General features: G+C 48.7%; 48 protein-coding genes and 3 pseudogenes. 25 read left to right on the top strand and 26 right to left on the bottom strand.

Features of this window, described 5'->3' with window-relative positions; genetic code table 11:
- Window positions 1-2: 2 nt before the first annotated feature.
- Window positions 3-1034, top strand: a complete 1032-nt coding sequence (locus KO512_RS03055; RefSeq protein ID WP_215950870.1) for an NAD(P)H-dependent glycerol-3-phosphate dehydrogenase — start codon at window positions 3-5, stop codon at window positions 1032-1034.
- Window positions 1034-1486 (top strand): phosphohistidine phosphatase SixA, encoded by a 453-nt coding sequence (sixA, locus tag KO512_RS03050; RefSeq protein WP_215950869.1) that lies wholly within the window; start codon window positions 1034-1036, stop codon window positions 1484-1486. The genes KO512_RS03055 and sixA overlap by 1 nt, the downstream gene beginning before the upstream one ends.
- On the opposite strand, the gene KO512_RS03045 is transcribed toward sixA, so the two are convergent.
- Window positions 1428-3284 carry a PglL family O-oligosaccharyltransferase gene (locus KO512_RS03045; protein ID WP_215950868.1) on the bottom strand — a complete coding sequence of 619 codons (1857 nt, stop codon included), beginning with the start codon at window positions 3282-3284 and terminating at the stop codon, window positions 1428-1430. The two genes, sixA and KO512_RS03045, sit on opposite strands and share 59 nt — an antisense overlap.
- Before the next feature lie 160 nt (window positions 3285-3444).
- Here KO512_RS03045 and KO512_RS03040 point away from each other — a divergent pair, with 160 nt between their 5' ends.
- The 4 genes from KO512_RS03040 (at window position 3445) to KO512_RS03025 (ending at window position 7174) form a co-directional block, all read left to right on the top strand.
- Window positions 3445-4299: an alpha/beta fold hydrolase gene (locus KO512_RS03040; protein WP_215950867.1), complete on the top strand. Its 855-nt coding sequence runs from the start codon at window positions 3445-3447 to the stop codon at window positions 4297-4299.
- Window positions 4300-4356: 57 nt separating this feature from the next.
- On the top strand, window positions 4357-5193 hold the full coding sequence (locus tag KO512_RS03035; protein WP_215950866.1) for a DUF4892 domain-containing protein: 837 nt from the start codon (window positions 4357-4359) through the stop codon (window positions 5191-5193).
- 68 nt (window positions 5194-5261) lie between these two features.
- On the top strand, window positions 5262-6164 hold the full coding sequence (locus tag KO512_RS03030; protein WP_215950865.1) for a patatin-like phospholipase family protein: 903 nt from the start codon (window positions 5262-5264) through the stop codon (window positions 6162-6164).
- 101 nt (window positions 6165-6265) lie between these two features.
- On the top strand, window positions 6266-7174 hold the full coding sequence (locus KO512_RS03025; RefSeq protein WP_215950864.1) for a DMT family transporter: 909 nt from the start codon (window positions 6266-6268) through the stop codon (window positions 7172-7174).
- A gap of 139 nt (window positions 7175-7313) precedes the next feature.
- On the opposite strand, the gene KO512_RS03020 is transcribed toward KO512_RS03025, so the two are convergent.
- The 3 genes from KO512_RS03020 to KO512_RS03010 all read right to left on the bottom strand — a co-directional run bounded on the left by KO512_RS03020 (window position 7314) and on the right by KO512_RS03010 (window position 10411).
- Window positions 7314-8930, bottom strand: a complete 1617-nt coding sequence (locus KO512_RS03020) for a cation:proton antiporter domain-containing protein (RefSeq protein ID WP_215950863.1) — start codon at window positions 8928-8930, stop codon at window positions 7314-7316.
- Between the two features lie 255 nt (window positions 8931-9185).
- Complete coding sequence (locus KO512_RS03015) at window positions 9186-9902, bottom strand: UDP-2,3-diacylglucosamine diphosphatase (protein ID WP_215950862.1); 717 nt, start codon at window positions 9900-9902, stop codon at window positions 9186-9188.
- Window positions 9902-10411: a peptidylprolyl isomerase gene (locus KO512_RS03010; RefSeq protein ID WP_215950861.1), complete on the bottom strand. Its 510-nt coding sequence runs from the start codon at window positions 10409-10411 to the stop codon at window positions 9902-9904. Before KO512_RS03010 ends, KO512_RS03015 begins: the two co-directional genes overlap by 1 nt.
- A gap of 204 nt (window positions 10412-10615) precedes the next feature.
- Here KO512_RS03010 and KO512_RS03005 point away from each other — a divergent pair, with 204 nt between their 5' ends.
- Window positions 10616-12298, top strand: a complete 1683-nt coding sequence (locus tag KO512_RS03005) for a glutamine--tRNA ligase/YqeY domain fusion protein (RefSeq protein WP_215950860.1) — start codon at window positions 10616-10618, stop codon at window positions 12296-12298.
- Between the two features lie 96 nt (window positions 12299-12394).
- Here KO512_RS03005 and KO512_RS03000 read toward each other — a convergent pair whose 3' ends face one another.
- From KO512_RS03000 to KO512_RS02990, 3 genes are all read right to left on the bottom strand, one after another.
- Window positions 12395-12925 carry a hemerythrin domain-containing protein gene (locus tag KO512_RS03000; protein ID WP_215950859.1) on the bottom strand — a complete coding sequence of 177 codons (531 nt, stop codon included), beginning with the start codon at window positions 12923-12925 and terminating at the stop codon, window positions 12395-12397.
- A 285-nt stretch (window positions 12926-13210) separates the two neighbouring features.
- Window positions 13211-13735: a non-heme ferritin gene (gene ftnA / locus KO512_RS02995; protein WP_215950858.1), complete on the bottom strand. Its 525-nt coding sequence runs from the start codon at window positions 13733-13735 to the stop codon at window positions 13211-13213.
- Window positions 13736-13849: 114 nt separating this feature from the next.
- Window positions 13850-14017 (bottom strand): hypothetical protein, encoded by a 168-nt coding sequence (locus tag KO512_RS02990; protein ID WP_215950857.1) that lies wholly within the window; start codon window positions 14015-14017, stop codon window positions 13850-13852.
- A 402-nt stretch (window positions 14018-14419) separates the two neighbouring features.
- Here KO512_RS02990 and cysS point away from each other — a divergent pair, with 402 nt between their 5' ends.
- The 5 genes from cysS to KO512_RS02965 all read left to right on the top strand — a co-directional run bounded on the left by cysS (window position 14420) and on the right by KO512_RS02965 (window position 20128).
- Window positions 14420-15805, top strand: coding sequence for a cysteine--tRNA ligase (gene cysS / locus KO512_RS02985; RefSeq protein WP_215950856.1), 1386 nt, complete (start codon window positions 14420-14422; stop codon window positions 15803-15805).
- A 108-nt stretch (window positions 15806-15913) separates the two neighbouring features.
- Window positions 15914-16573 (top strand): TIGR04282 family arsenosugar biosynthesis glycosyltransferase, encoded by a 660-nt coding sequence (locus tag KO512_RS02980; protein WP_215950855.1) that lies wholly within the window; start codon window positions 15914-15916, stop codon window positions 16571-16573.
- 16 nt (window positions 16574-16589) lie between these two features.
- Window positions 16590-17501, top strand: a complete 912-nt coding sequence (locus KO512_RS02975; RefSeq protein WP_215950854.1) for a radical SAM protein — start codon at window positions 16590-16592, stop codon at window positions 17499-17501.
- Between the two features lie 61 nt (window positions 17502-17562).
- Window positions 17563-18255: a hypothetical protein gene (locus KO512_RS02970; protein ID WP_215950853.1), complete on the top strand. Its 693-nt coding sequence runs from the start codon at window positions 17563-17565 to the stop codon at window positions 18253-18255.
- Window positions 18256-18307: 52 nt separating this feature from the next.
- Window positions 18308-20128, top strand: coding sequence for an ABC transporter transmembrane domain-containing protein (locus tag KO512_RS02965; RefSeq protein ID WP_215950852.1), 1821 nt, complete (start codon window positions 18308-18310; stop codon window positions 20126-20128).
- 57 nt (window positions 20129-20185) lie between these two features.
- On the opposite strand, the gene KO512_RS20600 is transcribed toward KO512_RS02965, so the two are convergent.
- The 3 genes and pseudogenes from KO512_RS20600 to KO512_RS02955 form a co-directional block, all read right to left on the bottom strand.
- Entirely contained in the window at window positions 20186-20500 is a 315-nt protein-coding gene (locus KO512_RS20600; protein ID WP_252734793.1) for a CZB domain-containing protein, read from the bottom strand.
- 87 nt (window positions 20501-20587) lie between these two features.
- Window positions 20588-20971, bottom strand: a pseudogene (locus KO512_RS20595) (methyl-accepting chemotaxis protein); the annotation flags it as partial.
- A gap of 667 nt (window positions 20972-21638) precedes the next feature.
- On the bottom strand, window positions 21639-23231 hold the full coding sequence (locus KO512_RS02955) for an isocitrate lyase (protein WP_215950850.1): 1593 nt from the start codon (window positions 23229-23231) through the stop codon (window positions 21639-21641).
- A gap of 182 nt (window positions 23232-23413) precedes the next feature.
- Between KO512_RS02955 and KO512_RS02950 the strand changes: the two genes are divergently transcribed.
- Entirely contained in the window at window positions 23414-24346 is a 933-nt protein-coding gene (locus KO512_RS02950; RefSeq protein ID WP_215950849.1) for a LysR family transcriptional regulator, read from the top strand.
- 2 nt (window positions 24347-24348) lie between these two features.
- Here KO512_RS02950 and KO512_RS02945 read toward each other — a convergent pair whose 3' ends face one another.
- The 9 genes from KO512_RS02945 to KO512_RS02905 form a co-directional block, all read right to left on the bottom strand.
- Window positions 24349-25638 carry a YbfB/YjiJ family MFS transporter gene (locus KO512_RS02945; RefSeq protein ID WP_215950848.1) on the bottom strand — a complete coding sequence of 430 codons (1290 nt, stop codon included), beginning with the start codon at window positions 25636-25638 and terminating at the stop codon, window positions 24349-24351.
- A 200-nt stretch (window positions 25639-25838) separates the two neighbouring features.
- Window positions 25839-27431: an isocitrate lyase gene (locus KO512_RS02940; RefSeq protein WP_215950847.1), complete on the bottom strand. Its 1593-nt coding sequence runs from the start codon at window positions 27429-27431 to the stop codon at window positions 25839-25841.
- A gap of 556 nt (window positions 27432-27987) precedes the next feature.
- Window positions 27988-29145, bottom strand: a complete 1158-nt coding sequence (locus KO512_RS02935) for a cupin domain-containing protein (protein WP_215950846.1) — start codon at window positions 29143-29145, stop codon at window positions 27988-27990.
- On the bottom strand, window positions 29142-29906 hold the full coding sequence (trmJ, locus tag KO512_RS02930) for a tRNA (cytosine(32)/uridine(32)-2'-O)-methyltransferase TrmJ (protein ID WP_215951061.1): 765 nt from the start codon (window positions 29904-29906) through the stop codon (window positions 29142-29144). The genes KO512_RS02935 and trmJ overlap by 4 nt, the downstream gene beginning before the upstream one ends.
- A gap of 95 nt (window positions 29907-30001) precedes the next feature.
- On the bottom strand, window positions 30002-30844 hold the full coding sequence (locus KO512_RS02925; RefSeq protein ID WP_215950845.1) for an alpha/beta fold hydrolase: 843 nt from the start codon (window positions 30842-30844) through the stop codon (window positions 30002-30004).
- A gap of 112 nt (window positions 30845-30956) precedes the next feature.
- Window positions 30957-32321, bottom strand: a complete 1365-nt coding sequence (gene purB, locus KO512_RS02920) for an adenylosuccinate lyase (protein ID WP_215950844.1) — start codon at window positions 32319-32321, stop codon at window positions 30957-30959.
- Window positions 32322-32416: 95 nt separating this feature from the next.
- Window positions 32417-33088 carry a high frequency lysogenization protein HflD gene (hflD, locus tag KO512_RS02915; RefSeq protein WP_215950843.1) on the bottom strand — a complete coding sequence of 224 codons (672 nt, stop codon included), beginning with the start codon at window positions 33086-33088 and terminating at the stop codon, window positions 32417-32419.
- Window positions 33089-33105: 17 nt separating this feature from the next.
- Window positions 33106-34227: a tRNA 2-thiouridine(34) synthase MnmA gene (mnmA, locus tag KO512_RS02910; RefSeq protein WP_215950842.1), complete on the bottom strand. Its 1122-nt coding sequence runs from the start codon at window positions 34225-34227 to the stop codon at window positions 33106-33108.
- 67 nt (window positions 34228-34294) lie between these two features.
- A complete protein-coding gene (locus KO512_RS02905) occupies window positions 34295-34753 on the bottom strand; it encodes an NUDIX hydrolase (RefSeq protein WP_215950841.1) in 459 nt (152 codons plus the stop codon).
- Between the two features lie 131 nt (window positions 34754-34884).
- Here KO512_RS02905 and moaE point away from each other — a divergent pair, with 131 nt between their 5' ends.
- Window positions 34885-35337, top strand: a complete 453-nt coding sequence (gene moaE, locus KO512_RS02900) for a molybdopterin synthase catalytic subunit MoaE (RefSeq protein ID WP_354667728.1) — start codon at window positions 34885-34887, stop codon at window positions 35335-35337.
- Between the two features lie 4 nt (window positions 35338-35341).
- Here moaE and KO512_RS02895 read toward each other — a convergent pair whose 3' ends face one another.
- Complete coding sequence (locus KO512_RS02895; protein ID WP_215950839.1) at window positions 35342-36016, bottom strand: pseudouridine synthase; 675 nt, start codon at window positions 36014-36016, stop codon at window positions 35342-35344.
- 102 nt (window positions 36017-36118) lie between these two features.
- On the opposite strand from KO512_RS02895, the gene icd reads away from it, so the two are divergent.
- The gene (icd, locus tag KO512_RS02890; RefSeq protein WP_215950838.1) at window positions 36119-37372 is read left to right on the top strand and encodes an NADP-dependent isocitrate dehydrogenase; all 1254 of its coding nucleotides are present in this window, start codon (window positions 36119-36121) and stop codon (window positions 37370-37372) included.
- Between the two features lie 221 nt (window positions 37373-37593).
- Here the strand turns inward: icd and KO512_RS02885 are convergent, their stop codons facing one another.
- A complete protein-coding gene (locus KO512_RS02885; RefSeq protein ID WP_436792259.1) occupies window positions 37594-37836 on the bottom strand; it encodes a cold shock domain-containing protein in 243 nt (80 codons plus the stop codon).
- A 248-nt stretch (window positions 37837-38084) separates the two neighbouring features.
- Here KO512_RS02885 and clpS point away from each other — a divergent pair, with 248 nt between their 5' ends.
- Together clpS and clpA are read left to right on the top strand one after the other, a co-directional pair.
- Window positions 38085-38441 (top strand): ATP-dependent Clp protease adapter ClpS, encoded by a 357-nt coding sequence (gene clpS / locus KO512_RS02880; protein WP_215950837.1) that lies wholly within the window; start codon window positions 38085-38087, stop codon window positions 38439-38441.
- 13 nt (window positions 38442-38454) lie between these two features.
- A complete protein-coding gene (gene clpA / locus KO512_RS02875) occupies window positions 38455-40719 on the top strand; it encodes an ATP-dependent Clp protease ATP-binding subunit ClpA (protein ID WP_215950836.1) in 2265 nt (754 codons plus the stop codon).
- A 63-nt stretch (window positions 40720-40782) separates the two neighbouring features.
- Here clpA and infA read toward each other — a convergent pair whose 3' ends face one another.
- The 4 genes from infA to trxB all read right to left on the bottom strand — a co-directional run bounded on the left by infA (window position 40783) and on the right by trxB (window position 43623).
- A complete protein-coding gene (gene infA / locus KO512_RS02870) occupies window positions 40783-41001 on the bottom strand; it encodes a translation initiation factor IF-1 (protein WP_091359137.1) in 219 nt (72 codons plus the stop codon).
- A gap of 247 nt (window positions 41002-41248) precedes the next feature.
- Window positions 41249-41959, bottom strand: coding sequence for an arginyltransferase (locus tag KO512_RS02865; protein ID WP_215950835.1), 711 nt, complete (start codon window positions 41957-41959; stop codon window positions 41249-41251).
- On the bottom strand, window positions 41956-42669 hold the full coding sequence (aat, locus tag KO512_RS02860) for a leucyl/phenylalanyl-tRNA--protein transferase (RefSeq protein WP_215950834.1): 714 nt from the start codon (window positions 42667-42669) through the stop codon (window positions 41956-41958). The genes KO512_RS02865 and aat overlap by 4 nt, the downstream gene beginning before the upstream one ends.
- Window positions 42670-43623 (bottom strand): thioredoxin-disulfide reductase, encoded by a 954-nt coding sequence (gene trxB / locus KO512_RS02855; protein ID WP_215950833.1) that lies wholly within the window; start codon window positions 43621-43623, stop codon window positions 42670-42672.
- A gap of 237 nt (window positions 43624-43860) precedes the next feature.
- On the opposite strand from trxB, the pseudogene KO512_RS20590 reads away from it, so the two are divergent.
- The 6 genes and pseudogenes from KO512_RS20590 to serS form a co-directional block, all read left to right on the top strand.
- Window positions 43861-44547 (top strand): annotated as a pseudogene (locus KO512_RS20590) (DNA translocase FtsK 4TM domain-containing protein); the annotation flags it as partial.
- A gap of 687 nt (window positions 44548-45234) precedes the next feature.
- Window positions 45235-46719: pseudogene (locus KO512_RS20585) on the top strand (DNA translocase FtsK); the annotation flags it as partial.
- Between the two features lie 2 nt (window positions 46720-46721).
- The gene (gene lolA / locus KO512_RS02845; protein ID WP_215950831.1) at window positions 46722-47378 is read left to right on the top strand and encodes an outer membrane lipoprotein chaperone LolA; all 657 of its coding nucleotides are present in this window, start codon (window positions 46722-46724) and stop codon (window positions 47376-47378) included.
- Window positions 47378-48721, top strand: coding sequence for a replication-associated recombination protein A (locus KO512_RS02840; protein WP_215950830.1), 1344 nt, complete (start codon window positions 47378-47380; stop codon window positions 48719-48721). Before lolA ends, KO512_RS02840 begins: the two co-directional genes overlap by 1 nt.
- Before the next feature lie 3 nt (window positions 48722-48724).
- The gene (gene crcB, locus KO512_RS02835; protein WP_215950829.1) at window positions 48725-49099 is read left to right on the top strand and encodes a fluoride efflux transporter CrcB; all 375 of its coding nucleotides are present in this window, start codon (window positions 48725-48727) and stop codon (window positions 49097-49099) included.
- 22 nt (window positions 49100-49121) lie between these two features.
- Entirely contained in the window at window positions 49122-50393 is a 1272-nt protein-coding gene (gene serS, locus KO512_RS02830; RefSeq protein ID WP_215950828.1) for a serine--tRNA ligase, read from the top strand.
- Window positions 50394-50821: 428 nt separating this feature from the next.
- On the opposite strand, the gene metH is transcribed toward serS, so the two are convergent.
- Window positions 50822-54490, bottom strand: coding sequence for a methionine synthase (metH, locus tag KO512_RS02825; protein ID WP_252734789.1), 3669 nt, complete (start codon window positions 54488-54490; stop codon window positions 50822-50824).
- 453 nt (window positions 54491-54943) lie between these two features.
- Between metH and panD the strand changes: the two genes are divergently transcribed.
- A complete protein-coding gene (gene panD, locus KO512_RS02820; RefSeq protein ID WP_215950826.1) occupies window positions 54944-55378 on the top strand; it encodes an aspartate 1-decarboxylase in 435 nt (144 codons plus the stop codon).
- A 344-nt stretch (window positions 55379-55722) separates the two neighbouring features.
- On the top strand, window positions 55723-57612 hold the full coding sequence (locus KO512_RS02815) for a propionyl-CoA synthetase (RefSeq protein ID WP_215950825.1): 1890 nt from the start codon (window positions 55723-55725) through the stop codon (window positions 57610-57612).
- The last annotated feature ends 59 nt before the right edge of the window (window positions 57613-57671 follow it).

Below are 57671 nucleotides of genomic sequence, written 5' to 3'. Positions count from 1 at the left end.
TGATGACAGACAGGGTAAAAGTTTCAGTACTAGGTGGCGGTAGTTTTGGTACTGTAATCGCTAACCTGATTGGCGATAAAGGGCTCGATGTTAGCTTGTGGATGCGTGATGCTGAGCGAGCCGTCGAGATTAATCGCAGCCATGTGAACAGTCGTTACCTTCCTGGCTGTCAGTTGTCTGAAAACTTAAATGCGACGGCTGACCTGCAGCAAGCGTTAACCGATGCCAAGATTATTTTTGTCTCTATTCCTAGCCAGGCATTTCGGGAAGTGATCCGTCAGGCAAAACCTTTTATACGTCCGGATCAGATCATTGTCAGTACCACAAAAGGTATTGAGGCTAATACTTTTAGTTTAATGAGCCAGATTTTGGCTGCCGAACTTCCGGAAAACCCTATAGGTGTTATTAGCGGCCCTAATCTCGCTAAAGAGATTGCTCAGAAGCAACTGACCGCCACGGTCATTGCCAGTGAAAGTGAGGAGGTCCGCACGGCCGTGCAGGATATTCTCCACTGCGCCTTTTTCCGTATCTATGCCAGCACCGATATGTACGGTGTCGAACTAGGCGGCACGCTGAAAAACATCTATGCCATCGCCTCGGGATTAAGTGCCGCGCTGGGGATGGGGGAAAACACCAAAAGTATGTTGATGACCCGCAGTCTTGCCGAGATGAGCCGGTTTGCCGTACAACTCGGCGCTAATCCTATGACCTTTCTAGGCTTGGCGGGGGTTGGCGATCTGATCGTTACCTGCTCATCGCCTCTGAGTCGTAATTATCGGGTTGGCTATGCACTAGGAGAGGGTAAGACCCTCGATGAGGCCGTCGCCTCACTAGGTGAAGTCGCTGAAGGCGTTAACACGCTGCGATATGTGAAAGAGAAAGCCGACGAACTAGAGATCTATATGCCATTGGTCTGTGGTCTTTATGAGGTCGTCTTTAATGGTGCACCGGTATCTCAGGTAGCCAAAATGATGATGCTCAATACCCAAAGCAGCGATGTGGAGTTTGTTTTGCCACGGGACAGTGACTGCTAATGCGATTACTGTTACTACGCCATGGTGAGGCGGGCTATGATGCTCCGAGTGATGAACAGCGGCACCTGACTGAGCAAGGGCGGCTTCGGGTGCAGCAGATGCTTAAACAACAGTCAGAAACGTTGGTAGGGCTCGAACGGATCATTCACAGCCCCTATTTACGCACCTGTCAGACCGCTCAGCTAGTGCAAGATCTGCAACCGGCGGTGTGTGAGTCCTTGGCGCTGTTAACCCCTGAATCATCACCTCAACAGCTAGTCGATTGGCTGGCTCAGCAGACTGATAGCACATTGATGCTGGTGACTCACCAGCCGTTGATAGGTCAGTTGGTTTCGCTGTTGTGTGAGGGTAACCTATTACGCCCGGAACCGATGCTGCCGGGCGCGCTGGCTGTTATTGAGTTGACGTTTCCTGCCGCAGGGCTGGGGCAGCTGCAGATGATGGCTCGCTAGTCGCCGGGTTTGCCGGTATTTTCTTTTCTTCCTGCGTTTCCGACACCGCCTTCGATTTTCCTGAAGCCGCTTCTTTAATGAGCTCAGCTGTTTTCGTTAATGAGGTTATCTTAGGATAGCGAGCGACACCTGCTTCGATAATCTCAACGGCTTTGATATTGTTCCCCGTGGCTAGGTAAGCACGTGACAGATCGATATAGAGCTGAGGCACGGGCGTGTATTCTATATAGGGTACAGCCCATTCTATAAACTGCGGAGCAAACTGCCCTTGGTGTGCATTCAGTTCGCGTAACAACAGCGTGCGCATCAGATAGAGCTCCGCAGAATCTCTAAAAAACGGATTACTTAACGCAGGATTCAGTAAGGCGGGCTCAGCCATGCGGCCTTTTAGAAAACGGATGACGCTACTGTTTGCTTGTATTGTTTGTAGCATCACCGCGGTCACTATCAGCGCGAGACTGACGGCAGTCACGGCGGTAGTGATTTCAGCTGAACGACTTAGATTTAAGGGGTTAGTTTTTCGGCTGTGATGCAATATTACAAAAATGAGTACCAACATCAAAAACCAAGGGATGTTGCTGATATAGAAAGGCAGCTCGACCTGTGTGTGTAAGCCGATGGGTAGCAGCAAAGCAATATAACTCAATCCGCGCCGCCAGCCGCATTTAAGTGCGGCATAGAGAATGGCGATAACGGATATTAGTATGCCGGTGATCGCGATTAAGCCCCCTTCAACTAGCCAGAACATCAATTCATTATGGGGGTGGCTAAGACGTTGTGGGGGAAGGTTGGCATCTGGGAAACGCTTCAGATAGTCAACTTTCTGATCATGCCACACTTTCTGGAAACTGCCGATGCCGTAGCCGCTGATGGGCTCTTGTTGGAACAGCTCAAGAGAGATCTTATAGATATTAATTCGGCTGTTCGATCCTGACTCTGCTACACCATTACCACTCAGTGAGGTTAGGTCGCCGAGTTTATCTGAGCTACGCTCAATGCCTTGGCTACCCATAAAGAGCGCCGTAATGATGGTTATCAATACGGCCAGCGTTAAGGGTTTGCGTCGTAGAAAGCTACGCCAGTTACACAATATGAGTACCGACGCGCCGGCAACTGCGCCGATAAGGCCTGCACGAGAACCTGAATAGGCGACAATAAAACAGCTGAGAAAGAGGCTGCCTAATAAAAGTAATGTCAGGAATGGGCGCGGTTTTAGGGTGACAGGGCGGCTGAGTAGATAGAGTCCGATTGTTAGTACTGTTGCTTGAAATGATGCATGGATATTGATCTGCTGAAATATGCTATAGGGGGTACCCTTGCTCGGTGTGATCAGTAGCGGCAGAATATTTGGCCAGAGGATCTGAGAGATGCCATAAAGGCCATGAATGATACCTGCCAGTAGTATAATCATTAACACTCGCTCAACATCTCGTGGTGTAAAGCGAAATTGAAAGAGCGCTATCAAAAAGAGAAAGCCACCAAAAATATAGAGTTGTCGAAACAGCCATTCGGTGGGGAGAAAATTATCGACGATAAAACCGAGTATGATTATGCTGATGGGCAAAGCCGCCATGGGCAGCCAATATGCCGTGTAACTAAAACGCTTGGTTTGCAGCATCAATAGGGTTGCGCCGGAAATCACAAAGATGGCGGCGATCCACAGGGTAATGTTGTGTGAAATTGACATCCCCTCGCCGCCAAGATTTGGCTGAAAGAAGAGGGTGGCTGGTAGAAATAGAAAACCGAGCAGCCACAGACCCGCTTGTTGTGGTTTGATTTTTGAAAGTGGGTTAATCATCAAAGGCCTCGGAATAGAGTGATAAACGGGTTAGCTATCTGTTTTGGTTTAAAACTATCTGTTTTAAAAGAAAAAAACAGTGGAGATACTACCCTAATTTTGTATTCTGATACATGCTAGGTAAGTCTGAATACACATGATTTTTAAGGTTAATAGGTCAATGAATCATACAGATATCGCACACGAGTTACAGTTTGAAGTGAATGGCCATAGAATTGCGGCCAAGAGTTGGGGAGATCAAAGTGCGCCGGTTGTATTAGCACTGCATGGCTGGTTGGATAATGCCGCCACCTTTAATCGCCTGGCACCTTATTTACACGGCGTACGTGTGATCGCGTTAGATTTAATGGGTCATGGTTACTCCGATCATCGACCAGCATCGATGCCCTATTATATTTGGGATAATGTACAGGATGTACTCGAGGTGGCGGATCAGCTCGGATTACAGCAATTTTCACTGTTGGGTCATTCGATGGGGGCGAGCATTGCGATGCTAGTCGCGGGGAGTTTTCCTGAGCGTGTTAATAAAATGGTGCTAATTGAAGGGATTGCCCCTCTGGTAACCGACGTTGAGCATACGGCGGAGCAGTTGGCGGCAGCGATCAAAAAACGGATCAGAATGAATGGGCGGAAACAGAAAGCCTATGATGATATTGAAACGGCGGTTAACGCACGTATGAACGGTCGTTGGCCGGTTGATGCTCAAGCGGCGGCGTGGTTAGTCGAACGGGGCTTGGTCGAGCGTTCTGATGGCTTTTACTGGCGAACAGACCCCAATCTAATGCTGCCCTCCATTATGCGTATGACGGACGCTCAGGTAGATAGCTTTCTTGCACGGGTGAAGGCGACCACACTGCTTATTCTGGCAGAAAATGGTATACCTCAGAGTGAGCGGCGAATTGCCCTGTTACAGGATTGCCAAACAGAAAGGCTAAAGGGTGGCCACCATATCCATCTAGAGGAGCAGGCTTCGAGACTGATTGCTACACTGATTAATGAGTTTAGTCTGGTTTAACGCATAATTTCATGCACATGATTTTCGCACGTAGGTTGATGAGCATAAGGAATGTTAATGAGGATTCGAACACTTTTACAGTTAGGTTTAATGCTGTTGAGTTTTACGGTACAAGCAGAGACAGATGTTGCAGGTAGTCGTGACCCACAACAACTCCCTAGATTTCCATTAAGCTGGATCGCCAGTTATAGCGAGCATAAAATTCCGGAGTATGAACTGGCTACCGGCCCGATGCGAAAAATTGAAGAGGTAACGGCGCCTGAGCAAAGCAAAGGGGTTAAAGGTGATTTGACTCGGATTACCTACCGTGTCCCCAGCACCCATACCCCCGAGCAGGTGTTTAACTATTATCTTGGCTTACTAAAAAGCCTTCAGGCAGATGTGCTTTTTCAATGTAGCAGCCGTCAGTGTGGTAGCAGTAGTCAGTGGGCAAATAACTATTTTGATGTTGCCGAGCTTTATGGTTTGGATCGGACACAGTTTTTCCTCTCTGCCATCGCGGGTAATCTCAAGTTAGCGTTGTATACCGTTCAGCGAGGGAATCGCAGAGTTTATGTGCATATTGACCTGATTCAGCCGTTGCAGCAATCAGCCGAAACATTGGCAGTCGATTTACGTCAGCAGGGCTTTAGCTGGCTGAGTGAGCCGGATACGATCGAGCCGCTGTTTGAGTATATGACCCATAACCCAACCCAGAAGGTGTTGGTCGGTAGTTATAGCAAGTCGGGTGAGCTAGAGGAGTTATTACAACAAAGCACAGAAAGAGCTGAGCTATTCACCAAACTTCTGATCGATGCAGGTATTGATGCCGAACGCATTGAAACGGTGGGTGTCGGGCCTGCGATGCCACTTGAGCGTGACTCTTCCTCAGGGTTATGGGTTCAGTTACGCTGACTACTCATCACTGTGACCGTTTCATATCGGTTTATTTAGGGGAATCATAGCCGTCAAGGAGTCGATCTATGAAAACCACCGTATCGTTAGTATTAGGGAGTGGTGGCGCTCGAGGTTATAGTCATATCGGGGTCATTGAAGAGCTAAATCGGCGTGGTTATGACATCGTCTGCATTGCGGGTAGTTCAATGGGGGCGTTGATTGGCGGGATGTATGCGGCGGGGCGGTTAGATGAATATCGAGATTGGGTTATCAGCCTCAAACGCCTCGACGTGATTAAGCTAATGGACCTGACGCTGCGGGGTGAGGGAACTATCCGAGGAGAACGGTTGCTGCGAAAGTTACAAGAAATCGTCGGTAATCCGTTGATTGAAGAATTGCCCATCAGCTATACCGCGGTTGCCACTGATCTGACTCACCAGAAGGAGATCTGGTTTCAGAAAGGCGCAATGCTCGATGCCATTAGAGCATCGATTGCGGTTCCTGGCTTTTTTACACCGGTGATTGAAGAGGATCGAGTGTTAGTGGATGGCGGAGTGCTGAATCCCATCCCAATTATTCCTACTGTTGCTGCACATGCTGATCTGATTATTGCTGTCGATTTGAATGCGGATGTGCAGCGTCATCGAGTCGCTCTGCCTGAAACCCGTTTCCTTGAAAGCTCCGGTTTTAGTGATGAGTGGCAGCCTGATACCGGCGCAGAGGCCAAGCCGGAAAACAGTAAAAAAACGACCGCCGATGGAATGTTGCCTAAGACAACCGGCCGGATTGATGTGTTATTTAATTCGGTTGAGGTGATGCAAGCGTCGTTGGGTAAATATAAAGTAGCCGGTTATCCACCTGATCAGTTGATCGGTATACCAAAAGAGGCCTGCCGTTTTTATGACTTTCATCGCGCTAAAGAGATGATAGAATTGGGCCGCGTTATCGCTCGAGAAAGTTTGATGCAGATGGAAAAGTCGATGCGTTGAGATCTTGAAAATACGGCTGTGATGCTTTGTTGTATGTAATCCGTGCACTGAGTCGTTTCATTTACCGTCATATCCTATCTATACCAAATTCTGAGGTTTATATGTCGTTGTCTCCGTCAGCGCGGGCTGATCTGTTGCTGTTATTCGTCACGTTGATTGCGGGGGCAGGTTGGATCTTTTCCAAAGAAGCGCTGCAAGAGATGCCACCCCTGTTGTTTATCGGCGTACGTTTTCTATTGGCGGGACTTCTTCTGTTAATACCGGCCTTTCGCGGTTGTCAGGCATTATTTAAGCACGGATTAATACCTGTCTTGCGTCTTGGCATATTAATGACGGGGGCCTTGTTATGCTGGATTATGGGGTTGTATCAAGGTGAACATCTAGGCGAGGGGGCTTTTATTACCAGTTTAGGGGTGGTGATAGTGCCCTTGATGGCTTGGCTTATCAATCGTGAGCGGGCGCCTTTAAGCACATGGTTATCAATCCCCGTGGCTATCGTCGGGCTTGCGTTGTTATCGCTTGAGAGTGGTATTTCCTTGGCGGCGGGACAGCTTTGGTTTCTCTGTGCCGCTTTATTGTTCTCCGTTCATTTTGTGTTAGTGTCGCGAATGGCGCTGGTGGTGCCGTCATTGGTTTTGACGGCGATTCAGTTGTTAGTGGTAGGGCTGGGAGGCATTCTTGCATCTGTAGTGATGGAACCTTGGCCTGATGTACTGAGTCATACGGCTATAGGCTGGCTGTTAGCCAGCGCCTTTATTGCAACCAGTCTGCGTTTTGCGATTCAAACCTATGCCCAGAGTTTGGCACCAGCCAGCCATGTAGCCCTCATTATGACGTTAGAGCCCGTTTGGGCAGCGCTGTTAGCGGCAATAATCTATGCTGAGGTGATGAGCCCATTGCAACTGGGCGGTTGCAGTCTCATTTTTATGGCCATGTTAGCGAGTCGCTGGCGCTGGTTAAAACCTTTGTTTCGACCTTTCCGGTCTCCCCATTCAGTTGATAACAATTGAAAATAACCCAATAAGGAGTGAAAAGGCGGAGGTCGCAGCAGAGGTAAGCGCAACAAAAGGGTGGCTTTGCGGCTTAGACAGGCTTTCACTGCTGAAAGCCTGCTTGACCTAGTGTGGTATTTTTGATCTAGCGCTTAGGTTAGCTCTCAACTGCCTGTGATGAGGGCGATGTTTTTGACCCAGACGAATCGATTTTTGATATTAACTGCAAGCTGTCTTCCGCAAAACCTGAGCCCGCCTCTTTATAGAAGTTAAATACCTTGTCGATACCCGCCGCAATAAGGCCTTCCCGATCATCTTCGAAGCGGGCAATGGCGGCTATTTGTCCGGTGTATCCGGCGTTAATAAGTTGTACGCTTACATTTCGGCTATCTTCAACCAGCGGCAGCGCCAGCAATATCAGTTTAATTTTTGAGGTATCGAAACTAACCCAAAAGTCGGCATCTTCGCCATCACCGAAACAGACATTTAAGCCTTTTTGTTGCATCTGCAAGGCGCGAAAACGATCAGAATCGAGTCCAGCGACTCGTTCATCTAAGACATTCTTTAACGCTTTGAAGGCGCTTTTACCCACTCGCCCCATGCCGATGACCAAGACCTCCGCATGGGGAGGCTGATGCACGATGTCGGCTTTAAGCCGTTCAGGGCTTTCATAGCGCTTGAGAACGTCTTTATAGCGGATATAGACTCGGTGAGCCGCTGGATACAGCACACTCGTCAGCACAAATGACAAGGACACAGCGAGCGCCAGAATAACGAGCCATTCGCGGGTCATCCAGCCGGATTGAACGCTCAGGGCTGCCACAATAAGGCCGAATTCACTAAAGTTACTGAGAGCTAAGGAGGCGAGATATGCACTACGACTGCGCAGTTTAAGACGGGTGAATAGTGCAAAAAATAGGATGAACTTAATGCTGATCATCAGTGCGATTAAGCTAGCGATAGCCAGCATCGACCAGGTTGGCAGTGCGGTAAAGCCAATGGATAGGAAAAAGCCGATCAGAAACAGATCTTTGAAGCTGAGGAGTGACTTTGTTAGCTCTGAGGCTTTCGGGTGTTGGCTCAGCAGAAGGCCAAAGACCAGTGCGCCTAAATCTCCCTTTACGCCGACTAGATGGAATAGTTCATAGCCGCCTAGGGCAAAGAAGAAACCCGTGAGAGGCAGCATCTCGCCGTGGCCTGCTTTGTCGAGTAACTTGAAGATGAGCGGTCTTGCGAAAACCAAAGCAAACAACAGCGGCGCCCACAGCGAGGGGAGCTTTCCGGTGGCAACCACTAGAAAGAGAACCGCGACAATGTCCTGCATAACCAGAACCCCGATCGCCAGTTGGCCGTGTCGGGTCTTCATCTCACCGTTCTCTTCTAATAGCTTAACGATGCACACGGTACTACTAAAACTGAGGGCAAAGCCTAACAGGGCGGCGGTTTTTAGGTCAATCTCACTGAAGTAGGGGATGGCAAGCACGCCCAGTAACAGGGCGAAAGAGGCAAAAACGATGACCCACAGTAGCATATGACTGAGCGTACTCACCCAGACTTCTCGACGTAGCAGATCACCAATATGTAATTTCAAGCCGATCGTGAATAGCATCAAGGTAATGCCGAGATCTGCTAGAGTGTCGAGGCTATCGCTGGGTTGTACGCCAAGAAAGTGCAGTAAAAAACCCGCTAGCAGAAAGCCGATAAGGGGCGGCATGCCGACCATCTTGAGTGACAATCCGCAGAGGTAAGCAACTAGAATCCAGATAAAGTCCATAATATAAGTATCTGTTATATAAGTGATTTATTTTTAATTTTTATCAGGCCGTCACCGATGGGCGAAATAATACTAGCGGTGATTCGTGGGTTTAAACCCGACGATAAACGGGTAAATGGGTTGTCATTCCCCATACAAGAAGCGATGGCTTTAGCTGAATAAAACAACGAGGCCTAATGGATAAAGAATCACTTAACAGTTAATAATAACTGAAGTATCAATAAGTATTTTTGAACATCTGGTTAGCAGCAATGATTATTGAAGATCAAATTTAATCAGCTGCTCACCCTGTTCTGATGCTTCTAAATACCAACCGGATTTATCCCAATCTCCAAGAACAATCCGCTGTTTGCCATCATTGAGTTGATGTACCGCAGGACGATGCGTGTGGCCATGTATCAATAACTGGCAATTGGCTTCGGACATTGCTTGCTCAACCGCGTGCGGATTAACATCCATGATCTCTGCGCTTTTGTTGGCGGTATGGGTTTTACTGGCCATACGTAGCTGTTTTGCCATCTCGAGCCGCTCAGGAATCGATTGAGCTAATAGCGCGTTTTGCCATTCAGGGCTTCTTAATTGCTGTCGAAGCGCTTGGTATTCAACATCATCGGTACATAACTGATCACCGTGCATCAGCAGTGTTGGACCCGACGCTAAGGAGATAACCACTGAATCCTGCAGTAGTTGAACTCCCGTCAGTTGAGCAAATCGTTCACCTATTAAAAAATCCCGATTGCCGTGCTGAAAGAATATCTGACAACCGTTATTCGAGAGCGTTTTTAAGGCATCAATGACGGGTTGTAGATCATCAGGGATGAAATCATCACCGATCCACGCTTCAAACAGATCGCCGAGGATATAGAGTTGATCGCAGTCTTTTGCTGTGGTGGCCAGAAAATGCAGCAACGCCCGAGTAAGGTCCGAGCGTCCGCTATGCAGGTGAAGATCAGATATAAACAGTATACGCATTATTTAGCAGTATCTGCATCCACGATCTCAGCCGATGTGATGATCACATCTTCTGCCGGCACGTCTTGGTGACCGCCACGGAAGGTTGTAGTGACAGATTTGATTTTATCAACCACATCCAAGCCATCAACGACTTTACCAAAGACCGCGTAACCCCAGCCTTCGGTGGTTTTTGCGGTGTGATCAAGGAAGGTATTATCACTCACATTAATGAAAAATTGGGCAGAGGCGCTGTGAGGATCCATCGTACGGGCCATGGCCAAGGTACCGCGTTTGTTTTGCAGGCCGTTATCGGCTTCGTTTTCAATACTGCCGCTGGTCTCTTTGCTTGCCATGCCGGGCTCAAAACCGCCACCCTGAATCATAAAACCATCGATAACCCGGTGGAAAATAACGCCATCATAGAAACCATCTTTAACATAGTTTTCGAAGTTTTCTGCTGACTTCGGCGCTTTGTCGTAATCAAGTTCAATAGTGATGTCGCCGAAGTTGGTGTGCAGTACGATCATGCTTGCGATCCCTTTGTGTTATCTAGATAGTTTTGTCTACCTAGTCAGTTCGTCTGAAAATGCGGTGTTAAATCAATTCGCCAGATTATACTAAAGAATTAAGATGATAACTAACTGATTAATTTCAGCTAACTTATGGTTGTCTGTAAACCATAAGTTTATAATGTTCATCTATTTGATTTCAACGGAAGTTAAGACCCCTCTATGAGCAATAACGACGCCAGTAATGCAGTTGTACAGCCAACCAACTTTATTCATCAGATTATCGAGCAGGATCAGCAGCAGGGGCTAGCTAAGGTGGTGACACGCTTTCCACCTGAACCTAACGGCTATCTTCATATCGGTCATGCGAAATCGATCTGTGTGAACTTTGGTACCGCCGAAAAGTATAACGGTGAGTGTAACCTGCGTTTCGATGATACAAATCCGGGTAAAGAAGATCAGGAATTCGTCGATGCCATAATGGATGATGTCCGCTGGCTCGGTTTTAACTGGGCAGGAGAGGTGCGTTATGCCTCTAACTACTTCGATACCTTCTATGCATGGGCACAACATCTTATCCGTGAAGGTAAAGCCTATGTCTGTGACCTAAGCCCAGAAGAAGCCAGCGAGTATCGCGGCTGGGCCACGGAACCGGGTAAGAACAGCCCTTTCCGTGAACGGTCAGCAGAAGAGAACCTCGACCTACTTGAACGTATGAAGCAGGGGGAGTTTGACGAAGGTAGCCGTGTACTGCGCGCTAAAATTGATATGGCATCGCCTAACATGAATCTGCGTGACCCGATTTTGTATCGGATTCGTAAGGCGGATCACCATCAAACCGGCAGTAAATGGTGCATCTACCCAAGCTATGACTTTGCTCACGGTCAAGAGGACGCCATTGAAGGAGTTACACACTCTATCTGTACTCTGGAATTTGCCGACCATCGTCCACTGTATGAATGGTTTATCGAGAACTTGCCGGTTCCGAGCACGCCGCGTCAGTATGAGTTTGGTCGTTTAAATATCAATTACACGGTCACCAGTAAGCGTAAGCTCAAGCAGTTGGTTGATGAAGGCCATGTTAATGGTTGGGATGATCCACGTATGCCAACTATTCAAGGTATGCGCCGACGGGGTTATTCATCGCAAGCGGTGCGTAATTTCTGCGATAGCCTAGCGGTGTCGAAAACCGATGGCACTGTCGATATGGCTCAGTTTGAGTTCTTTATCCGTGAAGATATGAATGATAACGCTGCACGGGCGATGTGTGTGATGAACCCACTAAAACTGATCATCACCAACTTCCCAGAAGGCGAGGTCGAGATGCTCAATGCGCCGGTTCACCCACAGAAAGAGATGGGCACTCGCGTATTACCTTTTACCCGTGAGCTGTATATGGATCGGGGGGATTTCAGTGAAGATTCAACCCTTTCGCGTAAAAAATTCCGTTTGCTCGTGCCAGGTGATTACATGCGCCTGCGTAGCGCGTATGTGATCAAAGCCGAAGAGGTGGTTAAAGATGCCGCCGGTGAAATTACCGAAGTGCATGCATCGCTGGTGCCGGGTACCGTGGGTGAGAATCCACCGGAAGGCATGAAACCTCGGGGTGTTATGCACTGGGTTTCAGCCACTGAAGGCAAGCAAGCCACCGTGCGTATCTATGATCGTCTGTTTAATGTGGAATCACCGGATAAGGGCGAGGGTGATTTTCTTGCCAATATCAACCCTAACTCCTTTAGCGAAATCCAAAATTGTTGGGTTGAACCGGGCTTAGTGGAGGCGGCGCCGGAAACCGCATTCCAGTTTGAACGGGAAGGTTATTTCGCGGCGGATCGTTATGATCACTCAGCCGAGCACCCTGTGTTCAATAAGACGATCGGTCTTAGGGATACTTGGAAGAAGTAATACTCGCGTTATTAGTAGAAAACGGTCACCTTGAGTGGCCGTTTTTTTTATCTGATATCGGAGTGACTTCGGGACACCCGCAGGTATGCGTAAGCGCTAGATATAGCAGGCGGTCTGATTGATGTTATGGCGCGTATGCAGGCTTAAGCCTAAGGATTCTAGATCTGTGTTCTTGAGAATTTCTGCAGCCAAAGGCAAAAATTGAGATTCTTCATATTTAGCATGCAGAAGGTAGTGATCAGCCATCCCCATGGCGGCCTCCTTGTCCAATTGGGCAAACTTACCTTTGGCTAATTTTTTAATAGCGCCTTCAATCTTTTTCCACTCTTTTTCGAGGGCGCGATGCTCTTCGGTCAGCCGTTTAATCATCCGTGAAGCTGCATTCAGCTCATCACCGGAACTAGCGCAATCCATGACGATGTTGAACAGTTCTTGTTCCTCTTCATGGTGATGGTTGAGTACCACCTCATGATAGAAATCAACTAAGCGTTTAGCTGTCGCCTGAACCTCTGGTGAAACGGGGTCTGAAATATCTGTTTTACTGAGGTTACGTAGATTTTCAAAATTGTGAAGAATACTAATATGGCATTGGGAAAAGTCGTCGGTTGGGACAGCGGTCGTGGTCATGTTTTTCACCCTATTTGCAAGTCGGGATCTCTCCCTAACCAAGCAGATAACTGTAAATAAAGAAGCTGGCCTTATGTGGCTAATCTTCCACGTTGATCACGGATTCTATACTTAGTGTTACAAATTAATAATGACGATGGTCAATTAGGTATCACTTATCGCGTTTTTAGTGCCACCTTGCTAGATAAGCCCAGATAAAAATAAGCCCCGCGAGCTAAGCTGCGAGGCCTCGGTGTTACTGTTTGCCCAGTCGTTTGAGCGTAGTCATTGAGTGGGGTAGGGGCGTTACGCTTCGTTTGTGATGATGTCGCTACTGTTGCCACTGGCTAGCTGGCCGATCTCTTTGTCGATAAAGAATAACCCTTTACCGTCGTCGCCGATAATCTCGATTTTATCGAGAATGCCTTTAAACAGTTTTTCTTCTTCGTGTTGTTCAGCCACATACCACTGTAAAAAATTGAAGGTGGAGTAATCCTGATTGGTGAATGCGGTATGGGCAAGGCCATTGATCTCTCGGGTGATCAGGCATTCATGCTCATAGACTTTCTCGAACAGATCTTTAATCGAGTCAAACTCTTCGATAGGGGCTTTAATCGAGCCGATTCGGGCCATCGCACCGGTTTCGTTAACATAGGTGAAGAGGCGTTTCATATGTTGCATCTCTTCATCGGCATGTTTAGACAGAAACGCGGCACAGCCTTCATAACCCTTTGATTCTGCCCAAGAGCTCATTTGCAAATACATATTAGACGAGAAAAATTCAAGATTGATCTGATGGTTGAGTTTTTCCAGCATTGAGCTGTTTAGCATGTTGACTCCATAGAGGTTTAAAAATAGTAACAGGGCTTATAACAACAGAATAACAGCAACGGGTTATTGATGTAGCACAGTTGTTTGCAGTGTTTTAGTGTATCGAGTTGTCTTTCAGATGGCGACCGGTTTACACAACCACTTTTTTCCTTCGGATGAGCGTGCGCACTTGCTGCAGACATACTGACTATTACGGGTAATGGCGGCTATTTCATCGATATGCTTGGAGATGAGTTCGCTCTTAAGTTTACAAAGGCTTTTAGCTTTAAGGGAATTAGCCATTCGCAGATACCTGCATCCTGTTGATTAAAGCCATGTTATACAATATCCCCTCTGGGTTGTAAATGATAATGATTATCAACCCTGTTTTATTGGCGATGTGCCGAACGGCTCTGCTTAGTGGACCCTTCGGTAAGTGATTGATGGTTGAGACGGCTATCGAGTAAATGGGCTGCCGAATGATATGACTATGAGTTTGTTTTGGTGACTTTGCTTTTGATCAACGATTGCCACAGAGGCTTTTCTCGATCAACTGTTTAATCGTCAATCTAGCGAGGAGTGTGACGAGCTTTGAGTTATTGGAAAGTAATTTCAATCGGGTTGTTAATTATCGTGCGGTTTCCTCTATAATGGCGGATCTATTTTGACCCAATTTCATCTAGCCAGAGCCATAAGCGAATCCCGATGTTGCAGATCTATAACACCCTGACTAAAGAGAAAGCCCCTTTTAAACCGTTAGAAGAGGGCAAGATCAACATGTATGTGTGCGGTATTACCGTATACGATTTCTGTCATATCGGGCATGCGCGTGTCATGGTGGCGTTTGATGTCATTACCCGCTATCTGCGGGCGCGGGGATGGGATGTGACCTACATTCGTAATATCACCGATGTTGACGATAAGATCATCAAACGGGCGGCTGAAAATGGTGAGCGTCCCGATCAACTGACCAATCGTATGATCGATGCGATGCATGAAGATGAAGACCGGCTGAGCGTTCTGCGGCCCGATCAAGAGCCTCGAGCCACGCGTCATATTCAAGATATTATCGATATGGTTCAGGTCTTGATTAATAAAGATTATGCCTATGCCGCCGCCAATGGTGATGTTTATTACCGAGTTGAAAAATTTGCCGACTATGGTCGCCTGACCAATAAGAATGTTGATGAACTCCGTTCCGGTGCCCGAGTGGAAGTTCAGGATGCGAAAGAGAGCCCATTGGATTTCGTCCTGTGGAAGGCGGCCAAAGCCGGAGAAGTCAGTTGGGAGTCTCCTTGGGGCGCGGGTCGTCCCGGTTGGCATATCGAATGTTCCGCTATGTCTAAATGCTGCCTAGGGGATACGTTTGATATTCATGGCGGCGGCCCTGATCTACCGTTTCCGCACCATGAAAATGAGATCGCTCAGTCTGAAGCGGCCAATGGTGTTAAGTATGTCAATACCTGGATGCATGCTGGGGCCGTGCGCGTCAATGCTGAGAAGATGTCTAAATCGTTAGGCAATTTCTTTACCATTCGCGATGTGCTGGAAAAGTATGATGCAGAGGTGGTCCGTTATTTCCTTTCATCCGTACACTACCGCAGTTATATCGATTATTCGGAAAACAGTTTAAAAGAAGCTCGCAGTGCTTTAGAACGTTTCTATCAAGCGCTGAACGGTGTTGATGCACTCGCAGCTGAACTGGATAACGATTACGATGCACGTTTCTATGCCGCTATGGATGATGACTTTAATACCCCCAAAGCCTTGGCGGTGCTGTTTGAGTTGGTCAATGAACTCAACTCAGCAAGTCGGGCAGGGGATGCGAAAGCCTCAGGTTTGGCGGCCCAACTGAAGCGGTTAGCGGGCATTATCGGCTTGTTGCAACAATCACCTGAAGCTTTTTTACAAGGTGAAACAAAAGCCGGTGAGATCGCGCCGGAGCAGATAGAACTGCTGATACAGCAGCGGGCTGATGCGAAAAAGGCTAAAGATTTTGCCGCCGCGGATCAGATTCGTGAAGATCTGGTCGCTCAAGGCATCATTCTTAAAGATAGCCGCGAGGGAACCACCTGGTTCCGTGAAGGTTAACGGCAAATCACTTTATGCTGCTGAGAAATAACACCTGAGTCGCTATAAGTTTTCATTTATACCTAAGGCAGCTTTGAGCTGCCTTTTCTATGTGTAAGGACAGAGTCAATGAGTCAGACAACACTGGTTATCTTTTGTAAACGCCCCCTGCATGGGCAGGGTAAGCAGCGTATTGCTGCTACCTTGGGGAAAGATGCCGCTTATCAGGTTGCCTGTGCGCTTTTAAATTGCGCCCTTGAGGATTCACGTAGCTGGCCTGGCCCCGTTGTATTATCACCGGTGAGTGAAGACGATCGGCAATGGGCAGAAGATCTGCTATTGCAGGATTATCAGGTGGTGCCACAGTGTGAAGGTAATTTAGGGGCCAAGCTGAATTATGTCGATCAGGTCTTACGTCAGCAGGGGGCTTCTCGGTTACTGTTTATCGGTACCGATGCGCCAGAACACACGGTGCAGCGTTATGCGGAGTTTGATCAACTGTTGCAACAGCATGATATTGTGCTGTCTCCCGCCGAAGATGGAGGTGTGACAGCGATGGGGGGCAGCGAGCCCTGGCCTGCTTTAGAAAATCTTGGTTGGAGTACGCCGGCACTAGGTGAGCAGTTAGCCTCGGCTTGTGAAACGGCTGGTTTTCAGGTTGCTTTCAGTTCCACTGGGTACGATGTTGATACCGAAGCTGACCTGCGCCGGTTATTGGATTCAGTAGCCTATGATTCAAGACCCGCTAGAGTACAGCTACTATCATTAATACATGCATTACTTGATTGAACTGTAAGGGGTTTATATGGAACTGATTCGAAGCCGGGACTGGTATACAACGGCTGACGGCGCAGACCGAGGGTATATCCGTCCTCACTTATTAAAAGAGCTGTGGTTTCATACCGGTACTGCTTGCAATCTAAGTTGTGATTTCTGTCTTGAGGGTTCCAGCCCCGGTGATACACGGCTTGAGTTAGTAAAATTGGATGATGTCGCCCCCTATATCGACCAAGCTGTCGAGCTAGGTGTTGAGCAGTTTTCATTTACTGGTGGCGAGCCTTTCTTAGCCAAAGATCTGGTTAAAATTTTGCAACAGGCGGCTGAACATGCGCCTTGTTTGGTGCTGACCAACGGTACTGATGCGGTACAAAAGCGTTTGCATCAGTTAGTACCGCTGTTAAAGAGTCGTTATCCCGTGAGTTTTCGTATCAGTATCGATTCCCATATCGAAGCTGAGCATGATGCTGGGCGTGGCGAAGGTATGTTTGATCTGGCGCTGAAGGGAACGAAAGCACTCTATGATATGGGCTTTCATGTTTCTATTGCACGGCATATGGCTGATGGGGAAGATACCGTCGCTGTTGAACAGCAGTATCGGGCGATATTAGAGAATTACGGTATTCCTAGCGATACTAAATTCGTTGCCTTCCCCGATTTTCTACCGCCCGGTAGTCATGGTCATGGGCCGGATATTACCACTAACTGCATGACCCAGTTTCATACTGAAGAGACCCGCAACAGCTTTATGTGCTCCTTTAGTAAAATGATCGTTAAGCAGCGTGGGCGGATGCGTATTTATGCCTGTACGTTGGTGGATGATGACCCTGAATATGATATGGGCAGTGATTTGCGAGCATCGTTAGAACAACAGGTCAGCATGAAGCATCATCGTTGCTTTAGTTGTTTCAAATATGGTGCTTCCTGTAGTGAAACTTAATTAACCGAACCTCGATTAATTCCATTTTAATTAAGCATCGTCCGTTGGTTAAGAGAGTCCGATGAATTCATATCCTATCACGGCCGTTATTCCGGTCGGGCCAGCTGAAACCAGTTTGCAGCCAATGCTTCGACAGCTGGATTATCTTTCGGCAGCGCAACAACTTATCTTTGTGTTCTGTCCCGAATCTGCGTTGTTGATCGCCCAGTTGCCACAGGATGAGCGGATTATCACGCTAACGGTTGAAGCGGGGCGGGCAGTACAGATGAATGCTGGGGCGCAACAGGTGAAATCTGGGTTTATTTGGTTTGTCCATCTAGATAGCCGGTTTTCAAATACACAGTGGCAAATGCTTAATCAAAGCCTAAAGCGCGCGCCCCACGCATTACACTATTTTAATCTGCGTTTTCTCGCGGATGGTCGTGGCCCAATATGGCTTAATAGTCTAGGTGCTAACCTTCGCTCGCGCTGTCTTGGTTTGCCCTTTGGGGATCAAGGTTTTTGTCTTTCTGTGGAACAATTTAACCGCCTAGGTGGTTATCCTATTGATGCTCCCTATGGCGAAGATCATCTATTTGTCTGGCGCGCGCATCATGGGGGTGTAAAATTAGTGAATATCGGTTCAGTACTCACCACCAGTGCGCGTAAATATGCGAGTACTGGATGGTTCCAGCTGACATTTCGCTATCAACTCTATTGGCTCAAGCAGGCCTTGCCACAATTGTGGACCTTGTTAAAGCATAAGTTGTCGTAACGTTTAGTTGAGTACCGACAGACTTCATGCTTGATGACACGGGTTTTCTTTGATGAGTAAATTCTCTACCTTGACGCAGTTGTTGCGGTTCATGTTGCCTTATCGTCGCTATTGGATCGGCGCCATGATCGCTCTGCTGTTCACCGCCTCGATCACGCTGGCCATTGGGCAGGGCGTTCGTTTGGTGATTGATAATGGCTTTGTGGCCGGTTCTGTCTCTCAGTTGAATCAGTCTATTTTACTGCTGGTGGCGATGGCGGTATTGATGGCCTGCGGTACCTTTATCCGTTTTTATCTGGTGTCATGGTTGGGTGAGCGGGTCACTGCGGATATCCGCCAAGCGGTGTTTGATAATGTGATTAGGTTGCACCCGAGTTTTTTCGAAACCAATCGCAGCGGCGAGATCATGTCGCGTTTAACCACCGATACGACCCTGCTGCAATCGATTATTGGCAGCTCTTTTTCGATGGCTCTGCGCAGTGTGGTGACGACGTCGGGCGCACTGCTTATGCTGTTCGTCACTAATATTAAACTGTCACTGATTATTGTGGCCGGAGTACCGTTGATACTGCTGCCGATTCTTATTTTTGGTCGTAAGGTACGCAAACTCGCACGTCAAAGTCAGGATAGTATTGCCGATGTGGGCAGCTATGCAGGTGAAGCGATTCAGCAGATTAAAACCGTACAGAGTTATACTCAGGAAGCGCATGAGAGCCGCGCTTTTAGCGTGGAAGTCGATAGTGCATTCCGAGTGGCGCAGAACCGTATTCGTCAGCGGGCGCTGTTGATGGCCATGGTGATCCTGTTGGTCTTTGGCGCGCTATCAGGGATGCTATGGGTGGGCGGCTATGATGTTATTAACGGTACGATGTCTGCCGGTGAACTAGGCGCCTTTGTGTTTTATGCGCTTATCGTCGCGATGGGAGTAGGCACGATGTCTGAGGTCTACGGTGAACTGCAGCGGGCCGTGGGTGCAACAGAGCGTTTAATGGAGCTGCTTGACGCTGAAAGTGATATAAAACCGCCTGAAGGCAGTACTTTGGTGACCAAAGCCTCGCATAGTGATGCTCAGGTCACTACTCAAGAAGTGATACCCACGGCCGCTACGTTACCCGCTGAGCTATCCCTATCGCATGTGTACTTTAATTATCCCTCACGGCCAGATCAGCCAGCGCTAGAGGATTTCTCCTTAACCTTTAAAGAGGGCGCAATTACAGCCTTAGTTGGGCCATCTGGGGCCGGCAAATCAACGGTGTTTGAGTTATTGCTGCGTTTTTATGATCCGCAACAGGGTCAAGTTCGCTTTGCTTCACAAGACTTACGGCGGTTTAACCCTTGGGAACTACGCCAACAGATCGCGCTGGTCTCGCAACAGCCGGCCTTATTTACGGCGAATGTTATCGATAATATTCGTTATGGCCGAGCAGATGCTACCGAAGAGGAAGTGATCGCCGCGGCAAAAGCGGCCTATGCTCATGAGTTTATTGAGCGTCTGCCACAGGGCTATCATAGTGATTTAGGCGAACAGGGTGTGCGTCTTTCTGGCGGACAAAAACAACGGATTGCGATTGCGCGCGCCATTCTCAATGATCGCCGAATTTTGTTGCTAGATGAGGCGACCAGCGCGCTGGATACCGAGAGCGAGCATAACGTCCAATTAGCGCTCGATACATTGATGCAGGGCCGTACGACAGTGATTATTGCCCACCGCCTGTCAACGATTTTACATGCGGATCAGATTGTGGTGATGGAGCAGGGGCGTGTGGTAGGCACGGGCACTCATGAATCGTTATTGCAAAGTTCTGATCTATACGCTCGGTTAGCGCAGTTACAGTTCAAACATGATGCACAAACGCAGATTGAGCCTGTCTGAGCAGACTCTCTAGCGAATAGTAAGGATGGTTATCTTGTTGCTCGTAGCTTTAAAGGGCTATTTACCCATCTCTCGACCGAGTCTTTCTAATACGGCAAAGGTTTCATCACTGGCACTTTCCATCAACAATATCCCTTTAAGCGAGCCTTGTAGATCATCTTTTAAAATACGCTCTAATGCTAACAGTCCGCCTTGATGGACATCGGCATGGGGTTTATCCAGAGAAGCAAAGCTTGGCATCGATTGATAAGTTTGTGCGCCATCGCCTTCGTAATACCATTGACCCAAACGGCATTGAGTATGATCGGAGATTTCGCCATGTTCAGGCTCTTTATCAAGCCAGTGGCGGTAAACATTCTGCTTCCAAACCATATGATCCATTTTGACGGTCTCGAGGAAACTGGCCATCGCTTCATCTGTAATGGTTTCGTGCATTGAAATAGAGTGATTGATTAAACGTTCTAGCGAATCATTGGTTTCTGTTGCATTTGTGAGCATGGAGCTACAGCTATCGAGTGTTTCTGAGATGCTGCTGCGGGTTTCGTCAGTGCTGTGATCGATTTGGGAAACTAGTTTTTCAATCTCACCACTGGCTTCACTGGCACGCTTAGCAAGTGCGCGAACCTCGTCAGCCACGACCGCAAACCCGCGCCCCTGCTCGCCGGCTCTGGCGGCTTCAATAGCGGCATTTAGGGCGAGTAGGTTTGTTTGTTCCGAAATGTTTTTAATACTACCGACAAATTTGCTGATCTCTTCCGCGGCGCTGCGCAGTGTTGATACTTGGTCGTGAATGATACTGACTTCGCCATTCACATCGCTGAGGCCGGCCACCAGTTTCTGCATATTGGAGGAGGATTGATCATAGATGGTTGCAGAATCTAAAATTTTGTCTCGCTCTGATAGGAGATGTTTTGCCATTGAGGCGATCCGCTCACGAATACAACTGAGTTTTGAAAATCCTCGAATAGCACCTCGCATCACGTCGACATCGCTATCTTTTTCGCGGGTGGTTTGATCTAGCCTTGCCTCGAGAATAGCAATACGTTCCTGTGCCAGACTTAATTGCTGTCGAAGCTGTTCATTATCCAATTCATGCCTGATAACTTCCTGACGTGATTCAGCCAGTACCCGAGCTCTAACGAACATAAGACCTTACTCTCCTTCGATGATAAACATAGTCGAAACACGGCTTAAGTCGTTAGACTTTTAGTATTAAAACTAGTTAAAAGTTGGACTAAAAGATCAATTCTTACATGTTTATAAATAGAGGTCAAAGTGGTCAAGAATCAGGTAACAGATTGATAAATATGGGTTATGTTGAATAGAGGTCTTTATATTTATTAAATAATCATCATTAGATTGATGTAGCACAATAAATAATATCTCTTGTTTGACGAATAACCATAAAGGTCAAATATATGTGGTAGTGATGATCCAATATAAACAGATGAGCGAAAGTGGAATACAAAAAAGGACGCCGAAGCGTCCTTAAGTTCAAACCGGTTCGTTATTAGAACTGGTTCATGGTGTTGTCTTCACCAGCGGCTTTCAATGCCGCTTCGCCTGCGAAGTATTCTTTGTGATCATCGCCCATATCGGAACCGGCCATGTTCTGGTGTTTAACACAAGCGATACCTTGACGGATCTCTTTGCGTTGTACGCCAGCCACGTAGCCCAGCATGCCTTGGTCACCGAAGTACTCTTTCGCTAGGTTGTCAGTTGACAATGCAGCGGTGTGGTAAGTCGGCAGGGTGATCAGGTGATGGAAGATACCGGCTTCACGGGCCGCATCGGCTTGGAAGGTACGGATTTTCTCATCAGCGATCGCCGCCAGTTCAGTCTCATCGTAATCAACAGACATCAGCTCATCACGGTTGTAGGCAGAGACATCTTTACCTTCTTCAGCCATGGCATCGAATACCTGCTGACGGAAGTTCAGCGTCCAGTTGAAGGATGGGCTGTTGTTGTAAACCAGTTTCGCGTTAGGGCACACTTCACGGATACGGTTAACCATGTTGCCGATCTGACCAACGTGTGGTTTTTCAGTTTCGATCCACAGCAGGTCAGCACCGTTTTGCAACGAAGTGATGCAGTCTAGTACACAACGATCTTCACCGGTACCGGCACGGAACTGGAACAGGTTAGATGGCAGACGCTTAGGACGCAGCAGTTTGCCTTCACGGTTCAGAATCACATCGCCATTTTTCATATCGGCAGGGGTGACTTCTTCGCAATCCAAGAAGCTGTTGTATTGATCACCTAGGTCGCCTGGCTTGTTAGTCACGGCGATCTGCTTAGTCAGACCAGCACCTAAAGAGTCGGTACGGGCTACGATAACACCGTCATCTACACCCAGCTCAAGAAAGGCGTAACGGACCGCGCGGATCTTAGCGAGGAAGTCTTCATGAGGTACAGTAACTTTACCGTCCTGGTGACCACACTGTTTTTCATCAGATACTTGGTTTTCGATCTGGATACAGCATGCACCCGCTTCGATCATCTGTTTAGCCATCAGGTAAGTCGCTTCAGCGTTACCGAAACCGGCATCGATATCCGCGATGATAGGCACAACGTGCGTGATATGGTTATCAATTTGTTCTTGTGCGGCAGCTTCAGCAGCGCTATCACCGGCCTTACGTGCAGCATCCACTTCACGGAACAGGCCGCCAAGTTCACGGGCATCGGCTTGACGCAGGAAGGTGTAAAGCTCTCTGATAAGTGAGGCAACCGAGGTTTTCTCGTGCATAGACTGATCCGGCAGAGGACCGAACTCAGAGCGCAGCGCAGCAACCATCCAGCCAGACAGGTAGAGGTAACGACGGTCAGTGCTGTTGAAGTGTTTCTTAATAGAGATCATCTTCTGCTGGCCGATAAAACCATGCCAGCAACCTAGAGACTGAGTGTACTGGGAAGTATCATTATCGTAACGCTCCATGTCTTTACGCATGATAGCGGCGGTGTACTTAGCGATATCCAGGCCGGTTTTGAATTTGTTCTGGGCACGCATACGGGCAGCGTATTCAGGGTTGATAGCGTTCCAGGCAGAGCCGTAGGTCTCTTTAAGGGCTGCTACTGTTTCGATATCTTTATTCAGAGTAGACATGGCGTTTCCTTCTCTCTTTATTGGCAGCTATAAGGCTGCTCTGTTATTTGGTATGGACGCTATTCTATGTGGGTGGTTAACATAAAGGAAATAAATGGTTATTATAGGGAGTATTCACAGAATAAATGGTGGATTGATGTCGCTATCAATTTACCGGCAAAGCATGATGAGGCGGGCTATTAGTGAACCTTGATAAGATCGATCTTAATCTTTTAGTGTATCTGGATGTCTTGTTGCGAGAACGAAATGTTACTCGTTCGGCAAGCTTGTTAGGTATTACTCAGCCAGCAATGAGCAATGGTTTGCGCCGCTTGCGGGATACTTTTGGTGATCCTCTGTTAGTCCGAACCAGTGAGGGGATGGCACCTACCGAACGGGCGCAGGCATTGCAGCCTTTGTTGCGTCAGATTCTCTCTTCAGTCGGGCAGGTGATCGAACCGAGTAGTGCTTTCGATGCCCGTTCCAGTGATCGAGTGTTTCGTATTATGACCAGTGACTATGGTGAATCAACCCTCTTGCCGCGATTATTAACACGCTTAAGCAAGTTGGCGCCAAATATTGTACTGGATATTATGACTCCCAGCGATATGAGCTTTACCGAGGTGGAGCAGGGGCTGGTTGACTTGGTTATTAACCGCTTTGATACGATGCCGCAGGCGTTTCATCAGAAAACCCTATGGACCGATAGCTTCTCCTGTTTATTTGCGGTGGATAATCCTATCTCCCACAACTTCTGCCTCGAAACCTATTTGCAGGCGAAGCATGTTTGGGTGAGTAAAACCGGTATGGGCGCAGGTATGGGGATCACTCCTAAAGATATAAAGCGTTTAGGTTGGGTCGATGAAGCGTTGGAAAAAGCGGGGCATACGCGGCAAATTACCGTGTTTACTCGTCACTATCAGTCAGCCGTATTAATGGCGCAACAAAAGGGTTTGATTGTTACGGTACCGACACGGGCCGCGACGGTTCAGTCGGATAACCCACGCTTGATGATCAAAAAACCCCCATTCCATATTCCTGGTTTTGAATTGAAAATGGCTTGGAGTCCACTGTTACAACACAATGTAGCACATCAGTGGCTACGTAATCAGGTGACTGAGGTGGCGCAAATGTAACCTTAATCTACCTGCTTAATGGGTGATGGCGCAATCGACGAACTGAGCGGCTCTGGCTGCTGTTGTGTGCTCTTTAAGGCCATCGTTAAGATAATCCCTACAGCCGTCGATAAACCCGCTAGCAGGTAGCTAGAAGTGAAACTACCACTTTGTTCGGCAAGGTATCCCGCTATGGAAGGACCGCCGATCTGACCGACGCCAAAGAAAAAAGTAACATAACCAAATACTTTTCCAGCTTCTGAGGGGGGTAGCATATCGCTGATCATCGCCGCGATAATGGCTGGAATACTGAAAGCGGTTAAACCAAACAGCATCATCGAGATAAATAGCGCCGTGTCGCCTAGGTTCGACGCCACTAAAAGATAAGAAGTTGTTTGAATACCATACACCGTCATGAGGCCTTTTTTTCGGCCGAAATGATCGGATACCCAGCCGAATAGCACGCCAGACATCACGCTAACAATGCCGATTGCCATCCATAACATCCCCGCCTTAGCTTCGCTGAATGCGTATTGCTCAACGAGAGTGGTGACAATAAAGGTGGTGTAAATCACATAGGTGAAGCCAAAGACAAAGTAGATAGCGCCGATATGAGCGATTAGCTTAGAACGTTTGCGGTCGCTGATGTGAGCCTCGGGTATCTTTTGCTTACCGGTGTTTTCACCAAAAGGTTGGCAGGCGAGATCGTTCGGGCTATTGCGGATAAGCAGGGCAACGATCACGGCAACCACGGCAATAGTGATGCCAAAGGCGGCCCAGCCAATGCGCCAGCCGGTATCACTCCAGTGGCTATTTAACCAGGGGATTAAGATGCCGCTAATCACGATGCCTAGGCCGTTGCCGATAATCATATAGCCCGCCGCACGCCCTCGATATTTTTGAGAAAACCAGTGGGCAATCAGTGTCATGGCGGTAATATTGGCGGCGGCACTGCCGATACCGGTGATAAAGTACAGCAGGATAATTAAGGATAAGGTTGTGCTTTGGCTTACCGTTAACATACTGACCGAGATGAGCACTAACCCCGTGACGATGGTGATACGTTCACCGAAGCGGGTAATCATTTTGCCACAAAAAAATACCGCTAGTAGATAGCCAATAAAATTACCGGTACTGATAAAACCCATTTGAGAATAACTCAGGTCGAGGCTGTCGCCCATCGAAGGTAACAGCATGCCCAAGGCGAAGCGTCCCAGACCCATGCAGCAGAAGAGGGTTAGAATGCCTGAGAAGACAATAATCCAAGCGTAATGAAGTTGACCCAACAAAGGGGGTGGCGTTTGACGTGACATAGACGGCTCTTGTGTTATCCCGTGTTAACGTGGTCATTGACAGAGGGCGTTTCAGACGCATGGTTGACTAGGGGGAAACCCTAACTGGAGAGATAATAACCTGAGGGACTATCGTCGGCCAAATGATATTTGCACTGAGTGGAAACCGAGACCAACAAAAAAGGACGCCGAAGCGTCCTTAAGTTCAAACCGGTTCGTTATTAGAACTGGTTCATGGTGTTGTCTTCACCAGCAGCTTTCAATGCCGCTTCGCCTGCGAAGTATTCTTTGTGATCATCGCCCATATCGGAACCGGCCATGTTCTGGTGTTTAACACATGCGATACCTTGACGGATCTCTTTGCGTTGTACGCCAGCCACGTAGCCCAGCATGCCTTGGTCACCGAAGTACTCTTTCGCTAGGTTGTCAGTTGACAGTGCAGCGGTGTGGTAAGTCGGCAGGGTGATCAGGTGATGGAAGATACCGGCTTCACGGGCCGCATCGGCTTGGAAGGTACGGATTTTCTCATCAGCGATCGCAGCCAGTTCAGTCTCATCGTAATCAACAGACATCAGCTCATCACGGTTGTAAGCAGAGACATCTTTACCTTCTTCAGCCATGGCATCGAATACCTGCTGACGGAAGTTCAGCGTCCAGTTGAAGGATGGGCTGTTGTTGTAAACCAGTTTAGCGTTAGGGCACACTTCACGGATACGGTTAACCATGTTGCCGATCTGCCCAACGTGTGGTTTTTCAGTTTCGATCCACAGCAGGTCAGCACCGTTTTGCAACGAAGTGATGCAGTCCAGTACACAACGATCTTCACCGGTACCGGCTCGGAACTGGAACAGGTTAGATGGTAGACGCTTAGGACGCAGTAGTTTGCCTTCACGGTTCAGAATCACATCGCCATTTTTCATATCGGCAGGGGTAACTTCTTCGCAATCCAAGAAGCTGTTGTATTGATCACCTAGGTCGCCTGGCTTGTTAGTCACGGCGATCTGCTTAGTCAGACCAGCACCTAAAGAGTCGGTACGGGCTACGATCACACCATCATCAACACCCAGCTCAAGGAAGGCGTAACGCACAGCGCGGATCTTAGCGAGGAAGTCTTCATGAGGTACAGTAACTTTACCGTCCTGGTGACCACACTGTTTCTCATCAGATACTTGGTTCTCGATCTGGATACAGCATGCACCGGCTTCGATCATCTGCTTAGCCATCAGGTAAGTCGCTTCAGCGTTACCGAAACCGGCATCGATATCCGCGATGATAGGCACAACGTGCGTGATATGGTTATCGATTTGTTCTTGAGCGGCAGCTTCAGCAGCGCTATCACCGGCTTTACGCGCGGCATCCACTTCACGGAACAGGCCGCCAAGTTCACGGGCATCGGCTTGACGCAGGAAGGTGTAAAGCTCTCTGATGAGTGAGGCAACCGAGGTTTTCTCGTGCATAGACTGATCCGGCAGAGGGCCGAACTCAGAGCGCAGCGCAGCGACCATCCAGCCAGACAGGTAGAGGTAACGACGGTCAGTGCTGTTGAAGTGTTTCTTAATAGAGATCATCTTCTGCTGGCCGATAAAACCATGCCAGCAACCTAGAGACTGAGTGTACTGGGAAGTATCATTATCGTAACGCTCCATGTCTTTACGCATGATAGCGGCAGTGTACTTAGCGATATCCAGGCCGGTTTTGAATTTGTTCTGGGCACGCATACGGGCAGCGTATTCAGGGTTGATAGCGTTCCAGGCAGAGCCGTAGGTCTCTTTAAGGGCTGCTACTGTTTCGATATCGTTATTCAGACTAGACATGGTGAATCCTTCTGTTGGTAGCTATCTATCCAGGCATTTTTATAAATACAGTCTGGAGTGAAGCGGTTTACATCTTGTTGCGTCAGCTATTGTCGAAGTGGCTAACGCCTTATAGAGCACTCATCATGCTGCCTTTAAGGAGAGCGGTCAAAGGGTTTTTGTGCATAGCAGCAAAGGTGTAGCTTTACTACATTATCAATTGCTTATGCGCTGTAGTTAAACTACATAGCGGCCGGCTTGCTGCATTGCAATAACGCTAGATATAGCAAGGGATTGAGTCGTTATAGCCTAAAGTCTAGCGACTTTTGTATAGTGGCTAGATGAACGCTTTTACAAAAGAAATGGGTTATAAGATAAGATTTTTATATAGCTAAAAAGTATATTTGAATGCTCACTACAAAATGGGCTAGAGCCAATGAAATCATTGATCTAGCACAGGTAATCTGTATTTTGGCCATGTGTAAACGTAAAAAAAGACCTGCATAGAGGTCTTTTTTGCATCAGCAGAGTAGCTGAGTGTGAGCGTGAATAGGCGTCAACAGAAACCCTTTTGGCATTATTCCGTATACAACGATCCTTGATTATATAGGTCAGCCAATAGTTGCAGCTGTTGATCACTCCATTCACCTTGGTTAATGACAATGGCAGGGGTCTGGCAGAGACTGGTGGCTAAGGTGCAGCAGGTGCCGGACACTTTGAAACAGTTACCGTCGGCATACAGCTGCACTTGGTCGTCATTAATGACACTGTAGGAGAAGCGGCTACCTTCATTGCGAATAAAGCATAGATCACCTGTTTTTAACGCGCCTCTAATCTCATCAATGGTCACCGGCTGTTCTGGGCTTTGATCCAGCTCAGGGTATTTAGGGTCGGTAACAAACTTACCTAACCATTCACCAAGTCGGGCATCATCCTGCAAATAATAGGTAAAGATCGCGCGGATTTTGTCTAACGCCTCGGGGCGGATCTCGCCGGGATTATCTTGCAAGCTAAGATCAGGATCGGTATAGCGTGATTCCGAGGTTAAGGTTTCACCGATAAAGTCGGTGAAGTTACGCATGATTTCTGCATGGGACGGCGCTCTAAAGCCGACCGAGTAGGTCATACAATCATCGGATTCACCGATACCGTTATGGCCTACCTGAGGTGGGATATAGAGCATATCGCCAGGTTCCAATACCCAATTATATTCAGGGTCCCAGTCGGTCATGATCATCACCGGTGTATTGGCTCGACGGGGTGAGTTTTGATCAAAAAAGCCGCCGACTTCCCAGCGGCGCTGGCCTTGGGTCTGAATTAGGAACACATCATAGTTATCGTAATGAGGTCCTACGCCACCGCCTTGGCTAGCAAAGCTGACCATGAGGTCGTCGTAACGCCAGTTCGGAATAAAACGGAACTGTTCGATAATCTCGCTGGCCTCAGGCACCCAGTGATCGACTGCCTGCACCAACAGTGTCCAATGGCTTTCGGGCAGGGCAGCAAAAGTTTCGTCATCAAAGGGGCCGTGCTTGATCTCCCAGTCATTATTATCTGGGCTCTGAATCACTAAGCGGGATTCAACATCATCTTCCAGAGAGAGGCCTGCCAGTTCGTCGGCGCCGACGGGAGCATCGAAATCCGGGAAGGCATTACGTACCAGTAGTGGTTTTTTCTGCCAGTAATCCCGTAGAAATTCTTCGATGGAGATATCGCCAAAGGGTGAATCGCTCATTGGTCAGATCCTTTATCCTGTTGCTTGTCGGATGTTTTGTCCGCGCTTAGGTTTGCCACGGTTTCGTCGATAGAAGAGAGAATCCCGCGTAACATATTCAGTTCGGTACGTTCCGGCCGGGAACGGTTAAAGAAACGGCGTAATTTATCCAACACCTTGCCCTGATGCTGCGGGATGATGAAGCGGGTTTTATGCAGGGCGCTTTCTAAATGGGCATAGAATCGCTCCATATCTTCGGTCAGCGGATAGGGCTCTTCCTGAGGGATAAAGTCATGTTTCAAGTGGGCCTGCCAGATCTCATAACACACGAGTTGAATAGCCGCTGAGACATTCAGTACGGGGTAGTCAGGATTGGCCGGAATGTAGACATGGTAGTTACATTTCTGCAGTTCGGCATTGTGTAGCCCCATGGTTTCGCGGCCAAAAATAATGGCGACCTTTCCCTGTTGAGCTTCACCGACTACTTTTCGAGCGCAGTCATGAGCATCAAAAATAGGTAGATCAAAGGTACGGTTGCGGGCACTGGTGCCAATTACGAGTTGGCAATCGGCGATCGCTTCATCGAGGGTGTCAACCACGACCGCACTGTCGAGTAGATCTTTCGCACCGGCGGCGCGGGCATCGGCTTCTTCATCTGGGTAGATGCGCGGTTCCACCAGATAGAGCTGGCTTAGCCCCATGTTTTTCATCGCCCTAGCAGCGGCGCCAATGTTACCCGGATGAAAGGTGTTGATCAGTACGATACGTATATTGTTGAGCATAGAGTCTTCGTTATTCATGTCAGGCGCTTAATCTTAATGCGTTACCGGCTGACGGTTATTGTTTCAGGTCAGGATTGTTGTCTATCTAAAGCGCTTTAGGCCATTTTTAGTTGGCGAATAAACTGCTTAATATCCCAGATAAAGCGCTCTCGATGCCATAGCTGTGGCGAGTGATCGGCTTTTTCATAAATGTGCAGTTCTGCTTGGGGAATATGATCCCTGACATATTCAGCAACCGGTTTGGCATAGAACTGGCTCTCGTCACCATAGATTAACAGGGCGGGGACGCTGATCTGAGGTAATACGTCGCGGTAATCCGCGGCGGTCAAACTTTCCCAGCACTGGACTAAGGGTTCTGCCTCTAAGCGCTGTAGATGCTCGCGCATCTGCTGAAAGCCACGAGAATTACGGCTGTAATTTTCATATGATTTTTGATTGTAGCCATTAGCCACCAGCTGTAGCAGGCCTTCGGCGAAATCTTCTCGTAGCAGTTTAATCAGTTGTTGGTTGGCCTGGGCATCAAAATGACCATAGATGCCATTGGCCCAGTGCTCATCGGTGACCAGTTTAGGGGACTGATCAATAATGCCGATACCGGCCAAACGGTCACAGCCAAAATCGCGAATATATTGCCATAGGGTCAGAGCCCCCATCGAGTGGCCAACGAGCGTCAGGTTCTGTAGATCATGGTGCTCGATGAGTTGCTGTAGATCGGCGGCCATCGTTTGCACATCGGTAGCTGTCCCCGCCGGCAGATGATGACCACCGTGTCCACGGGCATCCCAGCAGATAACATCATGGTCATCGGCCAGTTCGGCGGCAAAGGGTAACCAGTCTTTGGCGCTAGCGCTCCAGCCATGCAGAAACAGCACCGGGCTGCCTTCGCCTAACCGGAGGTAATGGATTTCAGTGCCATCTTTAGCTATTATTTTTTCCATAAATCAACCAGTTAAAGCGCTTAGTTAAAGTGATAGCATAAAACCTAGCAAGGCCCAGCAATAAAAAAGCAGAGCGCGAGCTCTGCTTTTTTAATCATCGTCAGCGCTACGCTTAGATCGCTTTAGCTTGATCGACCGCGTTGCCGATATAGCTATGAGGTGTTAACTGCTTCAGTTCATCTTTCGCCGCTTGAGGCATATCAAGGGTATCAACAAAAGCCAAAATAGTCGCTTTATTCATATCTTGACCACGGGTCAGTGCCTTGAGTTTTTCGTACGGCTCTTCGATGCCGTAGCGACGCATCACGGTTTGAATCGGTTCAGCTAAGACTTCCCAGCTATTTTCCAGATCGGAATCTAAGCGTGTTGGGTTAAGTTCTAGTTTGCTGATGCCTTTCAGGCTCGATTGGTAAGCGATCAAGCTGTAGCCGAAACCAACACCCATGTTACGTAACACAGTAGAGTCGGTCAGGTCACGCTGCCAGCGAGATACGGGTAGTTTAGCGGCTAGATGCTGCATCACTGCGTTAGCGATACCCAGATTACCTTCAGAGTTTTCGAAGTCAATTGGGTTAACTTTGTGCGGCATGGTTGAAGAACCGACTTCGCCCGCAATGGTTTTCTGCTTGAAGTAGCCCAGTGAGATATAGCCCCAAATATCGCGATCGAAATCGATGATAATGGTGTTGAAGCGACACACTGCATCGAATAGCTCAGCAATATAGTCGTGTGGCTCAATCTGTGTGGTGTAAGGGTTGAATGTCAGCCCTAAGCTTTCGACAAATGTCTGTGCGTTCTCGGCCCAATCGATATCAGCATAGGCGGAGAGGTGAGCGTTATAGTTACCCACGGCACCATTGATCTTGCCCAGCAGTTCAATCTTTTTCAGTTGATTGATCTGGCGTTGTAGCCGGTAAGCCACGTTGGCCATCTCTTTACCAACGGTGGTCGGTGAAGCGGTCTGGCCATGGGTGCGTGATAGCATCGGTTGGGTAGCATAGGTGCGGCCCAGTTGAGCAATCTCGTCGCTGATCTGCTGCATGATTGGCAGCATCACATCCAAGCCCTGCTTGAGCATCAAGCCGTGGGATAGGTTATTAATATCTTCAGAGGTGCAAGCAAAGTGAACAAACTCACTGACGGCGGCCAGTTCTGCGTTATCTGCAATCGACTCTTTAATCAGGTATTCAACCGCTTTAACATCGTGGTTGGTGGTGCGCTCAATCTCTTTTACGCGGTTAGCCTGTGCTTCGCTAAAGTTATCAACCAGCGCATCAAGCACTGCGTTAGCGGCTTCGCTGAGTGGTGGAACTTCGGTGATTTGCGGGTGTGCGGCAAGCTTCTGCAACCAGCGAACTTCAACCGTTACACGGGCGCGAATCAGACCGAACTCGCTGAAGACCGGGCGTAGATCAGCGGTTTTGCTACCGTAACGACCATCAATTGGGGAGATCGCAGAAAGAGACGTAAGATCCATATCGAGTAAATACCTGACTGGGTTAAATTTTGAGCGCGGATTATAGCTAAAATAGGGCCGTAGGGAAAATCTGGCGGCCATTTATTTGTCGCCGATTAATGATGCCCCATGATCTGTTTGACCGATGGGCGCAATCGCGATTTAAAAAACAATAGATGCCAGCGCTTACCACCCACTTGACGCCATAGCATTGCCGCACGTACGCCTGCTAATAAGAGGGCGCGGATTTTGGCCGCATTTTCGGCATTTTGCAGATGGCGGGGTTCACCCGTTACCTGAATGCGAAAGCTAAAGGTGCTCAGCGTATCCTGATAGAGACTGGCGAGGTTGGCGATGACGGTCGGGTGGGTAAACGCCGCAGGATTATCTTTCAAGTCGGTGCCTTCTTCGGCGAAGTAGCGGGCTTGTTGGGTAATCTTGTCGATGCGTTCGCCAATGTTCTGCAGTAAATCCGGCCGTTTATTGAGTTTGCGTTCGAGATGGATAATGCTTAGTCCATAGCGAATGACGTCTTGGTTTTGTTCTGCTTTACTTTTATCGAGCAGCTCATTAAGACCCCGAAAGCCCTGGCTTAGATTGATCGGTAGATCATGTACGCCACCATAAATTTCTTCGGTGGTGTCAGGGTTGGTGACGAAAAGACTCGCCAACGAGGTTTCGAAGCTATTTTGCGGCACCATCCCCCGGGTTGCGATTTGTTCTACCAAGCTGGCCGCCTGAAACAGGCCTGCCAGCGCGATGGCTTGTTGATCTTCTGCTCTGGACATATAGTTGATCAGTCTCCTTACGCTTTTCCGGTCGTTTCGATTACACCGCCACCCAAGCAGACTTCGTCACAATAGATGACGACAGACTGGCCAGGGGTGACCGCGCGCTGGGGTTGTTCAAACTCGACGCGATAACCCTCGCCATCGGCAAACACGGTGCAGGCTTGATCCGACTGGCGGTAGCGTACTTTAGCACGGCAGTTGAGCGGCAGGGTGGGTTTCTCTCCGTTAATCCAGAAGATATCGCTAGCCGTTAGCCAATGACTAAACAGTAGCTCATGTTGTTGCCCCTGAACCGCTACCAATACATTGCGCTCGAGATCTTTTTCGGCGACAAACCAAGGCTCTTCCGGATAGTTTTTTAAGCCGCCGATGCCGAGCCCTTGGCGCTGCCCTATGGTGTGATACATCAAACCCTGATGTTCACCAATCACATCACCCTCGGGGGTTTCTATTTTACCGGGCTGAGCAGGTAGGTACTGTTTAAGAAAATCGGTAAAACGACGCTCACCGATAAAGCAGATGCCGGTGCTGTCTTTTTTATTATGGGTAATCAGATCGTGCTGTTCGGCTAGTCGGCGAACTTCCGGTTTTTCCAGTTCGCCAACGGGGAAGAGGGTTTGTGCCAGTTCTTCAGCGCCGACTTGATGCAGAAAATAGCTTTGATCTTTATTGTTATCTAGCCCCTTTAGTAGCGTCGCCTTGCCATTGGCTTCGCCTCGACGGACATAGTGTCCGGTGGCGATTTTATCGGCCCCAAGCACTTTAGCGTATTCGAGAAAGGCTTTGAATTTGATTTCCCGGTTACAGAGGATATCCGGGTTGGGGGTGCGGCCCGCTTTATACTCTTCGAGGAAGTGTTCAAAAACATTATCCCAATATTCGGCGGCAAAATTAGCGGTGTGGAGCTTGATATTGAGCTTATCACTCACCGCCTGCGCATCGGCGAGGTCATCCATCGCGGTACAATAATCGGTGCCGTCATCCTCATCCCAGTTTTTCATAAACAGGCCTTCCACCTGATACCCCTGTTGCTGCAGCAACAGTGCTGAAACGGATGAGTCCACACCGCCGGACATGCCGACAATGACTTTGGTGGCTGCAGGGGCTGCAGAGGTTGTGTTGGCTGCGTCTGACATGGGAACTGTATATGACCTTCAAGGATGATTAAGTGTATATGCGACCAGAGTCGCAGATTTCAATGCTTTAGTGGTGATCCGGTTCAACGATCAGCGATAATGGAAAACGTATGCCGGCGAGGTAATCATCGATACACCGGGTGACCATCGGGCTGCGAAGTCGTTCCTGTTGTGCTTCCAATTCCGCACGACTGAGCCATAGGGCCCGAATAATACCGGTATCCAGTGGCAGACTCGGATCATGCCGATCAGCCTGTGCGACAAAACAGTAACGATGGTAGGTGATGCCGTTGGTAGGGGCGGTATAAACATACACGCCCACCAATGCTGTCGGGGTGACATGCCAAGCGGTTTCTTCTAGGGTTTCACGGATGGCGGCATCAATAAAGCGTTCATTCGCTTCGATATGGCCGGCCGGTTGATTAATGACCCGCTGGCCCCGTGATACGGATTCTTCTTCTACGCAGAGAAATTTGCCATCCTGCTCAATAATGGTTGCCACGGTGGCATGGGGTGTCCAACGCATTTCTCATCCCGTATATTAAGGGCAGATTATCGGCCCGTTATGTTAACTGCCCGCGTCTAAGATGCAGCAGACTCTGGCGGGCAACCTTACCATTTTTGACTGCTTTTGGCTGTATTTTGGAGTGACGTTTGTTGAAAGATATTGTTTCGGTTCAGACTGAAGATTTTTCAGTTGCAAAGCTATCCCAGCAATTACAGGCGGATAATGCCTGCAATGGGGCGATCGTTACCTTTACCGGCGTGGTTCGCCAGCTGGCCAGTGGGCCGGGGTTGGAGGCGCTGTATCTTGAGCACTACCCAGGGATGACAGAGAAAGCGCTGAGTCGGATTATTGAGCAGGCTCGGCAGCGCTGGACCTTGGGTAATGTGGTGGTGATCCATCGCGTAGGGCGGCTCGCCCTGAATGACAATATCGTCTTTGTTGGGGTCGCTAGTGCTCATCGTCAAGCGGCGTTCCAAGGGGCTGAGTTTATTATGGATTATCTTAAGCGTGACGCGCCGTTTTGGAAAAAAGAGATCACCACCGCTGGCGAGCATTGGGTCGAGGCGAAACAATCGGATCTTGATGCGGCCGAGAACTGGTAAGTGATTAGCGCTGTTTACGGGCTGGTTTGCTGCGGGCTTTGCGGCCATGAGTCGCTGTTTTATCGCCGCGGCGTGAAGGCGGGGCTGTCCTGCTGCTAGCCGATTTTGTCGTCCGCGGTTGGCGTGGTGCGACCGGCATTGCCACCTCTTCTGTACGGTATTCACCTGGCTTAAGCTGCTCCAGTGTCCAATTGCCGATGGCGGCGCGAATCAATCGTAGGGTTGGAAAGCCAACGGCGGCGGTCATCCGTCTAACCTGCCTATTTTTACCTTCACTGATTTTAAGTTCTACCCAGCTGGTTGGCTGATTTTGACGTTCGCGTATTGGTGGTGTGCGAGGCCAGATCGATGGTTCGGGGATTTTTTTTGCCTTGGCTGGACGGGTGACGCCATCTTTCAATGTCACGCCTTGGCGCAATTGCTGTAGTGCCTCATCATTAATCTCTCCCTCGACCTGCGCCCAATACGTTTTTTCAAGTTTGAATTTAGGATCTGCTAATCGGTGTTGCAGCTGGCCATTGTCGGTCAGAATTAATAAGCCTTCGGAGTCATAATCGAGTCGTCCTGCCGCGTAGACACCTTTGCGTTTGATGTAATTGCTTAAGGTCGGACGACCTTCGCTATCGGTAAACTGGGTGAGCACCTGAAACGGTTTATTGAACAATATTATTTCTGGCATTAGACTTTTCCGACAGGTCATCTGAATTGAACGGGCAGGCAGGTTATCAGCGTCTATACTGTGTCTGCAAGGTCATATTCTTAGAAATATATGGAGCAGAAAATGGCATACACAAAAATCGCGGTGCCTGAGGGCAGCAGGATTACAGTGAATGATGATTACTCGCTGAATGTCCCAGACCATCCCATTATTCCTTATATCGAAGGCGACGGTATCGGTATTGATGTTTCGCCGGTGATGTTAGAGGTGGTTGATGCCGCCGTCAGTAAGGCTTATGGCGGGACGCGTAAAATTGCTTGGATGGAAGTTTATGCGGGCGAAAAAGCAACCGCGATCTATGATCAGGATACTTGGCTGCCAGAGGAAACGATGACGGCATTTAAGGAGTTTGTGGTTGGTATTAAGGGACCGCTGACGACTCCGGTAGGTGGTGGTATCCGCTCATTGAATGTGGCTTTGCGTCAAGAGCTTGATCTGTATGTGTGTCAGCGACCCGTACGCTGGTTTACCGGGGTGCCGAGTCCGGTCAAAAATCCTGGTGATGTGGATATGGTGATCTATCGGGAAAACTCGGAAGATATCTATGCCGGTATTGAGTGGAAAGCGGGCAGCCCAGAAGCCGATAAAGTGATCCGTTTTCTAAAAGAGGAGATGGGCGTTAGCAAAATTCGCTTTGACACCCAGTGTGGTATCGGTATTAAACCCGTATCGGAACAGGGCACTAAGCGATTGGTACGACGGGCACTGCAATACACCATCGATAATGATCGAGAGTCCCTAACGTTGGTGCATAAAGGCAATATCATGAAGTTTACCGAGGGGGCCTTCAAGGACTGGGGGTATGAAATCGCTAAAGATGAGTTTGGCGCGCAGCCGCTCAACGGCGGGCCTTGGATGAGCTTTACTAATCCAAATAATGGTAAGCAGGTTGTGGTCAAAGATGTCATTGCCGATGCGATGTTGCAGCAAATCCTATTGCGTCCGGCTGAATACGATGTAGTGGCCACACTAAACCTTAACGGTGATTATATCTCTGATGCCTTAGCGGCGGAGGTCGGTGGTATCGGTATTGCACCGGGGGCCAATTTATCGGACAAAGTAGCAATCTTCGAAGCAACCCACGGTACAGCGCCTAAATACGCCGGTAAAGATAAGGTGAACCCAGGCTCAATCATTCTCTCGGCAGAGATGATGTTACGGCATATGGGGTGGTTTGAAGCTGCTGATCTGATCATTAATGGGGTAGAGGGGGCGATTACCGCTAAAACAGTGACCTACGACTTTGAGCGCCAAATGGAAGGGGCTCAGTTACTCAGTTGTTCTGCTTTTGGTAAGGCTGTTATTCAGCATATGTAGAGGTAAAGATAGACGGTGATCTTTGTTGCAAGGAGGTTGCTAGTGAACCTTTCTTAATGACTTGGTGAACCGAGTGCTGGAGTTTGGTCGAGGTTAGTAAGGTAGGGTTATAGCCCAGAGAAAGGCAGTGTTATCTGCCTTTCTTTAGTTTTTACCATTGATGTGCAGTGCGGTCACTGCACTCTCCCAATCCGAAAGGTTGGGAGTTTTGGTCGATTCCGTCAGCTGAGCTCCTTTAATTCCGTTTCCGGCACGTTTAACAATTTAATGTTAACCGCATGTATCCCTTTAGGTCCGGGGGTTGTTTCAAACTCAACCTCCTGTCCTGCTTTTAGGCTCTTATAGCCTTCTGACTGAATGACAGAATAGTGAGCAAATAAATCTTCGTCAAAATCCGGTGAAACAATAAAACCAAAACCTTTGGCGTTATTGAACCATTTGACTTTCCCTGTGTGCATTGGCATCCCCCCAATATCCGAATTACTTCGACCTGAATTACTTTAGGCCTGTTGCCACGACAAACTCTCTTGCTACAATGCTGAAACGAGAGAAAATGCCCGTGATAAAGTGCAGGGACATCCGATACAACACATGATACAACACATACTCTTAACTCCTGCAGATACAGTATAGCATTAGGCTGGAGAGCCTACCGGGTATGGTTTGCCCATAATGGGATATAAATAATTGATTCTTCTTTTAGAGATATGATATGTGGCAAGTAGTTTGTGATATAAAGCTTTCAGGTGAGTCAGATGATTTTGCTGACCACAATAATACCGGTGTAGTAACTGAAGAGGCGAAGCCTGAGCTAAAAAGGCCTTCGATGTATCGGGTGGTATTGCTAAATGACGACTATACTCCAATGGATTTCGTTATTCAGATTCTGATGGGGTTTTTTGGTATGAATCAGGAAAAAGCGACACAAGTGATGTTAGCAGTCCATACTAAAGGTAAAGGTGTGTGCGGTGTGTTTACCCGCGATGTGGCAGATACGAAAGCTGCCTTAGTTAATCAATGTGCCAGAGAGAATCAACATCCTCTTTTGTGTGAAGTAGAACAAGCCTAGCGGAGCGTTAAGTATGTTAAATAAAGAGCTTGAAGATACGCTGAGCGTTGCCTTTAAGAATGCGCGCGCTAAGCGACATGAGTTTATGACCGTAGAGCATCTGTTATTGGCTTTACTTGATAATTCTGAGGCCCGCGCAGTGTTGGATGCTTGTGCGGTCGATCTTGATAAGATGAGACAGTTACTCAATACTTTTATCGACGACACCACGCCACTGCTACCGGAGAATATTCCTGATGTGGAAACCCAGCCAACTCTGGGGTTTCAACGAGTTCTGCAGCGGGCGGTTTTCCATGTGCAGTCCTCGGGCCGCGCTGAAGTCAATGGCGCCAATGTTTTGGTGGCGATATTCAGTGAGCAGGAAAGTCATGCGGTGTATGTGCTGAATCAACAAGGTATCGAACGTATCGATGTGGTCAATTACATCTCTCACGGCATCTCCCGGGTCGAAGAGAACGATAGTCGCCCTGCTGATGATGGGTTGTTAGAAGGTGATGCGGCGGCCGAGAAAGAAAAAAGCCCGCTGGCAAATTTTTCAGTCAACCTTAATGAACAAGCAAAATCGGGCCGTATTGATCCGTTGGTTGGCCGTACTGCCGAGGTTGAACGAGTTGTGCAGATTCTCTCGCGACGCCGTAAAAACAATCCGCTGTTGGTTGGTGAGGCTGGCGTGGGTAAAACCGCTATTGCTGAAGGGTTGGCGAAGCTGATTGTTGAGGGGCAGGTGCCGGATGTTATCGCAGACAGCATTGTTTATTCCCTCGACTTGGGCGCGTTGTTGGCAGGTACTAAATATCGTGGCGACTTTGAAAAGCGGCTTAAAGGTCTTCTGAATGAGATTAAAGAGCAGGAGCATGCGATTCTGTTTATTGATGAAATTCATACCATTATCGGTGCTGGAGCAGCATCCGGCGGCTCAATGGATGCGTCTAATCTGCTGAAACCGCTGTTAAGTTCGGGTCAGTTGCGCTGCATTGGTTCGACCACTTTTCAGGAATTCCGTGGCATCTTTGAAAAAGATCGAGCGCTGGCGCGACGCTTCCAGAAGGTCGATGTCTTGGAGCCCTCAGTTGATGATACCTATCGAATTCTTCAAGGGCTTAAAAGCCGATTTGAAGATCATCATCATGTTACCTACACCGATGAGGCTTTACGGGCGGCGGCTGAAATGGCTGATCGCTACATCAACGATAAGCATATGCCGGATAAGGCGATCGACGTGATTGATGAGGCAGGGGCTTATCAGCAATTGGTGCCCTTAGATGAACGTAATTCGGTGATTGATGTGCCCGAAGTTGAAATCGTTGTGGCCAAAATTGCTCGCATCCCAGCGAAGAGTGTTTCGGTGTCGGATAAAGAGCAACTGAAAAAGCTCGACAGCAATCTTAAAATGGTTGTTCTTGGGCAGGATGAAGCGATCAATACGCTGTCCGCAGCGATTAAACTATCTCGTGCAGGCTTGAATGAACCGAATAAGCCGGTCGGATCTTTTCTGTTTGCCGGCCCAACGGGCGTGGGTAAGACGGAAGTTACTAGCCAGCTTGCACGCATTATGGGTATTGAGCTGATTCGCTTTGATATGTCGGAGTATATGGAGCGTCACACCGTCTCACGGCTCATTGGTGCGCCTCCTGGCTATGTAGGCTATGATCAGGGTGGATTGCTGACTGAAGCGGTCACTAAGTCGCCTCATGCAGTATTGTTGCTGGATGAAATAGAGAAAGCTCATCCTGAAGTCTTTAATTTGCTACTCCAGGTAATGGATAACGGCACATTGACCGATAATAATGGTCGTAAAGCTGATTTCCGTAACGTGATATTGGTAATGACGACAAATGCGGGTATCGAGCAGATGACCCGTGCTTCGATTGGCTTTAGTCATCAGGATCATACAACGGATGGTATGGAAGCGATCAAAAAGCTGTTTACGCCGGAGTTCCGCAACCGTCTGGATGGTATTATTCAGTTTAAAGCGCTATCGCCCGAGGTTATTGTCGGTGTGGTTGATAAGTTCTTGACTGAGTTGCAGGCGCAACTAGATGATAAAAATGTTGTGCTGAATATTGATAATGATGCTCGGCAGTGGTTTGCTGAACATGGTTATGATGCCACGATGGGCGCGCGGCCTATGAAACGTTTGATTCAGGAAAAACTGAAAAAGCCGTTGGCAGAGATGATTCTTTTTGGTGAGTTGGCCGATGAGGGCGGGAAAGTCGATATTGTTGTCAACGCGGATAATGATATTGAGATTCATGCGCATACAGGCATGGCGGTGTAACCGTCATCAACTAAAATTGAGATATAAAAAAAGCGACCCTTAGGTCGCTTTTTTTATAAGTTGTTACCGTGCGCGGTAGGTGATGCGGCCTTTAGTTAGGTCGTAAGGTGTTAATTCAACCTTAACCTTATCGCCGGTCAGGATGCGGATATAGTTTTTGCGCATCTTGCCAGAGATGTGCGCTGTAACAACATGACCATTTTCCAGTTCTACCCGGAACATTGTGTTAGGCAGTGTGTCGGTCACAACGCCTTCCATTTCAAAGCTGTCTTCTTTAGACATTCAGTACCTACCTAAGTTGATTAGTTGCAATACTACATTTTGCAGCGCAGTATTTTGCCTTATTTTGTCATTTATATCAAAGAGATTTGGTGTAATTAATCAAGTAATCTTCAAAACTGTCGAGAAATGATGTGCATTAGAAGCCTATTGCTAGTGGAATGCAATGCGCAGTGCACCAGTACAACAATCCCCAGTAATAATCCGATGTCATTTTGGTTTGGTGAGCGCTAGTGATGTTGTTGTGCCGTTAGTCAACGACGATCCACTGGCCGTTAATTAGCATCTCAAGAGGGCTGTATGCAATTTTATAAGACATTTTCTGACACTCTCGTATCCAGTAGCCAAGGTAAAGGTATTCCAGTTCTAGCCGCTTGACCTCCTTAAGCTGCCAAAGAATAGCATAACTTCCTAAACTGCGTGATGCTTCTTCGGGATCAAAAAAGGTGTAAATAGCCGATAAACCCTGCACTAGATAATCGGTAACCGCCAGTGCTACGAGTTTGCCGCTTGGGTCGCGAAACTCGTAAAAGCAGCCTTTTTGTTCCCCTTCAATTAGAAACGCGCTGAACTGTTCCGGCGTCGGCGGGTACATATCACCATCGCTGTGCCGAGCATTGATGTAACGTTCATAGAGAGCGTAATACTCATCGGTAAATTGAGGGGGCGTGGTTGTAACTTGCAGATCTTTGTTTTTATTGATAATACGCTTCTGGCTTTTGCTGGGAGTAAACTCCCGGCTATTGACCCGCACCGATATACAGGCTTGGCAGTTAGTGCAATAGGGACGATAGATATGCTTTCCGCTGCGGCGGAAACCTAGATCGGATAGTTGGCTGTAGGCATCAAAATTGATGACCTCCTGTGGATCAACAAACAGTGTCTTGGCTTCCAGCCCTTCGAGATAACTACACTCGTGTTCCGGTGTCGCATAAAAATGTAGAGTTTTGAGATTGCTCACTCAGTTCTCACCACGTCTTCTTTATCAATATCAAACTGCCACGGATGGTCTAAGGTTGTGGTCAGGTGTTGTGCTAGATATTGTTGAAATTCGATTCTGGGAATGCATTGGGCTCCCAGGCTAGTCAGGTGGTTATTTTCAACCTGACAATCAATTAAAGCATAGCCCCATTTTTGCAGTTGTTTGGCGAAGTAGGCAAATGCAATTTTCGAGCTATTGGTCGAGCGGCTAAACATCGATTCACCAAAAAACAAGCGTCCTATGGCGATACCGTAAAGCCCTCCGGTGAGTTGGCCGTCTTGCCATAGTTCTACCGAATGGGCAACGCCTCGCTGATGTAGCTCGGTATAGGCGTTTTGCATCGGCGTGCTGATCCAAGTGTCCTCGCTATAACTTCTCGGGGCTGCACAGGCTTTGATGACGTCACTAAATGCCTGGTCGAACGTCATTTCAAATGTCGTATGCCGAATCGCTTTGCGTAGGCTTCTAGAGATATGAACCTGCTCAGGCACAAGAGTGCAGCGAGGATCCGGTGACCACCATAAGATAGGCTCCCCAGGGTTAAACCAAGGGAAAATACCTTGTCGATAGGCGGCAATCAGTCGCTCGGCACTGAGATCCCCACCCGCCGCCAGTAGTCCATTGGGATCACCCAATGCCTGGCTAATAGGAGGGAACTCAGTGCTGTTTGGGTCTAACCAAGGGAGCATTTAGGCTTGATCATCCAGGTAACGCTCGGCATCCAGTGCGGCCATACAGCCAAAACCTGCAGAGGTGATTGCTTGGCGGTAGATATGATCGGCCACATCACCCGCCGCAAAGACGCCTTCAATGGATGTTTGTGTCGCATTACCATGGGTGCCAGTTTGAATTTTCAAATAACCGTTTTCCATTTCCAACTGATCGCCAAAGATTTCGGTGTTCGGCTTGTGGCCGATGGCGATGAAAGCGCCCTGTAATTCAAGCTCCTGAGTTGAATCGTCTTCAGTGCTTTTGATGCGGATGCCGGTCACACCCATATCATCACCGAGCACTTCATCGAGTTGATGGTTCCAGATGATGTTGATATTGCCGTTTTTGGCTCGTTCGAAAAGTTTATCTTGTAGGATTTTTTCTGAGCGTAGCGAGTCGCGACGATGGATGAGTGTTACTTCTGCGGCGATATTCGATAGATACAAGGCCTCTTCTACCGCCGTGTTTCCACCACCGATCACGGCTACTTTTTGGCCGCGGTAGAAAAATCCGTCGCAGGTGGCGCAGGCGCTAACGCCTTTGCCCATAAAGGCTTCTTCTGAAGGCAAGCCGATATATTGCGCAGATGCACCGGTGCAGATAATTAACGCATCGCAGGTATATTCCGCCATATCGCCTTTAAGTCGAAAAGGGCGGTTCAGTAGATCGGTTTCGCTGATATGATCAAAGATCACTTGGGTGTCGAAGCGTTCGGCATGGGCTTGCATGCGCTGCATCAACTCAGGGCCTTGAACACCGTCAACATCCCCCGGCCAGTTATCGACATCGGTCGTCGTGGTCAGTTGTCCGCCGGCTTGCATGCCTGTTATAACAATAGGGTTCAGATTGGCGCGGGCCGCGTATACTGCAGCAGTGTACCCCGCTGGGCCGGACCCCAGAATGATCAATTTATGGTGCTGTATTTCGCTCATGGTTTATTCGTTCTCTGTTCACGCATGGTATTGAGGGCTAATATTGAAGCCTCATCTTGTAGCCTATTATGCCCGTTTAGCGGGATGGACAAAACAGGGATTCAGGTTGAATTTTTCAGCCTGCCTCAGGTCAGAGTGGGTTTGCGCTCTTTTTAAATCATCTATTGCGGGATAAGTAACGTGCAATAGCGTTAGATTGGCCTAGAATTGTTCAGTTCCTGCTCAGTCTGGGGAGATATGCTGAATAAAGCAGGTAAAAGTCCCTTTTATGTCTGGGGACGAGGGCCTAAATATGTTATTTTTCAGGCCATTTTATGGATAGTTGTAAGGATATTTTTCTTGTCGGATCGTAGCCAAACAGATAGAAACCAAACTCGAAGCCAGGCCAGGAGTCATGATGTCGGCGTTAAGGCCCGCTCGGAGGAGAACAAAATAGTCTCTTTTTCTGACTTACTCGCACGGATTGTTAAAGAAGGCGGGCTGATTCTAGTGATCGGTTTCGCGCTGTTTTTACAGTTGGCGCTGTTTGGCTATGATCATCGGGATCCAGGTTGGTCACATCTAGGGTATCAACCGCAAGCACATAACTTCACCGGTCTTGTTGGCGCCTGGTTAGCCGATCTGGCGCTGTCGGTATTTGGTGTGGCTTCTTGGTTGCTGCCATTAATGTTGCTGGTGCCCGCTATTCGTTTTATGTTTCGCCGTAGCGTCTCTCTTTTGGATGGCATCCCTTTTATGATGTTGCGTTTTACGGGGGCGGTGCTTGTTTTGCTTTGTCTGGCGACATTTGCCGCGATTCACCTATCGAATGCAGAGGGGCATCTGCCCTTTAGCATGGGGGGGCTAGTTGGTCAGGCATTATCCGATGTTGCGGTCACGCTGTTTAGTCTAATTGGTAGCTCAATCGTACTGGCGACGGTGATGTTGTTTGGTATGACACTCATGTTTGAACTGTCTTGGTCGCAACTGCTAGAGCGGTTGGGGCGGAGTCTGTTTACCTTGATTCAACGGGTTAAATCTAAAACCCAACCGGTGGATCGTAAAACCGTACAACCAACCCCCGATCCTTATGCAGCGGCGGATGAAGAGAAACGCCATCTGCTTCGAGCGGCGGCTCGTCATGGCGTTGCGGCCGATGCAGTGCAAGCGGAGGCCGCACCACTAAACGTTGCGGGTGTTCGCAGAGAGCCGGTATTTGAGCAACCCTTTGAACAACAGCCAGCCGAAGCACTCTATGCTGAGCAACCAGCGGCCTATGAGCCATTAGCTGAGCCTTCTGCGCCTGCTGAGTGGGAACATTATGAAGTTGATAGCTTAAGTCCTACTGATGCGTCTCAGGATATTCCGCTAGTGACTGAACGGGCCGATCAGGGATTTTCTAGCCTAACGGAGACACCGCGTACAATTGTTGCGCCACAGGATGTACAGCACAATACCGCGCAACGTACTGCTCAGCCCGTTCAGGCCCCAGCCCAGCAGCTGGCAGATGTTGATCGTAAAGGTGTCAAAGTGGTGCCGTTATCGGAAGCCCATACGCCGATGAAAGATAGCGAACTGGGGCTTGATCATCAGTCTCAGGCGGCTGTTCGTCGGGAACCTCGTCGACGCATTCCTTCATTAGACCTGCTAGACCCCCCTGAGCTGAAGCAAGGGCACTGCTACAGTGATGAACAACTCGAAGATATGTCCCGTTTGTTGGAGCATAAGCTGAAAGACTTTGGCATCGTAGCCGAAGTCGTTGAAGTGAATCCAGGGCCTGTTATTACTCGCTTTGAGTTACAGCCTGCGCCCGGCGTTAAAGCTAGCCGAATCACCAATTTGGCGCGAGATTTGGCGCGCTCGATGGCGGTCATGAGTGTACGGGTGGTCGAAGTGATTGCCGGTAAGTCGGTGATCGGTATTGAGATTCCCAATGAAGAGCGGCAGATGGTTCGTCTCAGTGAGGTGCTCAATTCAAAACCTTATAAAGAGGCATCTTCCAAATTAACTCTGGGGCTCGGCAATGATATTGCCGGTAATCCGGTGGTCGCCAACTTGGCTAAAATGCCTCACTTACTGGTGGCGGGTACCACCGGTTCCGGTAAATCGGTGGGCGTCAATGCAATGCTGCTTAGCTTGCTGTTTAAGGCAACCCCAGACGAAGTTCGTTTAATGCTGGTTGACCCCAAAATGCTGGAGCTTTCAGTCTACGAAGGGGTGCCACATCTATTGGCCCCTGTTATTACGGATATGAAAGAAGCCGCTGGCGGGTTGCGCTGGTGTGTTGCTGAGATGGAGCGTCGTTATAAGTTAATGTCGAAAATGGGCGTGCGTAACATTGCTGGCTATAACGATAAAGTTAAAGCGGCCCGAAATAAGGGTGAACCTCTATTAGACCCCCTTTGGAATCCAGAGGAGATGGGGCTGCCTGCCGATGCGCCAGCGCCTTACCTTGAAACGCTGCCCTACATTGTGGTCTGTATTGATGAGTTTGCCGATATGATCATGGTGGTTGGTAAGAAAGTTGAAGAACTGATCGCCCGAATAGCACAGAAAGCACGGGCGGCGGGTATCCACCTGATTCTCGCGACGCAGAGGCCTTCTGTCGACGTTATTACCGGCTTGATTAAGGCTAACATTCCGACACGTATCGGCTTTCAGGTGTCCTCTAAGATAGACTCTCGTACCGTGCTGGATCAGAGTGGTGCAGAGCATCTACTGGGCAACGGTGATATGCTTTATCTGCCCGCCGGCAGTAGCCTACCTAACCGAGTGCATGGTGCCTTCGTTAGTGATGACGAAGTGCATCGGGTGGTCGAAGCTTGGAAGAAACTCGGCGCGCCTGAATACTTGATTTCAGACCTTTCTGAAGTGGTTGAAGGAGGTTCGGGCATGATGGGCGATAGTGATGATGAGCAAGATGCGCTCTATGACGAAGCGGTTGCCTTTGTCACTCAAACCCGTAAAGCGTCGATCTCCTCAGTACAGCGTAAGCTTAAAATTGGTTATAACCGGGCTGCCCGGATGATTGAATCGATGGAAGCGGCGGGTGTTGTTTCTACCGCTAGCCATAACGGTGCCCGTGAAGTGTTGGCACCACCACCGCCTAAGGATTAAACATGGTATTTAAAAAGATAGCTGCGGTCGCCTTACTCGGTTGTTCACTGAGTTTTTCTGCCCTTGCCGATATTCAAGAAGGGGCAGGTGATCGACTAAACAGTTTACTGGCAACCTTTGACAGTTTTAGTGCTGATTTTGATCAGGTCTCTGGCAGTGATGATTCCCGCCGGATAGAAAGCTCTAAAGGGACGTTGCTGCTGGCCAAACCTAATCGCTTTAGGTGGATTGCCAAACAGCCGTTTCCACAAACACTGGTCAGTGATGGCGAAACATTGTGGATCTATGACCCCGACCTTGAACAAGCCACTGAGCGTAAGGTTTCAGAGGGTGATTCTGGGGTGCCTGCGTTAATTTTGAATGGTCAAATTGAGCAGCTAAAATCCCAATACAAGATCCGCTTGTTACAGGAAAAAACCGATAGTCAGCTGTTTGAACTGCTGCCGCTGAAAGAGACTGAAGTGTTTACACGGATTCGCTTACTGTTCACCGATGGTGTAATCAAAGAATTGCAGATGGAAGACTCTCTGGGACAGAAAACATCAATACTTTTTCAAAATCAAAAGCTTAATCCCGAATATCAAGAAGATACTTTCACTTTTACGCCGCCAGAAGGCACCGATGTAATCGTCGAAAGTAGCCCGGAGTCTGCTAACTGATGGCCGATCTTTTTGATGCTCAACAGCCAGACTACGAACCCTTAGCCGCACGGATGCGGCCTCACTCGCTCGATGAATATTGTGGTCAGCAACATCTGCTCGGACTGGGCAAACCCCTACGCAAAGCATTAGAACAAGGCTCGGTGCATTCCATGATTTTATGGGGGCCACCGGGGGTAGGGAAAACCACGCTAGCGCGTTTACTGGCCCATCAAGTGGATGCCCATTTTATTATCCTCTCGGCGGTATTGTCTGGCGTGAAGGATATCCGCGCCTCAGTGGATCAAGCGCTGCAAGTGAAGGCTCAGTCTGGCCGTAAAACCATCTTATTTGTCGATGAGGTACACCGCTTCAATAAGTCGCAACAGGATGCTTTTTTACCCTTTATTGAGGACGGCACCTTTTTGTTTGTTGGTGCTACAACCGAAAATCCTTCGTTTGAATTGAATAACGCTTTACTGTCCCGCGCCCGGGTTTATCTCTTGCGCAGTCTTGAACAGGCCGATATCGAAGTATTATTGCAGCGGGCGTTAAATGATAAGGCCCGAGGGATTCCGCAACAGCCATTGGTGTTTGCCGATGGCGCGATGGAACAACTGGCCGCCGCTGCCGATGGTGATGGTCGTCGCGGGCTCAATCTGTTGGAAATCGCCGCCGATCTGGCGGATTTTGATGGCCGTGAATACACAATAGGGCCGCAGATTATCGATGAGGTGCTTAAATCCAGCGCCCGTCGCTACGATAAGCAGGGGGATCTGTTTTATGACATGATCTCGGCATTCCATAAATCGGTGCGGGGTTCATCCCCCGACGGCGCCCTGTATTGGTATTGTCGCATGCTCGATGGTGGCTGCGATCCGCTCTATATCGCAAGACGTCTAGTCGCCATTGCCTCGGAAGATATCGGTAATGCCGATCCTCGGGCGATGCAGATGGCGCTTAACGCTTGGGATGCATTCGAGCGGGTTGGTCCAGCAGAAGGCGAGCGGGCGATTGCGCAAGCGGCTCTCTATTGCGCCAGTGCGCCGAAGAGTAATGCGGTTTATCGGGCATTTAATCAGGCCAAGGCGGATGTGCGCAGTGAACCGGGCTATGATGTGCCGGAGCATCTGCGTAATGCACCGACTAGCCTGATGAAGGATCTTGGTTATGGTGCCGAATACCGCTATGCCCATGATGAGCCCGATGCCTTCGCCGCCGGAGAATGTTACCTGCCGCCAGAAATTGCCGATCGTCAGTATTATCAGCCGGAACCGCGCGGCCTAGAGATTCGTATCGGTGATAAACTTAAGCACCTCAAAGCGCTGGATGAAGCTAGCGCCAAGCAACGATACAGGGAATAACCGATGCTGCATCTTCTTTCAGTCGCCGTCGGCGGCGCTGCCGGAGCCATGGCTCGTTATTGGGTCAGCGGTATACTGATCAGCAATGCTCAGTTTAAGTTGCCTTACGGCACACTAATCTGCAATGCGCTGGGTTCTTTTCTGATGGGTGTCTGTTTTGTACTGATTATGGAAAAGGCCCGTATTAGCCCAGAATTAAGACCATTATTGATGGTTGGTTTTTTGGGTGCTTTCACGACTTTTTCCACCTTCTCACTGGAAGCCGTGACCATGTTGCAAGAAGGGCATATAATGTCTGCCGCAATTTACATATTAATGAGCGTAGTGCTCTGCATGGTCGCCCTGTATAGCGGCTTATGGTTTACTCGCCTGTTCTGACTTTAAGGTTGTTTCTGACATCATGCTAGATCCTAAATTTATACGTTCTAATCCAGAAGAAGTAGCGCAGCTACTAATCAAAAAGGGTTATAAGTTCCCGGTTGAAGAGTTTAATGCGCTGGAAAATCAGCGTCGAGACGTACAGGTTGACGCCGAGCGTTTACAGAGTGAGCGTAATACTCGCTCAAAAAATATCGGCAAGGCGAAAGCGGCCGGTGAAGATATTGCGCCACTGTTAGCCGAAGTCAGCACCTTAGGTGAGCAACTCGATGCGGCTAAAGAGCAGTTGAAAGTTGTTCAGGAGCAGATGGACACGCTACTGATGGGGATGCCAAACATCCCACATGAGTCGGTGCCTGCTGGCGTTACTGAAGACGATAATATCGAAATTCGTAAATGGGGTGAGCCTACACAGCTTAATTTTGAAGCTAAAGATCACGTTGATCTAGGCGAGCAGAATGGCGGGTTAGACTTTTCGACAGCCGCTAAAATTACAGGCGCTCGTTTTGCCGTGCTGCGTGGTGGTATCGCCCGTATGCACCGTGCGCTGATTCAGTTTATGCTCGACACCCATACCGCGAAGCATGGCTATGAAGAGACTTACGTCCCTTATCTGGTCAATGCTGATTCTTTACGCGGTACAGGTCAGCTACCTAAATTTGAAGAAGATCTGTTTAAGGTGCCCGGTGAGCGTGATTACTACCTGATCCCGACCGCTGAAGTGCCGGTAACCAATATCGTCCGTGACGAAATTGTGGATGCCGCACAAATGCCGCTAAAATTCGTTGCCCATACCCCTTGTTTTCGTAGTGAAGCGGGCAGTCATGGTCGCGATACCCGCGGTATGATTCGTCAGCACCAGTTTGAAAAAGTAGAGTTGGTGCATATTGTCGAGCCGACTAAATCTTGGGATGCACTGGAAGAGTTGATCGGCCATGCAGAAAAAATCCTGCAGTTGCTGAACCTGCCTTACCGTGTAGTGACCCTCTGTGGCGGTGATCTAGGCTTCAGTGCGGCGAAAACCTACGATATTGAAGTCTGGTTACCCGGACAGCAGAAATACCGTGAGATCTCTTCATGCAGCAATATGGAAGACTTCCAAGCACGACGGATGCAAGCCCGCTGGCGCAATCCTGAAACAGGTAAGCCTGAGCTGGTGCATACGCTGAATGGTTCTGGCTTGGCGGTAGGGCGCACCTTGGTGGCGATTCTTGAGAACTACCAAACGGCTGATGGTCATGTGAAAGTGCCTGAAGTCTTGCTACCTTACATGGGCGGCATTACCGAGCTTTAAAATGTGCTAAAGCTCTATTGTTAAACGCTTTATATCAGCGCTTGGCAGCAAGAAAAAGCCTCTACAAAACGGCCAAATATGGCAGTGTTGTAGAGGTTTTTTTATGAGTTTTTTAGAAGTGTAGGGTGACAGTGAGTTTACGAACTGCACCATCCCAAGGGTTATCGGCAAAGATGCGCCAAACAACAACATAAAAGCTGGTTCGCTAGCCCTGTGCCCAGACCACGGTGCGGTTCATTCTTCACCGCATCCTACCCATAACTCTTTCCGGTAGGGTGCGGTGAGCTTGCGAACCGCACCATCGATTTTTAAAGCAACAAGAAGCAGAACGGTACAATACCGTCGCTAGAAGGGAGCGTGATAAACGCCAAATATGTTTTAGCAAGCGACATAGTCTGAGTAACCAGTCGCTTGCAACGTTTTAGCGGTTAACTATCATCTGGCTCATAGCCTAGGTTAGGGGATAACCAGCGCTCTGCTTCGGTTTTTTCCATGCCGGTACGTTTAGCATAGGATTCCAACTGGTCTTCACCGATTTTAGCGACCCCAAAATACTGCGAGTCGGGATGGCTGAAATACCAGCCACTCACCGATGAGGTTGGCAGCATGGCAAAACTATCGGTGATGGTCATGCCGATACGGTTTTCAACGTCCAGCAACGCCCAGAGTCGGGCTTTCTCGGTATGTTCAGGGCAAGCCGGATAGCCAGGGGCAGGGCGAATACCCTGATACTTCTCTTTAATCAGTGCTTCGTTATCCAATGCTTCATCAGCAGCATAGCCCCAGAATTCACGGCGGGTGCGGGCGTGCATATACTCGGCGAGAGCTTCAGCTAACCGGTCAGCCAGGGCTTTCACCATAATACTGTGATAGTCATCGTGATCCGCTTCATAGGCATCGATCATTACCTGATCGCCAAACCCGGTGCTGACGGCGAAGGCTCCGAAGTAATCGGCTTTACCGCTATCCTTCGGCGCAATAAAGTCGGTCAGACACATATTGGCCTTGCCTTCAGTTTTTTCGACCTGCTGACGGAGGTGGTGCAGCTCCATCAGCACTTCAGAGCGGCTGTCATCGGTATAGAGTTCGATATCGTCATCATTGATACTGTTGGCGGGGAAGAGGCCGATCACGGCACGGGCTTCCAGCTTCTTGTTGTCGATGATGTCGTTCAGCATCTCTTGAGCGTCGGCGAACAGTTTGGTGGCTTCTTCGCCGATAATCTCATCGGTGAGAATGCGTGGGTAGCGTCCGGCTAGCTCCCAAGAGTGGAAGAACGGGGTCCAATCAATATAGTCCCGTAGCTCGTTCAGATCGATATGCTCAAAGGATTGAACGCCGAGCTGCGCCGGTACTGGCGGAGTATAGCTGGACCAATCGACCTTGAACTTATTGGAGCGAGCCTGAATCAGCGATACCCGACGCGCCTGACTCATACGGTCAGCATAACGTTGACGAACCGCGGCGTAGTCATCTTGAATCTCTTTAACATAGGCCGGCTTGCGCTCGGCGGAGAGCAGGGTGCTGGCAACATTCACGGCACGAGATGCGTTGGTGACATGCACCACTTGATCTCGCTTATAAGCTTTATCAATTTTAACCGCCGTATGAGCTTTTGAGGTGGTGGCACCACCGATCATCAGTGGAATATCAAAGCCTTGACGCTCCATCTCTTTAGCGACGTGCACCATCTCATCGAGTGATGGGGTGATCAGACCTGAAAGTCCGATAATATCGACATTCTCTTCCCGGGCAGTACGCAGGATTTTTTCGGCGGGCACCATCACGCCGAGATCGATAATCTCGTAGTTGTTACATTGCAGCACCACGCCAACAATATTTTTGCCGATATCATGAACATCACCCTTAACGGTGGCCATCAAAATCTTACCGGCGGTTTCACTGGCGGCACCGGCTTTTTCGGCTTCGATAAAGGGCATTAGATAGGCAACCGCTTTTTTCATGACGCGGGCAGATTTCACGACCTGAGGCAAAAACATTTTACCGGCACCAAACAGGTCACCGACCACACCCATACCGTCCATCAACGGCCCCTCAATCACTTGGATTGGGCGCTCAAACTGATGGCGGCACTCCTCGACATCTTCATCGATATATTCGGCGATACCTTTAACCAAGGAGTGAGATAGGCGCTCGGTAACGGGTAGGCTGCGCCATTCCTGGGTTTTCTCTTCGACTTGCGCACCATCACCGCGGTATTTCTCGGCAATCTCCAAGAGATTTTCGGTGGCTTCGTCAGAGGTGTTCATAATGACGGCTTCAACGGCTACCCGCAGCTCTTCTGGAAGATCATCATAGATAGCCAACTGCCCAGCGTTAACGATACCCATATCCATACCTTGCTGAATCGCATGGTAGAGGAATACGCAGTGGATCGCTTCACGTACCGGATTGTTACCCCGGAAAGAGAATGACACATTGGAAACACCGCCGGAGATCATCGCGTAGGGCAGGTTCTTTTTAATCCAGCCGGTGGCGCGAATAAAGTCCACCGCATAGTTGTTGTGCTCATCAATACCGGTGGCAACGGCAAAGATATTCGGGTCGAAGATGATATCTTCAGGCGGGAAGCCGACTTTCTCGGTCAACACTTTATAGGAGCGGGCACAGATCTGCGTTTTCCGCTCTTCAGTATCGGCCTGACCATCTTCATCAAACGCCATCACCACCACGGCAGCACCATAGCGGCGCAGCAGGTTGGCCTGATAGATAAATTTCTCTTCGCCCTCTTTTAAGCTGATCGAGTTAACGATGCCTTTACCCTGAATACATTTTAGGCCGGCTTCGATTACTTCCCATTTAGAGGAGTCGATCATAATCGGCACGCGGGAGATATCCGGTTCGGAGGCGATTAAGGTGAGAAAACGCACCATCGCCGCTTCCGCATCCAGCATCCCCTCATCCATATTGATATCGATAATTTGGGCGCCGTTCTCTACCTGTTGCCGTGCAACATCGAGGGCCGTTTCGTAATCGCCTTCTTTAATCAGACGTTTAAACATCGCCGAACCGGTTACGTTAGTCCGTTCACCGACGTTAACAAACAGCGTGTCTTTGTTGATGTTTTGCGGTTCAAGGCCGGATAGGCGGCATTCAATTGGAATGTCTGGGATTGATCGAGGCGCGGATTCATTCGCGGCCTTACCCATCGCGGTGATATGCGCAGGTGTAGTACCGCAACAACCGCCGATAATATTCAGAAAGCCTGCTTGAGCCCATTCACGGATCTCTGCGGCCATCTGCCTTGGCGTCTCGTCATAGCCGCCAAAGGCGTTTGGCAAGCCAGCGTTCGGGTGGGCAGAAATATAGGTATTGGCAATACGAGAAAGCTCTTCCACATATTGACGCAGTTCCTTTGGTCCTAGGGCACAGTTAAGGCCGATAGAAAGCGGCTTAATATGACGTACCGAGTTCCAGAACGCTTCGGTGGTTTGGCCGGAAAGAGTACGCCCAGAAGCATCGGTAATGGTGCCGGAGATCATCACCGGTAGGCGCAGTTGATGATCTTCGAAATATTGATCAACGGCGAAGATCGCCGCTTTGGCGTTCAGGGTGTCGAAGATGGTTTCGATCAGAATAATATCGGCACCACCCTTAATTAAGCCATCGATGGATTCGGTATAGGCTTCGACAAGTTGATCGAAGCTGACATTGCGAAAACCGGGATCGTTAACATCAGGCGAGATAGAGCAGGTACGGTTGGTGGGCCCTAAAACACCCGCGACATAACGAGGTCTGTCTGGTGTTTCGGCGGTAATCTGGTCCGCCACTTCGCGGGCTAGCTGTGCCGCCACCAAGTTGATCTCATGGCTGAGGGATTCCATTGAGTAATCGGCCATCGCAATCGAGGTGGCGTTAAAGGTGTTGGTCTCAATAATATCCGCACCCGCTTCGAGATAAGCGCGATGGATGCTGCTAATAATCTTAGGTTGGGTCAGCACTAACAGGTCATTATTACCTTGCAAGTCGGTATTCCAATCAGCAAAGCGGTCACCGCGAAAATGAGCCTCATTCAGTTTATGGTCCTGAATCATTGTGCCCATGCCACCGTCAAGAACGAGGATGCGTTCTGCCATGGCTTGCTTAAGCTGCTCTGTCTTGTCTGTCTGAATTACTGCTACCACGGTAAAAACCTATTATAACCTGTTGTAAAGGCGGCTATTTTATAGGAATTATTTAACTTTTGGGTGACTTAGCTTCATATCGTCATGAAAATCCTTGGAGTTTAGCGCACAGAGTCGGTTGTGGCCGCGTTAGGTAGGGGTATACACCGACTATCCAAGCAAAAATTTTCTCATGGCTTGATTGATTAGGTCTTAAATTTTTAACCATTACTGATACAATGGCCACCGCCTAAAGGTAAGTTAATTTATAACTTAAGATATTATATTGATTACCTATTATGTGAGACCGCTACGGTCTGATGTCAGTGACCGCTGTTTGAGGATTGCTGACGAAGGAGGCTGAAGCTATTTTCAGCAGTGTGAACGTCCGGTTTGTCCGGCCAATGAGAGACTTAGGTCATTAATATGTTGCAAACATTCTTAAAAACTAAATTGCACCGCGTTACCGTTACCCATGCTGAACTTTACTATGAAGGCTCATGTGCCATTGATGGTGTTTTACTTGAGCGTTCCGGCATTAAAGAGTACGAGCAGATTCATATTTATAATGTTAATAATGGTGAACGCTTTACGACTTACGCAATTCGCGCCGAAGATAACAGTGGTATCATTTCGGTTAATGGTGCTGCGGCTCACCGTGCATCGAAAGGCGATCTACTGATTATCTGCTCATATGTACAACTCGATGAGCAAGAAGCTGCAGGCTTTAAACCCACCCTGTGCTACTTTGAAAACGCTAAGAACGAAAATGATGCTCATCGGGTCAATCAAGAAGAGCTATACAAGCGTAATGTGATGACCGGTATTAAAAATAGCATTAAGGTGCAGAGCAGCGATTAATATTTGTGCTGTCAGCATCGCGCTATTGTTCAATGAACCGCCTTAGGGCGGTTTTTTTGGGCTTTTTTGAGACGAAGTTCAATAAAACTTAAATTCAAGATTGTCGACAATTGACTTAGATCACTATTTTTAATGACACTAAAAACAGATAAAGCAGCATAATAACGGTCTTTCACTTCTCTATCGTAGACAATATAGCCTTTTGTAGTAGTTTTATTTACCCGCATCTCGGTTAGAGTGTGCCCCAAGAGGTCAACACCTGCGCATCACCCTGAGCGGTCTATATTTAGCAGGTGCTGCCGGTCTGACACAGATAATAAAGGTTACCGTAAAGGGTCAGTGCTATGTCATATAAAGAAGAATACCGAAAATCAATCGAAACGCCGGAAGCGTTCTGGGCAGAGAAAGCGGAAGCGATTAAGTGGTTTAAGACGCCTAAGACTATCCTGAGCAAGGATGAAAATGGTATTGACCGTTGGTTTGCCGATGGTGAAATGAACACAGCTTATCTGGCACTGGACTACCATGTTGAAAGTGGTCGCGGTGATCAAGATGCGTTGATCTATGATTCTCCCGTAACTGATACTAAGCAGCGTTATACCTATACTCAACTGCGCGATGCGGTGGCTAAATTTGCTGGTGTACTGAAAGCACAAGGCGTAGAAAAGGGTGATCGGGTCGTCATCTATATGCCAATGATCGCAGAATCCGTGATTGCGATGCTGGCGGTTGCCCGTCTTGGTGCTATTCATTCGGTGGTGTTTGGTGGTTTTGCGCCCCATGAGTTGGCAGTACGGATCGATGATGCCGAGCCTAAGGTGGTGGTCACCTCATCCTGCGGTATCGAGATTGAAAAAGTGATTGCCTACAAGCCATTGCTAGATGAGGCCATCGAAAAGTCAGCCCATAAGCCCGATAGTTGCATTATCTTTCAGCGGCCACAGGTTAAGGCAGAGATGATCGCGGGTCGTGATATTGATTGGGCTGAGGCGGTAGCCAATGCTGAGCCTGCCGACTGTACCCCCGTTAAAGCGACGGATCCACTGTATATCCTCTACACCTCAGGCACCACCGGTAAGCCGAAAGGGGTGGTACGTGATAATGGTGGCCATGCCGTTGCTCTGAAATACAGCATGAAAGCGATCTACAACATGGAACCCGGTGAAGTGTTCTGGGCGGCATCGGATGTCGGCTGGGTCGTGGGACACTCTTATATTGTTTATGGCCCGTTACTCGCGGGTTGCACAACGGTTGTATATGAAGGTAAACCGATCAGAACACCGGATGCTGGCGCTTTTTGGCGTGTATGTAACGAATACGGTGTGAAATCCTTGTTTGCTGCGCCTACGGCGTTTCGTGCTATTAAAAAAGAAGACCCCGATTCTGAACTGCTTAAAGCCTATGATCTCAGTAAGCTGGAAATCGTCTTCATGGCCGGTGAGCGTCTTGATCCACCGACTTATCACTGGACTAAAGAAACCCTCGGCAAACCGGTGATCGATCACTGGTGGCAGACTGAAACAGGTTGGGCTATCTGTGGCAACCTCACCGGTATTGAAATGCTAGAACCGAAACCGGGTTCTTCTACCGTGCCGGTCAGTGGCTTTAATATTCAGATTCTCGATCATGAAGGTAATGAACTGCCTAATGGCGAGCAGGGTAGCATTGCCATTAAACTGCCATTGCCACCCAGCTGTTTGCCGACCGTATGGGGTGATTTTGAACGCTTTCGCACCGGTTATCTGTCAGAGTTTCCCGGTTATTACTGTTCCGGTGATGGTGGCTATAAAGATGATGATGGTTACATCTTCATCATGGGCCGTACTGATGATGTCATCAATGTGGCGGGACATCGCTTGTCGACCGGAGAGATGGAAGAGATCGTCGCTGATCACCCCTCAGTGGCGGAGTGTGCTGTCATCGGTATTAACGACCCGCTGAAAGGGCAGCAGCCAATCGGCTTGGTGCTATTGAAGAACGGTATCGAGGTTGATGAAAAGCAGATTGAAGCCGAGTTGGTCGCCATGGTGCGTAAAGAGATTGGTGCCGTAGCCTGCTTTAGACGCGCCATTGTCGTACAGCGTTTGCCTAAAACCCGCTCCGGTAAAATCTTGCGTAAACTATTACGTCAGATCGCCGATGGTCATGAGTACAATATCCCTTCTACGATTGATGATCCCGCTTCTTTACCTGAGATTGAGGAGATCATGGGCCGTAACGGTTTAGTCAGTTAAGTAAAAAATAGGGTGTGGTGCGATTCGGGTGAGAGGCTAATGTAGATACCATCTCTCAC

It is taken from the genome of Amphritea atlantica (assembly GCF_018860855.1).
Taxonomy (GTDB): domain Bacteria; phylum Pseudomonadota; class Gammaproteobacteria; order Pseudomonadales; family Balneatricaceae; genus Amphritea; species Amphritea atlantica_A.
This window is presented reverse-complemented; position numbering and strand designations above follow the sequence as displayed.

Bases quoted from the DNA above. Each gene is read 5' to 3' on its own strand.
- KO512_RS03055 (WP_215950870.1), top strand. From the start codon at position 3: ATGACAGACAGGGTAAAAGTTTCAGTACTAGGTGGCGGTAGTTTTGGT.
- sixA (WP_215950869.1), top strand. From the start codon at position 1,034: ATGCGATTACTGTTACTACGCCATGGTGAGGCGGGCTATGATGCTCCG.
- KO512_RS03045 (WP_215950868.1), bottom strand. From the start codon at position 3,284: ATGATTAACCCACTTTCAAAAATCAAACCACAACAAGCGGGTCTGTGG.
- KO512_RS03040 (WP_215950867.1), top strand. From the start codon at position 3,445: ATGAATCATACAGATATCGCACACGAGTTACAGTTTGAAGTGAATGGC.
- KO512_RS03035 (WP_215950866.1), top strand. From the start codon at position 4,357: ATGAGGATTCGAACACTTTTACAGTTAGGTTTAATGCTGTTGAGTTTT.
- KO512_RS03030 (WP_215950865.1), top strand. From the start codon at position 5,262: ATGAAAACCACCGTATCGTTAGTATTAGGGAGTGGTGGCGCTCGAGGT.
- KO512_RS03025 (WP_215950864.1), top strand. From the start codon at position 6,266: ATGTCGTTGTCTCCGTCAGCGCGGGCTGATCTGTTGCTGTTATTCGTC.
- KO512_RS03020 (WP_215950863.1), bottom strand. From the start codon at position 8,930: ATGGACTTTATCTGGATTCTAGTTGCTTACCTCTGCGGATTGTCACTC.
- KO512_RS03015 (WP_215950862.1), bottom strand. From the start codon at position 9,902: ATGCGTATACTGTTTATATCTGATCTTCACCTGCATAGCGGACGCTCG.
- KO512_RS03010 (WP_215950861.1), bottom strand. From the start codon at position 10,411: ATGATCGTACTGCACACCAACTTCGGCGACATCACTATTGAACTTGAT.
- KO512_RS03005 (WP_215950860.1), top strand. From the start codon at position 10,616: ATGAGCAATAACGACGCCAGTAATGCAGTTGTACAGCCAACCAACTTT.
- KO512_RS03000 (WP_215950859.1), bottom strand. From the start codon at position 12,925: ATGACCACGACCGCTGTCCCAACCGACGACTTTTCCCAATGCCATATT.
- ftnA (WP_215950858.1), bottom strand. From the start codon at position 13,735: ATGCTAAACAGCTCAATGCTGGAAAAACTCAACCATCAGATCAATCTT.
- KO512_RS02990 (WP_215950857.1), bottom strand. From the start codon at position 14,017: ATGGCTAATTCCCTTAAAGCTAAAAGCCTTTGTAAACTTAAGAGCGAA.
- cysS (WP_215950856.1), top strand. From the start codon at position 14,420: ATGTTGCAGATCTATAACACCCTGACTAAAGAGAAAGCCCCTTTTAAA.
- KO512_RS02980 (WP_215950855.1), top strand. From the start codon at position 15,914: ATGAGTCAGACAACACTGGTTATCTTTTGTAAACGCCCCCTGCATGGG.
- KO512_RS02975 (WP_215950854.1), top strand. From the start codon at position 16,590: ATGGAACTGATTCGAAGCCGGGACTGGTATACAACGGCTGACGGCGCA.
- KO512_RS02970 (WP_215950853.1), top strand. From the start codon at position 17,563: ATGAATTCATATCCTATCACGGCCGTTATTCCGGTCGGGCCAGCTGAA.
- KO512_RS02965 (WP_215950852.1), top strand. From the start codon at position 18,308: ATGAGTAAATTCTCTACCTTGACGCAGTTGTTGCGGTTCATGTTGCCT.
- KO512_RS20600 (WP_252734793.1), bottom strand. From the start codon at position 20,500: ATGGTTTGGAAGCAGAATGTTTACCGCCACTGGCTTGATAAAGAGCCT.
- KO512_RS02955 (WP_215950850.1), bottom strand. From the start codon at position 23,231: ATGTCTACTCTGAATAAAGATATCGAAACAGTAGCAGCCCTTAAAGAG.
- KO512_RS02945 (WP_215950848.1), bottom strand. From the start codon at position 25,638: ATGTCACGTCAAACGCCACCCCCTTTGTTGGGTCAACTTCATTACGCT.
- KO512_RS02940 (WP_215950847.1), bottom strand. From the start codon at position 27,431: ATGTCTAGTCTGAATAACGATATCGAAACAGTAGCAGCCCTTAAAGAG.
- KO512_RS02935 (WP_215950846.1), bottom strand. From the start codon at position 29,145: ATGAGCGATTCACCCTTTGGCGATATCTCCATCGAAGAATTTCTACGG.
- trmJ (WP_215951061.1), bottom strand. From the start codon at position 29,906: ATGCTCAACAATATACGTATCGTACTGATCAACACCTTTCATCCGGGT.
- KO512_RS02925 (WP_215950845.1), bottom strand. From the start codon at position 30,844: ATGGAAAAAATAATAGCTAAAGATGGCACTGAAATCCATTACCTCCGG.
- purB (WP_215950844.1), bottom strand. From the start codon at position 32,321: ATGGATCTTACGTCTCTTTCTGCGATCTCCCCAATTGATGGTCGTTAC.
- hflD (WP_215950843.1), bottom strand. From the start codon at position 33,088: ATGTCCAGAGCAGAAGATCAACAAGCCATCGCGCTGGCAGGCCTGTTT.
- mnmA (WP_215950842.1), bottom strand. From the start codon at position 34,227: ATGTCAGACGCAGCCAACACAACCTCTGCAGCCCCTGCAGCCACCAAA.
- KO512_RS02905 (WP_215950841.1), bottom strand. From the start codon at position 34,753: ATGCGTTGGACACCCCATGCCACCGTGGCAACCATTATTGAGCAGGAT.
- KO512_RS02895 (WP_215950839.1), bottom strand. From the start codon at position 36,016: ATGCCAGAAATAATATTGTTCAATAAACCGTTTCAGGTGCTCACCCAG.
- icd (WP_215950838.1), top strand. From the start codon at position 36,119: ATGGCATACACAAAAATCGCGGTGCCTGAGGGCAGCAGGATTACAGTG.
- KO512_RS02885 (WP_436792259.1), bottom strand. From the start codon at position 37,836: ATGCCAATGCACACAGGGAAAGTCAAATGGTTCAATAACGCCAAAGGT.
- clpS (WP_215950837.1), top strand. From the start codon at position 38,085: ATGTGGCAAGTAGTTTGTGATATAAAGCTTTCAGGTGAGTCAGATGAT.
- clpA (WP_215950836.1), top strand. From the start codon at position 38,455: ATGTTAAATAAAGAGCTTGAAGATACGCTGAGCGTTGCCTTTAAGAAT.
- infA (WP_091359137.1), bottom strand. From the start codon at position 41,001: ATGTCTAAAGAAGACAGCTTTGAAATGGAAGGCGTTGTGACCGACACA.
- aat (WP_215950834.1), bottom strand. From the start codon at position 42,669: ATGCTCCCTTGGTTAGACCCAAACAGCACTGAGTTCCCTCCTATTAGC.
- trxB (WP_215950833.1), bottom strand. From the start codon at position 43,623: ATGAGCGAAATACAGCACCATAAATTGATCATTCTGGGGTCCGGCCCA.
- lolA (WP_215950831.1), top strand. From the start codon at position 46,722: ATGGTATTTAAAAAGATAGCTGCGGTCGCCTTACTCGGTTGTTCACTG.
- KO512_RS02840 (WP_215950830.1), top strand. From the start codon at position 47,378: ATGGCCGATCTTTTTGATGCTCAACAGCCAGACTACGAACCCTTAGCC.
- crcB (WP_215950829.1), top strand. From the start codon at position 48,725: ATGCTGCATCTTCTTTCAGTCGCCGTCGGCGGCGCTGCCGGAGCCATG.
- serS (WP_215950828.1), top strand. From the start codon at position 49,122: ATGCTAGATCCTAAATTTATACGTTCTAATCCAGAAGAAGTAGCGCAG.
- metH (WP_252734789.1), bottom strand. From the start codon at position 54,490: ATGGCAGAACGCATCCTCGTTCTTGACGGTGGCATGGGCACAATGATT.
- panD (WP_215950826.1), top strand. From the start codon at position 54,944: ATGTTGCAAACATTCTTAAAAACTAAATTGCACCGCGTTACCGTTACC.
- KO512_RS02815 (WP_215950825.1), top strand. From the start codon at position 55,723: ATGTCATATAAAGAAGAATACCGAAAATCAATCGAAACGCCGGAAGCG.